At 32.7% G+C, this 57,671-nt stretch carries 53 protein-coding genes (2 of these 53 only partly in view); 28 read left to right on the forward strand and 25 right to left on the reverse strand.

Annotated elements, in window-relative coordinates:
- The 5 genes from ligA to rpsF form a co-directional block, all read right to left on the reverse strand.
- Nucleotides 1-426: the 5' portion of an NAD-dependent DNA ligase LigA gene (gene ligA / locus BLR17_RS10500; protein WP_066323602.1), read on the reverse strand. It extends 1,581 nt beyond the left edge of the window; only the first 426 of its 2,007 coding nucleotides appear in the window; the start codon lies at nucleotides 424-426; its stop codon lies beyond the left edge, outside the window.
- Nucleotides 427-503: 77 nt separating this feature from the next.
- Nucleotides 504-977: a DUF6495 family protein gene (locus BLR17_RS10505; protein ID WP_066323599.1), complete on the reverse strand. Its 474-nt coding sequence runs from the start codon at nucleotides 975-977 to the stop codon at nucleotides 504-506.
- Between the two features lie 89 nt (nucleotides 978-1,066).
- The gene (gene rplI, locus BLR17_RS10510; protein WP_066323597.1) at nucleotides 1,067-1,510 is read right to left on the reverse strand and encodes a 50S ribosomal protein L9; all 444 of its coding nucleotides are present in this window, start codon (nucleotides 1,508-1,510) and stop codon (nucleotides 1,067-1,069) included.
- A 66-nt stretch (nucleotides 1,511-1,576) separates the two neighbouring features.
- The gene (rpsR, locus tag BLR17_RS10515; RefSeq protein WP_026715037.1) at nucleotides 1,577-1,873 is read right to left on the reverse strand and encodes a 30S ribosomal protein S18; all 297 of its coding nucleotides are present in this window, start codon (nucleotides 1,871-1,873) and stop codon (nucleotides 1,577-1,579) included.
- 5 nt (nucleotides 1,874-1,878) lie between these two features.
- Complete coding sequence (gene rpsF, locus BLR17_RS10520) at nucleotides 1,879-2,220, reverse strand: 30S ribosomal protein S6 (RefSeq protein WP_026715038.1); 342 nt, start codon at nucleotides 2,218-2,220, stop codon at nucleotides 1,879-1,881.
- Nucleotides 2,221-2,388: 168 nt separating this feature from the next.
- Between rpsF and BLR17_RS10525 the strand changes: the two genes are divergently transcribed.
- Nucleotides 2,389-3,084, forward strand: a complete 696-nt coding sequence (locus BLR17_RS10525) for a LytR/AlgR family response regulator transcription factor (protein WP_066323592.1) — start codon at nucleotides 2,389-2,391, stop codon at nucleotides 3,082-3,084.
- A 4-nt stretch (nucleotides 3,085-3,088) separates the two neighbouring features.
- On the opposite strand, the gene priA is transcribed toward BLR17_RS10525, so the two are convergent.
- Genes priA through nadC form a run of 3 tightly spaced genes read right to left on the reverse strand, consistent with a single transcriptional unit; the run spans nucleotide 3,089 to nucleotide 7,416 of the window.
- On the reverse strand, nucleotides 3,089-5,542 hold the full coding sequence (gene priA, locus BLR17_RS10530) for a replication restart helicase PriA (RefSeq protein WP_066323591.1): 2,454 nt from the start codon (nucleotides 5,540-5,542) through the stop codon (nucleotides 3,089-3,091).
- A gap of 50 nt (nucleotides 5,543-5,592) precedes the next feature.
- On the reverse strand, nucleotides 5,593-6,528 hold the full coding sequence (locus tag BLR17_RS10535) for a YihY/virulence factor BrkB family protein (RefSeq protein WP_066323590.1): 936 nt from the start codon (nucleotides 6,526-6,528) through the stop codon (nucleotides 5,593-5,595).
- 27 nt (nucleotides 6,529-6,555) lie between these two features.
- Nucleotides 6,556-7,416, reverse strand: a complete 861-nt coding sequence (gene nadC / locus BLR17_RS10540; protein WP_066323588.1) for a carboxylating nicotinate-nucleotide diphosphorylase — start codon at nucleotides 7,414-7,416, stop codon at nucleotides 6,556-6,558.
- Nucleotides 7,417-7,565: 149 nt separating this feature from the next.
- Between nadC and BLR17_RS10545 the strand changes: the two genes are divergently transcribed.
- Nucleotides 7,566-8,027, forward strand: a complete 462-nt coding sequence (locus BLR17_RS10545) for a cupin domain-containing protein (protein WP_066323585.1) — start codon at nucleotides 7,566-7,568, stop codon at nucleotides 8,025-8,027.
- A gap of 2 nt (nucleotides 8,028-8,029) precedes the next feature.
- On the opposite strand, the gene BLR17_RS10550 is transcribed toward BLR17_RS10545, so the two are convergent.
- Nucleotides 8,030-8,830 (reverse strand): AraC family transcriptional regulator, encoded by an 801-nt coding sequence (locus BLR17_RS10550; protein ID WP_066323582.1) that lies wholly within the window; start codon nucleotides 8,828-8,830, stop codon nucleotides 8,030-8,032.
- A gap of 101 nt (nucleotides 8,831-8,931) precedes the next feature.
- Here BLR17_RS10550 and BLR17_RS10555 point away from each other — a divergent pair, with 101 nt between their 5' ends.
- Complete coding sequence (locus tag BLR17_RS10555; RefSeq protein WP_066323579.1) at nucleotides 8,932-10,140, forward strand: MFS transporter; 1,209 nt, start codon at nucleotides 8,932-8,934, stop codon at nucleotides 10,138-10,140.
- An 81-nt stretch (nucleotides 10,141-10,221) separates the two neighbouring features.
- Entirely contained in the window at nucleotides 10,222-10,695 is a 474-nt protein-coding gene (rlmH, locus tag BLR17_RS10560; RefSeq protein WP_066323577.1) for a 23S rRNA (pseudouridine(1915)-N(3))-methyltransferase RlmH, read from the forward strand.
- A 64-nt stretch (nucleotides 10,696-10,759) separates the two neighbouring features.
- Here rlmH and BLR17_RS10565 read toward each other — a convergent pair whose 3' ends face one another.
- Both BLR17_RS10565 and folP read right to left on the reverse strand, forming a co-directional pair.
- On the reverse strand, nucleotides 10,760-11,395 hold the full coding sequence (locus BLR17_RS10565; protein ID WP_066323946.1) for a hypothetical protein: 636 nt from the start codon (nucleotides 11,393-11,395) through the stop codon (nucleotides 10,760-10,762).
- A 2-nt stretch (nucleotides 11,396-11,397) separates the two neighbouring features.
- Nucleotides 11,398-12,222, reverse strand: a complete 825-nt coding sequence (folP, locus tag BLR17_RS10570; RefSeq protein ID WP_066323575.1) for a dihydropteroate synthase — start codon at nucleotides 12,220-12,222, stop codon at nucleotides 11,398-11,400.
- Between the two features lie 84 nt (nucleotides 12,223-12,306).
- On the opposite strand from folP, the gene BLR17_RS10575 reads away from it, so the two are divergent.
- The 7 genes from BLR17_RS10575 to BLR17_RS10605 all read left to right on the forward strand — a co-directional run bounded on the left by BLR17_RS10575 (nucleotide 12,307) and on the right by BLR17_RS10605 (nucleotide 17,712).
- Nucleotides 12,307-12,855 (forward strand): DUF1599 domain-containing protein, encoded by a 549-nt coding sequence (locus tag BLR17_RS10575; protein ID WP_066323572.1) that lies wholly within the window; start codon nucleotides 12,307-12,309, stop codon nucleotides 12,853-12,855.
- 5 nt (nucleotides 12,856-12,860) lie between these two features.
- Nucleotides 12,861-13,964, forward strand: coding sequence for a BT_3928 family protein (locus BLR17_RS10580; RefSeq protein ID WP_066323568.1), 1,104 nt, complete (start codon nucleotides 12,861-12,863; stop codon nucleotides 13,962-13,964).
- A gap of 265 nt (nucleotides 13,965-14,229) precedes the next feature.
- Nucleotides 14,230-14,751 carry a TlpA family protein disulfide reductase gene (locus tag BLR17_RS10585; protein ID WP_139068304.1) on the forward strand — a complete coding sequence of 174 codons (522 nt, stop codon included), beginning with the start codon at nucleotides 14,230-14,232 and terminating at the stop codon, nucleotides 14,749-14,751.
- Nucleotides 14,752-14,791: 40 nt separating this feature from the next.
- Nucleotides 14,792-15,544, forward strand: coding sequence for a triose-phosphate isomerase (gene tpiA, locus BLR17_RS10590; RefSeq protein ID WP_066323562.1), 753 nt, complete (start codon nucleotides 14,792-14,794; stop codon nucleotides 15,542-15,544).
- A gap of 123 nt (nucleotides 15,545-15,667) precedes the next feature.
- A complete protein-coding gene (locus tag BLR17_RS10595; protein WP_066323561.1) occupies nucleotides 15,668-16,468 on the forward strand; it encodes a hypothetical protein in 801 nt (266 codons plus the stop codon).
- Between the two features lie 89 nt (nucleotides 16,469-16,557).
- Nucleotides 16,558-17,391 (forward strand): 50S ribosomal protein L11 methyltransferase, encoded by an 834-nt coding sequence (prmA, locus tag BLR17_RS10600; RefSeq protein ID WP_066323559.1) that lies wholly within the window; start codon nucleotides 16,558-16,560, stop codon nucleotides 17,389-17,391.
- Nucleotides 17,392-17,436: 45 nt separating this feature from the next.
- Nucleotides 17,437-17,712, forward strand: coding sequence for an ATP-dependent Clp protease adaptor ClpS (locus BLR17_RS10605; protein WP_066323558.1), 276 nt, complete (start codon nucleotides 17,437-17,439; stop codon nucleotides 17,710-17,712).
- 66 nt (nucleotides 17,713-17,778) lie between these two features.
- On the opposite strand, the gene BLR17_RS10610 is transcribed toward BLR17_RS10605, so the two are convergent.
- Both BLR17_RS10610 and BLR17_RS10615 read right to left on the reverse strand, forming a co-directional pair.
- Nucleotides 17,779-18,192, reverse strand: coding sequence for a DUF6691 family protein (locus BLR17_RS10610; protein ID WP_066323556.1), 414 nt, complete (start codon nucleotides 18,190-18,192; stop codon nucleotides 17,779-17,781).
- A gap of 93 nt (nucleotides 18,193-18,285) precedes the next feature.
- Nucleotides 18,286-18,843 (reverse strand): YeeE/YedE family protein, encoded by a 558-nt coding sequence (locus BLR17_RS10615; RefSeq protein WP_066323553.1) that lies wholly within the window; start codon nucleotides 18,841-18,843, stop codon nucleotides 18,286-18,288.
- 281 nt (nucleotides 18,844-19,124) lie between these two features.
- On the opposite strand from BLR17_RS10615, the gene BLR17_RS10620 reads away from it, so the two are divergent.
- The 5 genes from BLR17_RS10620 to BLR17_RS10640 all read left to right on the forward strand — a co-directional run bounded on the left by BLR17_RS10620 (nucleotide 19,125) and on the right by BLR17_RS10640 (nucleotide 23,804).
- Entirely contained in the window at nucleotides 19,125-19,547 is a 423-nt protein-coding gene (locus BLR17_RS10620; RefSeq protein ID WP_066323551.1) for a 2-dehydro-3-deoxyphosphooctonate aldolase, read from the forward strand.
- Nucleotides 19,548-19,650: 103 nt separating this feature from the next.
- Entirely contained in the window at nucleotides 19,651-20,469 is an 819-nt protein-coding gene (kdsA, locus tag BLR17_RS10625) for a 3-deoxy-8-phosphooctulonate synthase (protein ID WP_066323548.1), read from the forward strand.
- Between the two features lie 21 nt (nucleotides 20,470-20,490).
- A complete protein-coding gene (locus tag BLR17_RS10630) occupies nucleotides 20,491-21,333 on the forward strand; it encodes a hypothetical protein (RefSeq protein WP_066323547.1) in 843 nt (280 codons plus the stop codon).
- 217 nt (nucleotides 21,334-21,550) lie between these two features.
- Nucleotides 21,551-22,654: a PAS domain-containing sensor histidine kinase gene (locus BLR17_RS10635; protein ID WP_066323940.1), complete on the forward strand. Its 1,104-nt coding sequence runs from the start codon at nucleotides 21,551-21,553 to the stop codon at nucleotides 22,652-22,654.
- Between the two features lie 55 nt (nucleotides 22,655-22,709).
- Nucleotides 22,710-23,804: an AI-2E family transporter gene (locus BLR17_RS10640; RefSeq protein WP_066323546.1), complete on the forward strand. Its 1,095-nt coding sequence runs from the start codon at nucleotides 22,710-22,712 to the stop codon at nucleotides 23,802-23,804.
- Between the two features lie 35 nt (nucleotides 23,805-23,839).
- Here the strand turns inward: BLR17_RS10640 and BLR17_RS10645 are convergent, their stop codons facing one another.
- The 3 genes from BLR17_RS10645 to corA form a co-directional block, all read right to left on the reverse strand.
- A complete protein-coding gene (locus tag BLR17_RS10645) occupies nucleotides 23,840-25,024 on the reverse strand; it encodes an acetate/propionate family kinase (protein WP_066323543.1) in 1,185 nt (394 codons plus the stop codon).
- 85 nt (nucleotides 25,025-25,109) lie between these two features.
- Nucleotides 25,110-27,203 carry a phosphate acetyltransferase gene (gene pta, locus BLR17_RS10650; protein WP_066323935.1) on the reverse strand — a complete coding sequence of 698 codons (2,094 nt, stop codon included), beginning with the start codon at nucleotides 27,201-27,203 and terminating at the stop codon, nucleotides 25,110-25,112.
- Nucleotides 27,204-27,279: 76 nt separating this feature from the next.
- A complete protein-coding gene (corA, locus tag BLR17_RS10655) occupies nucleotides 27,280-28,350 on the reverse strand; it encodes a magnesium/cobalt transporter CorA (protein WP_066323542.1) in 1,071 nt (356 codons plus the stop codon).
- Nucleotides 28,351-28,741: 391 nt separating this feature from the next.
- On the opposite strand from corA, the gene BLR17_RS10660 reads away from it, so the two are divergent.
- From BLR17_RS10660 to BLR17_RS10690, 7 genes are all read left to right on the forward strand, one after another.
- On the forward strand, nucleotides 28,742-30,070 hold the full coding sequence (locus tag BLR17_RS10660; RefSeq protein ID WP_066323540.1) for a rhamnogalacturonidase: 1,329 nt from the start codon (nucleotides 28,742-28,744) through the stop codon (nucleotides 30,068-30,070).
- Between the two features lie 93 nt (nucleotides 30,071-30,163).
- Nucleotides 30,164-31,459, forward strand: a complete 1,296-nt coding sequence (locus BLR17_RS10665) for an acetylxylan esterase (RefSeq protein ID WP_066323538.1) — start codon at nucleotides 30,164-30,166, stop codon at nucleotides 31,457-31,459.
- Nucleotides 31,460-31,485: 26 nt separating this feature from the next.
- Nucleotides 31,486-32,850 (forward strand): MGH1-like glycoside hydrolase domain-containing protein, encoded by a 1,365-nt coding sequence (locus tag BLR17_RS10670; RefSeq protein WP_066323536.1) that lies wholly within the window; start codon nucleotides 31,486-31,488, stop codon nucleotides 32,848-32,850.
- A gap of 86 nt (nucleotides 32,851-32,936) precedes the next feature.
- The gene (gene panB, locus BLR17_RS10675) at nucleotides 32,937-33,755 is read left to right on the forward strand and encodes a 3-methyl-2-oxobutanoate hydroxymethyltransferase (protein ID WP_066323534.1); all 819 of its coding nucleotides are present in this window, start codon (nucleotides 32,937-32,939) and stop codon (nucleotides 33,753-33,755) included.
- A 253-nt stretch (nucleotides 33,756-34,008) separates the two neighbouring features.
- Entirely contained in the window at nucleotides 34,009-34,698 is a 690-nt protein-coding gene (locus BLR17_RS10680) for an RluA family pseudouridine synthase (RefSeq protein WP_066323533.1), read from the forward strand.
- Between the two features lie 62 nt (nucleotides 34,699-34,760).
- The gene (locus BLR17_RS10685) at nucleotides 34,761-35,513 is read left to right on the forward strand and encodes a DUF2189 domain-containing protein (protein WP_066323532.1); all 753 of its coding nucleotides are present in this window, start codon (nucleotides 34,761-34,763) and stop codon (nucleotides 35,511-35,513) included.
- A 234-nt stretch (nucleotides 35,514-35,747) separates the two neighbouring features.
- Complete coding sequence (locus BLR17_RS10690) at nucleotides 35,748-39,713, forward strand: PAS domain S-box protein (protein WP_169817134.1); 3,966 nt, start codon at nucleotides 35,748-35,750, stop codon at nucleotides 39,711-39,713.
- Nucleotides 39,714-40,183: 470 nt separating this feature from the next.
- On the opposite strand, the gene BLR17_RS10695 is transcribed toward BLR17_RS10690, so the two are convergent.
- Nucleotides 40,184-41,497, reverse strand: a complete 1,314-nt coding sequence (locus BLR17_RS10695) for an ammonium transporter (RefSeq protein ID WP_066323528.1) — start codon at nucleotides 41,495-41,497, stop codon at nucleotides 40,184-40,186.
- A gap of 532 nt (nucleotides 41,498-42,029) precedes the next feature.
- Here BLR17_RS10695 and BLR17_RS10700 point away from each other — a divergent pair.
- A complete protein-coding gene (locus tag BLR17_RS10700) occupies nucleotides 42,030-43,565 on the forward strand; it encodes a YifB family Mg chelatase-like AAA ATPase (RefSeq protein ID WP_066323522.1) in 1,536 nt (511 codons plus the stop codon).
- A gap of 10 nt (nucleotides 43,566-43,575) precedes the next feature.
- Here BLR17_RS10700 and tilS read toward each other — a convergent pair whose 3' ends face one another.
- Nucleotides 43,576-44,886 (reverse strand): tRNA lysidine(34) synthetase TilS, encoded by a 1,311-nt coding sequence (tilS, locus tag BLR17_RS10705; protein ID WP_066323517.1) that lies wholly within the window; start codon nucleotides 44,884-44,886, stop codon nucleotides 43,576-43,578.
- Nucleotides 44,887-44,902: 16 nt separating this feature from the next.
- The gene (locus tag BLR17_RS10710) at nucleotides 44,903-46,189 is read right to left on the reverse strand and encodes an anthranilate synthase component I family protein (protein ID WP_066323515.1); all 1,287 of its coding nucleotides are present in this window, start codon (nucleotides 46,187-46,189) and stop codon (nucleotides 44,903-44,905) included.
- A 380-nt stretch (nucleotides 46,190-46,569) separates the two neighbouring features.
- Between BLR17_RS10710 and BLR17_RS10715 the strand changes: the two genes are divergently transcribed.
- Complete coding sequence (locus BLR17_RS10715) at nucleotides 46,570-46,950, forward strand: DoxX family membrane protein (protein ID WP_066323513.1); 381 nt, start codon at nucleotides 46,570-46,572, stop codon at nucleotides 46,948-46,950.
- 62 nt (nucleotides 46,951-47,012) lie between these two features.
- Here BLR17_RS10715 and lpdA read toward each other — a convergent pair whose 3' ends face one another.
- Nucleotides 47,013-48,416, reverse strand: coding sequence for a dihydrolipoyl dehydrogenase (gene lpdA / locus BLR17_RS10720; RefSeq protein WP_066323510.1), 1,404 nt, complete (start codon nucleotides 48,414-48,416; stop codon nucleotides 47,013-47,015).
- Between the two features lie 460 nt (nucleotides 48,417-48,876).
- On the opposite strand from lpdA, the gene BLR17_RS10725 reads away from it, so the two are divergent.
- Nucleotides 48,877-49,545, forward strand: coding sequence for an FAD-binding oxidoreductase (locus BLR17_RS10725; protein ID WP_066323509.1), 669 nt, complete (start codon nucleotides 48,877-48,879; stop codon nucleotides 49,543-49,545).
- Between the two features lie 254 nt (nucleotides 49,546-49,799).
- Here the strand turns inward: BLR17_RS10725 and BLR17_RS10730 are convergent, their stop codons facing one another.
- The 5 genes from BLR17_RS10730 to BLR17_RS10755 all read right to left on the reverse strand — a co-directional run bounded on the left by BLR17_RS10730 (nucleotide 49,800) and on the right by BLR17_RS10755 (nucleotide 55,627).
- Nucleotides 49,800-50,054, reverse strand: coding sequence for a hypothetical protein (locus tag BLR17_RS10730; RefSeq protein WP_066323508.1), 255 nt, complete (start codon nucleotides 50,052-50,054; stop codon nucleotides 49,800-49,802).
- 31 nt (nucleotides 50,055-50,085) lie between these two features.
- On the reverse strand, nucleotides 50,086-50,541 hold the full coding sequence (locus BLR17_RS10735) for a GNAT family N-acetyltransferase (protein WP_066323507.1): 456 nt from the start codon (nucleotides 50,539-50,541) through the stop codon (nucleotides 50,086-50,088).
- 557 nt (nucleotides 50,542-51,098) lie between these two features.
- Nucleotides 51,099-51,599: a hypothetical protein gene (locus tag BLR17_RS10745; RefSeq protein WP_139068303.1), complete on the reverse strand. Its 501-nt coding sequence runs from the start codon at nucleotides 51,597-51,599 to the stop codon at nucleotides 51,099-51,101.
- Nucleotides 51,600-51,751: 152 nt separating this feature from the next.
- Complete coding sequence (locus BLR17_RS10750) at nucleotides 51,752-52,546, reverse strand: abortive infection system antitoxin AbiGi family protein (protein ID WP_066323502.1); 795 nt, start codon at nucleotides 52,544-52,546, stop codon at nucleotides 51,752-51,754.
- 159 nt (nucleotides 52,547-52,705) lie between these two features.
- Nucleotides 52,706-55,627, reverse strand: coding sequence for an FAD-binding and (Fe-S)-binding domain-containing protein (locus tag BLR17_RS10755; RefSeq protein ID WP_066323496.1), 2,922 nt, complete (start codon nucleotides 55,625-55,627; stop codon nucleotides 52,706-52,708).
- 351 nt (nucleotides 55,628-55,978) lie between these two features.
- Between BLR17_RS10755 and BLR17_RS10760 the strand changes: the two genes are divergently transcribed.
- Nucleotides 55,979-57,538 (forward strand): glycoside hydrolase family 10-like protein, encoded by a 1,560-nt coding sequence (locus BLR17_RS10760; RefSeq protein ID WP_066323495.1) that lies wholly within the window; start codon nucleotides 55,979-55,981, stop codon nucleotides 57,536-57,538.
- Nucleotides 57,525-57,671, forward strand: partial view of an MFS transporter gene (locus BLR17_RS10765; protein WP_066323494.1) — the start only. The gene runs 1,113 nt beyond the window's last position; the window shows 147 of its 1,260 coding nt (coding positions 1-147); it begins with the start codon at nucleotides 57,525-57,527; the stop codon falls past the right edge of the window. Before BLR17_RS10760 ends, BLR17_RS10765 begins: the two co-directional genes overlap by 14 nt.

Consider the following 57,671-nt stretch of genomic DNA (forward strand, 5'->3'; position numbering starts at 1 on the left):
ATCATCCCCCTGAAAACCATCACCACGTGTCACCGCTCTGGCTAATTTCCCGTTTTCATAAGTAATACTGATTGACGCTCCGTCGTATTTCAATTCACAGGTATATTGCAAATCGACATTTCCTAAAACTTTTTGAATTCTAGCTTCCCAATCCAATAAGTCTTCTTTAGAATAAGAATTATCCAAAGAATACATACGCTGTGTATGCGGAACGGTTTGAAAATTTTTAGTAATCGTACCGCCCACTCTTTGCGTTGGCGAATTAGCATCGAAAAACTCAGGATGTTTATTTTCTAAATCCTGAAGCTCTTTTAATTTTATATCAAACTCATAATCAGATATCGTCGGATTATCCAGAACATAATAATTGTAATTATGAAGATTTAGCTCGTCTCTTAATTTTTGAATTGTTTCTAATACCGTCATATAAAAAAATTGGTCATTTTAGTTTCTGTGTAAACAGCGTACTAAAATAACCAATTAAAAAGAAATAACATTCAATTTTAAGACTCTATAATCGAATTTATTTGTTTAAATAATTGTCCGTCGCTCAGGAAAGCTCCTTGTTGAATTAGTGAAAAAATCGAAGTATTACGTTCCTCTGTAAATACTTTTTTTCCAACCTTCATTTCTATAGTTTCAGTAAACATATTATCACTAAGCCATTGCAAACCTTCTTTAGTCAAAAAATCTACATCAGGAACCAATGATTTCAAAACAATCGACTGCACATAGGTATCAAAAGTCTGAAAAAGGAAAATATGATTTTTAGAAAAATGTTCTAAATATTCTGCTTTAGCCAAAACACCTTCCCAAATCAAATCAGAAAAAACATCCAATTCCTGTTCTGCTACTTCCGGTTTTTCTTCTTTTATTTTATCCCATTCCGCCTTATCAATAGATTGAGTTGCTAAAAAATTAGTAAATTCAGGATGTAATTCTTCAAACTGTTCTTTAGTTAATCTAGAATATTTCATTATTACATTATTTTGAATCAAAATGATTTCAGTTAAAAACAAAAAAAATCCCGACTTTCATCGGGATTTTATTTTTATACACTTAGAAATTAAGCTTTTTCAGCCACAATTTCATATGGTAACTCAACGATAACATCTCTGTGTAATCTTACAGTAGCTGAATATTTTCCAGTACGTTTAACAATACCACTAGTGATGAATTTTCTTTCGATAGTTTGACCAGCTTTCTCTAAAGCCTCAACGATGTCAATATTTGTGATTGAACCAAATAATTTTTCACCACCTGCTTTAGCAGCAATTTTAATCTCAAGAGCTTTTAAAGCATCAGCAGTAGCTTTAGCATCAGCAATAATTTTAGCTTCTTTGTGCGCTCTTTGTTTTAGGTTTTCAGCCAATACTTTCTTAGCAGAAGCAGTAGCTAACTGAGCAAATCCTTGTGGGATTAAGTAGTTACGTCCGTATCCGTTTTTTACAGTTACGATATCATCTTTAAAACCTAAGTTTTGAACGTCTTTCTTTAAAATAAGTTCCATGTTGTTGTCCTTGTATTTTAGAAGTTAGCCCGCCGTAGCGAGGCAACAACTGTTATAATTAAATTATTATTTTAATAAGTCAGCCACATATGGCATTAAAGCTAAGTGACGAGCTCTTTTTACAGCTACAGACACTTTTCTTTGGTATTTCAATGAAGTACCTGTTAAACGACGAGGAAGAATTTTTCCTTGCTCGTTAACAAATTTCAATAAGAAATCAGCATCTTTATAATCTACATATTTGATACCTGATTTTTTGAAACGACAATACTTTTTAGTTTTGTTAGTTTCGATATTTAAAGGAGTAAGATATCTGATATCTCCGTCTTTTTTTCCTGAAGCAGATTGTTGTAATGTTGCCATGATAATTAAGCTTTTTGAGATTTAAGTTTTGCTCTTCTTCTTTCAGCCCAAGAGATAGCATGTTTGTCAAGACTTACAGTTAAGAAACGCATAACTCTTTCGTCACGTCTAAATTCAGTTTCAAAAGCAATTAATACTTCTGGTGCAACTTTAAATTCAAACAAATGGTAAAAACCAGATTTTTTGTTTTGGATTTCGTAAGCCATTTTTTTAAGACCCCAATCCTCTTTAGCTACCATTTCTGCTCCTCTACTAGTAAGAAAATCTTCAAATTTGCTTACTGTTTCCTTTACCTGTACGTCAGATAAAACGGGATTTAAAATGAAAACAGTTTCATAATGATTCATAAGAAATAATTTATTTTGTTAAATAAGGGTGCAAAAGTAATTAAATAATTCGAATAAAAAAACAAAAAACAACTTTATTCGTTGTATTGCAAAAAAAACCGATAAAGATTAGTGATTGTAAATAATTTACAATACTTTTACTAAGCCAAATCTTAAATTCAAAAAATTATGAAACTTAATTGTGTCGTAGTAGATGATAGTTCGATACAAAGAATGATCATCGCAAAGTTAGTAAATAATCACCCAAACCTACATCTTATAGGTGATTTTTCCAATGCAATTGAAGCAAAAAGTTGCATGTCTGTACATAGTGTAGACTTAATATTTCTTGATATAGAAATGCCTGTAATTAGTGGTTTTGACTTTTTAGACGGTCTAAAAACAAAACCTCAAATTATATTTATTACTTCAAAAGCAGAATATGCACTAAAAGCTTTTGATTATGATGCTACTGATTATCTACAAAAACCTATAGCTGTAGATCGTTTTAATGCATCTGTAAAAAGAGCTATCGATTTACACCTACTTAAACAAGACACCAAAGAGGAAGAAGGAGAACACATTTTTATCAAAAGTAATTTGAAAAAATTAAAAATCTACACTTCAAAAATCAAATGGATTGAAGCCTTTGGGGATTATGTAAGAGTAGTAACTGAAGATGATAGCAATCTGGTACTTTCTACAATGAAATCATTCGAAAATGATTTACCTAAAAAGAAATTTGTTCGTGTCCACAAATCCTACATTATAAATATAGACAAAGTGGAACGCTTTAATAGTAAATTTGCCGAAATCGGCACAACTAAAATTCCTTTGAGCAGAAACAAGAAAGAAGACTTAATCAAAGCACTTTCTTACGCCTAAGAAATTAATAGAAATCTACATTTAGTGTAACTTTTATTGCTCTAAATTGTGCAACACTATCAAAACTATTCAATATTTTTTGGATAGTTTTTTTTGTGCTTACAATTGACGATTCCTGAGGAATTTTAATCATTATAGTTCGGATATATTCATTCCTGATTCGGTTAATAGCCGGTTCCTCCGGACCAAGTACCGGAATTCCTAAATTTTGAAACAAAACCTGATACAACCAGATTGAACCTTCTTTTAATTTATTAAAATCACGATGTTTTAAACTTATTTTAATTATTCTGAAATAAGGAGGGTATTTATAAATCAAACGATCATAAAGCTGTTCTTTATACATACCTATATAATCATTATTAGTCACCTGCTGAATCGTATTATGATTAGGATTGTACGTTTGAATAATTACTTTCCCTTGTTTTTCCGAACGACCTGCACGACCCGCTACCTGAGTCATTGTTTGATAACTTCTTTCAAAAGCTCTAAAATCGGGATGATACAGCATATTATCCGCATTCATAATCCCTACCAGACTCACATTGTCAAAATCTAATCCTTTTGCAAGCATCTGAGTCCCTACCATAATATCTATTTCGCGATTTTTAAAACTATCAATGATTTTTTCAAACCCAAATTTACCTCTGGTAGTATCCTGATCCATCCTTCCTATTTTTCGCTCCGGAAATAATTGTATCAATTCCTGTTGAATTTGTTCGGTTCCAAAACCCTTGGTCGTCAAATCAATTCCGGAACAACTATGACAACGCGTAGGTTTTGCAATCGAATAACCACAATAATGACATCGCAATTCATTTCGATGTTTATGATATGTCAAGCTCACATCACATTGCTGACATTGCGGAACATGACCACAAGTCATACATTCCAGCAAAGGAGAATACCCTCTCCTGTTTTGAAATAAAATAACCTGTTCACCTAAAAACAAAGCCTCCGTAATCCCATCAATCAAAACATCACTAAAATGTCCGGTCATTCGCTTACGGAAATATTTATCTTTTAAATCTACCAATACAATTTCCGGCATTCTCACATTGGCATAACGATTTTTAAGTTCAACTAATCCGTATTTACCTATAGCAGTATTATAATAAGATTCCAAACTTGGCGTAGCCGAACCCAACAAAACTTTAGCTTTGAAAAAAGCAGCCAAAACTATAGCCGCATCACGAGCATGGTATCTTGGCGCAGGATCGACTTGTTTAAAAGTCTGCTCATGCTCTTCATCAACAATTATGAAACCTAAGTTTGAAAACGGTAAAAACAAAGCCGACCGGGCTCCTATCACTATTTGGGCTTTCTCCGAATTTTGCAACACCTGATTCCAAACCTCTACACGCTCATTATTATTATACTTCGAATGAAAAACAGCTACTTTGTTTCCAAAATACGCCTGCAATCGGGAAACCAGTTGTGTTGTTAATGCTATTTCAGGCAGCAAATACAAAACTTGTTTTCCAGTTGTCAAATATTCTTCAATCAGTTTTATATAAACTTCCGTTTTTCCACTTGAAGTCACGCCATGCAAAAGAGAAACTTCTTTTTCCAAAAAACTTGATTTAATTTCGTCAAAAGCTTTTTGCTGCGCTTCACTTAATTGCAATAGATTATCATTAGAGTCGCCGGTAAAGCTTACCCTATCTTCCTGAATCAAATAATCCTCAAAAATTTCTTTATCAATTAAAGCTTTTACAACAGCCGAAGAGGAGTTAGAAACATCAGTTAATTCCTTTACCGAAATCGGTTTTTTATGATTCGTCGCACTCAACTGAAAATAAGTCAGTACAATTTCTTTTTGCTTATTGGCATTTTTTAAAACACTCAATAATTCATTCAGTCCTTCATTAGATTCATACTTAGAATGCAAACGAATATACCGAACCATTTTAGGTTTATACGATTCCTGAATCTCGTCATGCAAAACCACAACACCTTTATCAATCATTTTTTGAATAATCGGAAAAATATTCTTTTTATTCAAAATACCGATAACATCCTGCACTTTTAAAGAAGATTGTTGTTGCAACGCCTGATAAATCAAAAATTCTTCATCAGTAAGTTGACTTTCATCAATAAAGCCTACCGTATTTTTAGTAATCAAGGTTTCGTTCTCCAACAACAGAGCACTTGGCATAGCACCACGATAAACATCACCAATTGCACACATATAATACGATGCAATCCATTGCCAATGTTTAATTTGATTTTCGGTAACTATAGGTTTTTCATCTAAAATTTGATGAATTTCTTTCGCTTCGTATAAAGTGGGTTTGTTTTGATGTAAATCTATCGCTAATCCCGTATAAATTTTACTTTTCCCGAAAGGAACCGCCACACGCATACCTTTTTGAATATAATGATACTCTGCTTCAGAAACACTATAAGTAAAAGTTTTAGCAAGTGCTAATGGTAAAATTACTTCAACGAAATACATCTATTATTACTTATTCTTTTAATATTAAAAGCCAACTATCTGCATCTATATTATTGCAAATGCGTATGTTCTTTTCTTTTCTTCAATTTATTTATTACCTCATTGAGTTCAAAACCAAGTAATAATATCATACAGTTAATCCAAATGTAAAACATAACAATCAACAAGGTTCCAATAGAACCATAAAGCTCATTGTATTTTGAAAATCGGATAACCCAAACACCAAAAAAATACGAACTTATAATAGTCAAAACTGTAGTAAAAACTGAACCTATAGAAATAAAAGAGCGGTCTTCCTGATTTTTAGTTCCAAATTTGAAAAGTACCGATGTGGTTATTAAAATCATCAAAATCAGAAACGCATAACGTCCCATTACTATCAATGGAATTTTATCACTTAAAAAATCCCTGGCAGTAAGTTGTTGAATAAAAACCTCAAAAACAACAATAATAGCCACTGTTACAATTAACAGAACAGCTAAAAACAACGACATACCAACAGCTACAAAATACTGATGAAAGAAACCTCTTTTTACCAATACATGCTTGGAATTTTCAAAACCACCTAAAATAGCATTCAAACCATTTGCCATTAAAAAAACAGACAACAAAAATCCCGACGATACTAAACCGGAATGACTGTTATGAAGAATATCGTTAATAATGTTTTTTATAGCATAGAAAGTATTCGGCGGAACACCGTCGGCAACAAAATCCAGAAAATCATCCTGAAATCCTTCAATAGGTATAAACGGAATAAGATTCAAAATAAAAAGTGCAAAAGGAAACAAAGCCATAAAAAAACTAAAAGCAATAGATCCTGCACGATTTGACAAAGCCGCCTCAGTAATTCCGATAATGTATAATTCTAACAAATCATACAAGGACAATCCACTGAGCCAATTGAGTTTTACCTTTTTTGCCCAGCGCACAAAATTGCGTAACAAAGGAATTTTCTGGAGCTTTATTTCTATCTCTACTGACATTAATAGTATCTTTTTACCGAAGAAAAATTATTCAATTGCCTTTAAACTCAAATCCATATTATAAATAGAATGCGTCAAAGCACCCGAAGAAATATAATTCACCCCGCATTCAGCATAATGACGAATAGTGTCTTCATTGATATTTCCAGACGATTCTGTTTGACATTTATCTCCAATAAAAGCAACCGCATCTCTTGTCATTTCGTAATCAAAGTTATCCAGTAAAATTCTAAAAACACCACCGGCAGCTACAATTTGTTTCACTTCATCCAGATCTCTGGCTTCTACAATAATTTTCAAATCACGATTGGTTTCTTTTAAATAGGCTTTGGTTTTGGCTATAGCCAATGCAATTCCGCCGGCAAAATCAATATGATTGTCTTTCAACATCACCATATCATACAATGCAAAACGATGATTCTCCCCTCCTCCTATTTTTACAGCCCATTTTTCGGCAACACGAAAACCAGGAGTCGTTTTACGAGTATCTAAAATTTTAGTATTTGTTCCTTCCAGCAACTTTACATAACTATTTGTCTTAGTTGCAATAGCCGACATTCTTTGCATCGAATTCAAAACCATACGTTCAGCCTTTAAAATAGACTGGGAACTTCCAGACACATGAAAAACAACATCTCCAAATTTCACTGGAGTTCCATCTTCTATAAAAGTTTCTACCTCTAAATTAGCATCAACATAATTGAAAATCATTTTCGCAAATTCAACACCTGCAATAATACCTTCATCTTTCACCAAAAGCTTCGCTTTTCCTTGTGCCGTTGCCGGAATACAGGCTAATGAACTGTGATCACCATCTCCTACATCTTCACGAATGGCATTTGCAATTAATAACTCTAACTCGTTTTGAAATTGTGCTTCGCTAATCATTTTTACTCGAAATTTTTATCTCGCTAAAGTAGGACATATTTTGTGTATTCTAAAATTTGTTTCAACTTCCCTAAAATTTATTCTGAAGCTAATTCTGTCAAAGATTTAAATACTATATTTGAACAAAATCAATAAATAAGCAAATCCAAATGCCTTCCATAACCCCTGAAAATGAAAACGCCAAAATAATCGAATTGGTATCTCAATACATCGATCTTAGTGTTACTCCTTTTAGTAAATCCGAAAGAACTGTTGTTAGAGTTGACAAACGCGACCCAATGTACGGAGGAAATGGAATTGTGTATTTATTACAAATGTTTGACGAAGGCGAATTAACCAATAACCGCATTGGCGCTTACATGGTTTTTTGCAACAAAGGAGATGAAGCCGGATTTCATACCCATGGCACCCGCCATGAAGAGGAACTTTATATCGTCATGCACGGAGAAGGCGAATACACCGAAATGACTAAAAAAGACGGAATTATCAGAAAAAAAACACTAACAAAAGGAAGCATTACCGCTATGAGCGGCGAAGGTTTTCATTCGTTAATCAACACTACTGACGAAATTTTGATTGTTTTTGTTATTACAACCAATAATCCGAAATAATCTTAATACAAATCATTATTTTCTAAAATATAATTTGAAGGCGTTTTTCCCAAATGCTTTTTAAACATATAAATAAATGCACTGGTGGTTTCATAGCCTAAATCGAAAGCAATTTCTTTTATCGATTGTTTTTCTCCCAGTCTTTTAATGGCTTCTAACAATTTTAAGCGAATGCGCCAATCACTGAAATTCATTCCTAACTCTTTAATGAATAAACGAGATAAAGTCCGGCTGCTCATACACGAAATTTCGGCGTAATAATCGATTGTATATTTACTGGCAACATCGTTCAACAAAAGATGCACTACATTTTTTAATCTCAGATGATTAGTCGTAGGCAAAAAAGTAGCACTTGGCTCAATTAAAGCCATTTCGTCTAAAAATACTTCCATGACTCTTCTTTGAGAAGACGTAACCCCAGCATCAGTTCCAAAAGAAATAATTTTAAAAAGCAATTGTTTTAAAAAAACCGAAATATCAAAAGAAAAACTAACCGTAGGCAATCCATCCGTAAAAGAGGGATCGATAAAAACACTGTATAAGTTAACATCTTTTTGAAAAGACACCTGATGCTCCATTCCTCCCGGAATCCATAATCCCTGTAATGGATTAACAACCCAAATTTGATTATCTACCACTACATTCATCACACCGCTGGTAGCATAAATTAACTGTGCTCTGGGATGTGCATGCGACAAACAAACAGCATTAGTTACCCTTTCGGTGTAACCTACAACGGGTAAATCAGGATTGATTTGGAATCCAAAATCTACAATCTTGTATGTCTGATAATCGTTATTCATTGTCCAAATATAGCAATTCTGACAACATCATTTATTAGCATCTTTGTAAAAATAATACAGCTGTTATTTTTTAAGAATAGTAAAAAACAAAATAATGACTCATGGAAAATGTAAAAACACATCCGGAAATAGTTCAAAAAACAACCTACTCAATACTTTTTATCATAAGTTTTTCCCATCTGATTAATGATCTTTTACAGGCAGTAATCCCGTCAATTTACCCATTAATCAAAGAAAACTTCAATTTAAGTTTCTCTCAAATTGGGATCATCACTTTTACTTACCAAATCATTGCTTCTATTTTACAGCCTTTTGTGGGAATGTATACGGATAAAAAATCAAAACCTTATTCTTTACTAATTGGAATGAGTTTTACAATGCTGGGATTATTTTTCATTTCTATAGCTTCCAGTTTTACTTATTTATTATTATCGGTAAGTTTAATTGGGATAGGATCTTCTATTTTTCATCCTGAATCCTCAAGAGTGGCGCATTTAGCTTCAGGCGGAAAAAAAGGTTTGGCTCAATCCATTTTTCAATTGGGCGGTAACGCCGGAAGTGCAATTGGTCCTTTATTAGTAGCATTAATCGTCATTCCACACGGACAGACTTATATTATTTGGTTTTGTCTAATTGCTTTAATAGGGATTTTTGTTTTGTACAAAATCGCATTGTGGTACAGCGAGCATTTATCTTTAAAAAACGCTGGAAAAATAGCTAAAGAACCAGCCGTTCATCATTTATCAAAAAGAAGAGTAATTATTTCATTGATTATCTTGCTAGTGCTAATCTTTTCTAAATATTTCTATATGACCAGCATTACAAGTTATTACACCTTTTTCCTTATCGATAAATTCCATTTAAGTATACAAGAATCCCAACTGTATTTATTTACTTTCTTAGGAGCTGTAGCAACCGGAACCTTAATTGGCGGGCCATTAGGTGATAAATTTGGAAGAAAATATGTGATTTGGATTTCTATTTTAGGTGTTGCTCCTTTTACACTTTTATTACCGCATGTATCCTTATTTTGGGTAGGCATATTATCGGTAATCATCGGATTAATCATTTCTTCTGCTTTTTCGGCTATTTTAGTTTATGCAACCGAATTATTACCCGGAAAATTAGGTTTAGTAGCCGGATTGTTCTTTGGATTTGCCTTTGGAATGGGCGGTTTGGGTTCGGCTATTTTAGGAAAATTAGCCGATGCGACCAGTATTGCTCATGTTTTTAATATTTGTGCTTTTTTGCCTTTATTGGGAATCATAACAGGATTTTTACCTAATATCGAAAACAAAAAAGTGGCATAACAGTTATTTGTTGATTTTTGAAGCTGCAATTAAAATCAAAAGCAGTTTAATATATTTGCAGCTTCGAAAATCATCCTCAAAATGAACATCAAACTCATCGCCATAGGCAAAACCGATAATAAAGCATTGCAAACCTTAATTGACGATTATACCAAACGATTGTCTTTTTATATCAAATTTGAGTTAGAAATTATTCCTGACATCAAGAATGTAAAAAACTTATCGGAAAATCAGCAGAAAGAAAAAGAAGGTGAATTGATTTTATCTAAAATCGGTTCCTCTGACCAATTAATTCTTTTGGATGAAAATGGGAAGAACTTCTCCAGTGTAGGATTTTCGGAAGAATTACAAAAAAAAATGAATTCGGGAATCAAAACCTTGGTTTTTGTAATTGGCGGGCCTTATGGATTTTCGGAAACTGTTTATGCCAAAGCACAAGGAAAAATTTCACTTTCTAAAATGACTTTTTCACACCAAATGGTTCGTTTATTTTTTATCGAACAATTGTACCGTGGTTTTACCATTTTAAGAAACGAACCTTATCACCATCAGTAATTTAAAATAGAAATAAAGATTGCTTTGATTTTTCAAATTTTCTCAATCGCTGTTCCAAAATAAATCAATGAATAAACTCGTAAGGAGCAATAGGATTTACATTATACAAATCAAATTTTCGTAATAAAATCTTATTTTGAAGATACTCTCCATAAGACATATTTTTATCGAATTGTATAACAATACGCGGTTTTAATATAAACTGAATACTGAAAAATTCCTGTAATAAATCTGATTTTTTTACATATTTTCCATTTAACGAAACCATGTCTGCGCGTTTTTTAAAATAGATAACAAAGTCATCTTTTTTTGGTTTTCGCATACTGTAATACACTTTTGTAAAAGGAATAAAAGCCATATTTTTCTTTATCGAGTCGGCGTAAGCAAAATAATTCTCTGCTTTTTCGTTTTTATGAGCTTTTTCCTGACGCTTTTTTTCCTGCAATTTTATCACTTCCGGAATTACTATTTTCAAGGGCAAACGCTTATCAATATTAAAAATCCAATTTGTGGTGATGATACTGTTTTTTCGATTCACTTCAACTAAAGTATCTTTGTCTTTTGTTCTGAAAAAAAGATAAATCGGCGAATGATCCTGAACATCACTAACTACTGTTGTATCTGATTTTGGGAGTAAAATATCTTCTTTATTACCACAGGAAAACAAAAAAAACACAACAATAAGACTAAAATATTTCATTTTTAAGAATTTAATTTTTCGAACAATTTCACGCATTCAACAGCCTCTTTCACATCATGTACCCGCAATATTTGCGCACCTTTAGTTAAAGCAATGGTATTTAAAAACGTAGTTCCATTTAAAGCTTCATCGGCACCTATTGCTAAAGTTTTATGAATCATCGATTTTCTGGAAATACCAACTAAAACAGGCAATGCAAAATTATGAAACAAACTCAATTTTTGCATCACTTCGTAATTTTGTTCAATCGTTTTTGCAAATCCAAAACCAGGATCAACAATCAAATCATTTATCCCTAAACTTCTTGCCTGTGCTATTTTTTCTGAAAAGTAGAACAACATTTCTTTCACAATATCCTCATAAGTTGTCATACTTTGCATCGTTTGAGGCGTTCCTCGCATGTGCATCATAATATATGGAACCTGATAATGCGCAACTACTTCCAACATTTTATCATCAAGATTTCCAGCCGAAATATCATTAATTATTGCCGCCCCGTTTTCGATACAGGCACTGGCAACTTTACTCCTGAATGTATCTATAGAAATTAGAATTTTAGGAAAATGCTTTACTAATAACTGTACAACCGGAACAATTCTATTCAACTCCTCTTCTTCTGAAACAAATTCCGCACTAGGTTTACTGGAATAAGCCCCAATATCAATAAAAGTAGCTCCTTCAGCCAGCATTCTTTCAACTTTAACTAAAATTTCTTCTTCACTGGAATACCTACCACCATCAAAAAAAGAATTAGGAGTAATATTCAAAATCCCCATCACTTTAGGCTGTGATAAATCAATCAGTTGTCCCTTACAATTTATTGTCATTTTTTAATCTTAATTTAAAGTTGAATCCTTTTAAAATTTATCCCTATTTTTGGGAAAATTTTAGACAAATATACATCAATAATAATGAAGAATACTTCTCAACAGTACGATAAGGTAATTGAATTTTGTCGTTCCTTATTCGTTAATAAAATGCAGGATTATGGCAGTGCGTGGCGCATTTTACGATTACCATCCCTGACTGATCAAATTTTTATCAAAGCGCAAAGAATTCGCAGTTTACAGGAAAACGAAGTTCGAAAAGTAGATGAAGATGAATCAAGCGAATTCATCGGAATTATCAATTATTCGATTATGGCTTTGATTCAATTAGAATTGGGCGTTGTAGATCAGCCCGATTTAAATGTTGAAAAAGCTACCGAATTATATGATGCGAAAGTAAAACTTACCAAAGATTTAATGGAAGCCAAAAACCATGATTACGGTGAAGCCTGGCGTGATATGAGAGTAAGTTCATTAACGGATTTAATTCTTCAAAAATTACTTCGCGTAAAGCAAATTGAAGACAACAAAGGAAAAACAATCGTTTCTGAAGGTATTGATGCCAATTACCAAGACATGATTAATTACTCTGTTTTTGCTTTAATATTAATGGGATTTAGCAGCACCAAATAATACTTATGAAGAACTTTATAACCCAATTTTCCAGATTATTTGTTGGCGTTTTATTTATCATCTCCGGATTAATTAAGTTGAACGACCCAATAGGATTTTCCTATAAATTAACTGAATATTTCAGCGAACCTGTTTTCAATCTGCCTTTTTTAACTCCTTATTGCCTGTATTTAGCCTTATTTTTAGTTATTGTAGAAGTGGTTTTAGGGGTCATGCTGCTTATCGGTTATAAAACTAAATTTACAGTCAGGAGTTTATTGCTAATGATTGTATTCTTTACATTCCTTACTTTTTATTCCGCTTATTTTGATGTAGTCAAAGATTGTGGTTGTTTTGGAGATGCTTTACACCTGACTCCCTGGGAATCTTTCACTAAAGATGTCATTCTATTAGTTTTAATTCTAATTTTATTTGTCAACCAAAAACAAATAAAACCTTTATTTAACAATAGTAGTTTTCAAAATGCCATTGTTTATTTAGGTTTAGCAATTAGTATTTCTATTGCATATATCGTTTTAAATCATTTACCAATAATTGATTTTCGTCCGTACAAAGTAGGCAACAACATTCAAAAAGGAATGAAAATTCCCGAAGGCGCTCCAACTCCGGTTGTAGAAATGATATTCATTTACAAAGTGAACGGTGTCCAAAAAGAATTTACCGAAAAAGATTTAACAAACCTTCCTGAAGGGGCTGAATTTGTAGACAGAAAAGATAAAGTAATCAGTCAGGGTTACATTCCTCCTATCCACGATTTTACCATGATGAAAGACGATTCCGACTACAAGGATGAATTGCTTCAGGAACCTAAATTAGTAATGATTGTCACTTACGATTTAAGTTTATCCAAAGAAGAAGGTATGATAAAATTAGCTTCATTATATAAAGAAGCTTCTGCCAAAGGATACAAAGTAATTGGTATGACTAATTCACCAAAGGAAGAAATTGAAAAAGCACAAAAAAAATACAATCTGAAATTTGATTTTTATGGCTGTGATGCTATTGCCTTAAAAACCATTGAAAGAGCCAATCCCAGTATCATAGTTCTTGACAAGGGAACCATCAAACAAAAAGTTCACTACAACGATATTAGTGAATTAAAATTATAATAATAAAAAGCTTGTAAATGCAATTTAAAGACATTTATGAGCTTTTTTTATATGTTTAAAGTTTAGAAAAACGACTAAAACAAGTCTTTTAAGCGATCGTTTAGATGGAAAATGAAAGTTTTTATTGCTCCTTTTTAAAACAACAAAGCTAACTATTACGTTTTCTTTTGTTTTTTTATAACTCTAAAAGCCGTATTTGTTATTTTATTTATTAATATTCAAAAAACAATCATTTGAGATATAGGTTTATTTTAACTTTGTTACAATGAAAAAAATAAAAACAACAATAGCTTTTTTAGTGTTTTTTGTAGCTTTTTCTTGTTCCAAAGCAGACAGGCAAAAAGCAACATTTTCTAAAGAAGCATTAGCCGAAACGGTTTTAAATACTGATGGGAATCAAATTGCTTTCAACAAGATTTTATCTCAAAATAAAGGAAAAAATGTAGTGATTAAAATTTGGGCAAGCTGGTGTCGCGATTGCATCGAAGAAATTCCAAAAATGAAAGAATTACAAGTTGCTCATCCCGAAACTAATTACATCTATATTTCGATGGATGATACAGCTGAAAGATGGAAATACGGCATTGAAAAATACCAATTGAAAGGAGCGCATTTTATGGCAAAAGATCAAATGAAAGGTGCTTTTGCAAAAGCGATAGATTTAGATTGGATTCCAAGATATATCATCGTTAATAAAACAGGAAAAATTGTTTTGTATCATACAAGTGAAAATGATTTTGATAAAATCAGCTCAATTTTAACCCAATTAGAAAAAGGAACGATTTAAAAATTTAATAAAAACAAAATTCAAATATAACACTACGAAAATGAGAAAAAAAATTGTAGCAGGAAACTGGAAAATGCACAAGAATGCAGCACAAACTAGCGAATTATTAAGTGAATTAATTGCAAAAGTGCCTGCTAATACTACAGCACAAGTAATTGTTGCGCCTACATTTGTAAACTTGGCTGCAGCAGTAAACCAATTAAAAGGGACTAACATTAGTGTTTCAGCTCAAAACGTTCACCAAACTGAAAGCGGAGCATTTACAGGAGAAATTTCTGCTGATATGTTAACATCTGTTGGAGTAAATACAGTAATCCTTGGTCACTCTGAGCGTAGAGCTATTTTCCACGAAAGTGATGCTTTAATTGCTGATAAAGTAAATACGGCGCTGAAACATGATATGACAGTTATTTTTTGCTTTGGTGAAGAATTAAAAGACCGTCAGTCAGGAAATCATTTCAACATTGTTGAAAACCAATTAAAAGATGGTTTGTTCCAGGTTGACGCTAAATCATGGGATAAAATCGTTTTAGCTTACGAACCGGTTTGGGCTATCGGAACCGGAGAAACAGCTTCTCCTGAACAAGCACAGGAAATGCACGAATTTATCAGAGAAACAATTCTTAAAGCTTACGGAAAAGAAATTGCTGAAAACGCAACAATTCTTTACGGAGGTTCAGTAAAACCAGAAAATGCTAAAGAAATTTTCGGAAAACCAGATGTAGACGGTGGTCTAATTGGTGGAGCTGCATTAAAAGCTGATGATTTCGTTGCTATCGTTACAGCAATCTAATACCAAAAATATTTTTATAAGAATCCTCAATTACTCCTGTAATTGGGGATTTTTTGATTAAAAATCGAATTACAAATACTACTCTCCTTAGAAATACGTTATCCAAAAAACATTGTTTTAAAAATGGAATCTAAAAATCTAATCAACAAATCAGCAAATAAAATTTGGCAAAAATGGTCTATCGCAATCCGAATAACACCATTAATCATTATTCTTGCGCTACTTAAAACCCTTACCCATTATTTAGGATGGGAAGTACTTGAATTAAATGCCCTTTTTACCAGTTTGGTCGCAGGAACTATATTTCTTATTGGATTTTTAATCAGTGGTGTATTATCCGACTATAAAGAAAGTGAAAAATTACCTAGTGAACTTTCGGCTTCCATGAAATCACTAGTTGATGATACTTACACCATTTACAAAACTAAAAATACCTTAACAGCGCTGGAATTTATAGAATTTCAAAAAATGTTTTGTAACTCTCTTATAAATTGGTTTTACAAAAAAGAGAAAACAAAAGTCATTTTGAAAAAAATAAGCGATATGAATCATTTTTTCATTGAACTGGATAAAGAAGGCGTTCAGGTCGGTTATATCATTAAAATGAAAAATGAGCAAAACAATCTTCGAAAAATGATTCTTCGCATTGACACCATTAGAGATACTAATTTTGTAGGGTCGGCTTATACCATCTTAGAAGCAATGGGATTTCTAATAGGATGCAGTCTTTTAATTATCAAAATAGAACCTTTCTATGCATCTTTATTTTTTACATTAGTAGTAACTTTTTTAATAGCCTATATGTTTCTCTTAATTAAAGATTTAGACAATCCGTTTGACTATTCTAATAATGGAGAAAGCGGAACAGAAGTTTCTTTAAAACCAATACACGACCTCAGAAAAATACTGATCGATTATATATAAAATAACTAGGTTAATTTTAATATTCCTTATCCATTTTAGCTTAAAATATTCCTGAAATAAATGCTTACCTTTGCAAAAAAATAATTTTTATGTCAAATATTTATATCGCCTATCATTTTAGTATTGAACCAAAAGAACTGGGTTCGGAAATATTAATTGCCGAATTAGGCGAATTAGCATTCGAAAGTTTTACTGAAACAGAAACCGGAATTTCAGCTTTTGTTCAAAAAGATTTATGGGACGAAATGATTCTGGAAAATGTCAACATCCTTCATTCCGAAGAATTTGAAATTGATTACAATTATGAAGAAATTGAGCAGGTAAACTGGAATGAAGAATGGGAAAAGAATTTTGAACCTATTGATGTAGACGGAAGATGTCATGTAAGAGCTCCATTCCATCCTAAAACGGATGCTGAATTTGATATCTTGATTGAACCTAAAATGAGTTTTGGAACAGGACATCACGAAACCACTCACATGATGATTCAGCATTTGTTAGAAATAGATGTTACCGGAATGAAAACCTTAGATATGGGTTGCGGAACTGCTATTCTTGCTATTCTTGCCGAAATGAAAGGCGCACAGCCTATTGATGCCATCGATATTGATAACTGGTGTTATTTGAATTCTATTGAAAATGCGGAGCGTAACAATTGCAAGAGCATCAGCGTTTATGAAGGTGATGCTGCTTTATTAAAAGATAAAAAATACGATTTAATTATCGCTAACATCAATAGAAATATTCTGTTAAATGATATGCAAGCTTATGTGGATTGCCTAAATCCTAATGGAACTTTATTACTAAGCGGATTCTATAACGTGGACATTCCTGCAATTGATGCTTGTTGCACCGAAAAAGGCTTAACTTATGTTAAAAAATTCGAAAGAAACAACTGGGTTTCACTTAAATACGTAAATTAGTACTTTGTTAATTATCAAACATTTAAAAGTATAAATAAAATCAGTATGAGTACGATAGAAAAAGTTAAAGAAAGAGTTAGTGTAAATGAAGTCACAACTAAAAACAACGAAATTATTCTTTATAATGACGATGTAAATACTTTTGATCACGTAATTGAAACTTTGATGCGTGTATGCGAACATACTCCTGAACAAGCTGAACAATGCTCTTTAATTGTACATTATAATGGAAAATGTACTGTTAAAACCGATTCTATAGATAAGCTAAAACCACAATGTACGCAGCTGTTAGAAGCCGGCTTAAGCGCTGAAATAATTTAACTAAATTTTTAGTTCAAAAAAAAGCATTCGAATTTTACGAATGCTTTTTTTTTGAACTAAAGAGTCTTAATGAGGTAATTTATCTTTTAGAACTCCATAAAGAAAAGTTCCTAACAAAGCACCCAACAAAACAATAATAACAGTTGTAAATCCTGCACCAATTAATATAAATATTGGCCCTGGACAAGAACCTGCTAAAGCCCATCCTAATCCAAAAATAACTCCGCCTAAAAGATAACGAACTGTTGACGGCTCTTTATCGCCAATACATATTGGTTCTCCTGAACAATCCTTTAATTTAAACTTTTTAATCAATTGAATTCCAATCATTCCTGTCAACACAGCAACCATAATAATGCCGTACATATGGAAAGATTGAAATTGAAACATCTCATAAATTCGATACCAGGAAACTGCCTCCGATTTGGTCAATACAATTCCGAAAATAAATCCAACTAAAATAAATTTTATCAATTTCATATTTTAATATTTATTGTTTTTTATAAGTAATATGCAATTCGCATATAATCATTTGTCATTTCAAACAATTCCAATTTATGCTCATTTCATAGCTTATAGAATTAAAGGTAAAATAAAATGAGCCATGATTAAACCACCTATAAAAAAGCCAATCACTGCTTTTAAAGACGGAAGTTGCAAATTACTCAATCCGGTAATTGCATGACCCGATGTACAACCACCTGCGTAACGAGAACCAAAACCAATTAATAATCCGCCAATTAACAAAATAAACATTCCTTTTGGCGATTGAAAAACCTGAGTAGAAAACAATGCATCAGGCATTAATTTCCCTTCAGGAGCATCAATATTTATAGTCTGAAGTTTTTCAATTGTTTTAGGATTTATCGAAACATTAGAAGGATCACTCATATAATGTGTCGCTACAAAACCTCCTAACATGGCTCCTGCCACCACTGCAAGATTCCAACGTTGCGATTTCCAATTCCAATTAAAAAAAGACACTTTTTTTCCTGCACCCGCAAGACTACATAAGGTTCTTAAATTAGACGACATTCCGAAAGTTTTCCCAAAGTAAATCAAGCTTAGCATCACTAAACCAATTATAAAGCCTGAAATATACCACGGCCAGGTATGATAAATTAATTCCATATATTTTTATTTTTAATGCAAATTTAAACACTAAGTTTTCAATGGTATGTGAGAAATGTTACAAAAGCCTAAAAAGCGCTTTCGATTTAAAAAAAAGCGAAAAATTAGTTTAAAATTTGAAGTTCTCAATATCTTTGTATGACTATTAAAAGCCAATATTTCAAAATTAATTCCATTTTATGAAATCACTATTAATAAGTAACCTCCTTAAGAAAATACAAGGAAATAAAAAGTTACTTACTGCTATAATCGCTAAAAAAGTAATCGTCTCAATACTCTTGATGTTTTTAAGCAGTTCCTGCATTAGTACCAAATCAACATTGAGAAATGTCAATGATAATGCTCCCATTCCTAAACTTTCAAAAGAAAACACCTTTATCATTACAGAATATAGTAAAGACAAAAAATATGGTTATAACAAAGACTACCCAATCAATATTTTTTACTACAACACTAATAATGAGCAATTAAACGAAGAACGTTTTTTGAATGCTCTGGCCGGTCCAAAAGGCGAAAAAATCACCTATACCAAACTAGAAAGCTGCTGTCCTTTTCCATCTAAAAGAACGGCTATGGGCGCAGGTTTTCTGGATGTTTTTGAAATTCGTTGGGAAGGTCAAAAAAAACCTGTTATTCTATATCTCAACATTTACGAAAAAGGCTTCTTGTTGTGTCCAATGGGACTTACAATTAAAAAACTGTAATTCTTAAAAATACATTTTATTACTTTTTCAATACCAAAAAAACAAAAAATAAAAACGCTAAGTCGCAAATCATAACTACATTTGCAACTACTAAAAAACACCTATGAACATACAAAATATCCCTCAAATTAAGCATGCCGAAAGTGGTAATTTCTTTTTACTTTCTGGTCCATGTGCCATCGAAGGAGAAGAAATGGCATTGCGTATTGCTGAAAAAATTGTTGGCATTACAGACAAATTACAAATTCCTTACGTTTTTAAAGGTTCTTTCAAAAAAGCCAATCGTTCCCGAATTGATAGCTTTTCAGGAATTGGAGATGAAAAAGCTTTAAAAATTCTTAGAAAAGTATCCGAAACTTTCCATGTTCCAACTGTAACAGACATCCACACTAACGAAGATGCAGCTATGGCAGCTCAATATGTAGATGTTTTACAAATTCCTGCCTTCTTAGTTCGTCAAACGGATTTAGTTGTGGCTGCCGCCAATACAGGAAAAACAGTAAACCTGAAAAAAGGACAATTCATGAGTCCTGAAAGCATGAAACACGCTGTTCAAAAAGTACTGGATTGCAACAATCAAAATGTAATGGTTACTGATCGTGGTACTATGTTTGGCTATCAGGATATGATTGTTGATTTCAGAGGAATTCCTACTATGCAACAATATGCCTCTACAGTGCTTGATGTAACACATTCATTACAGCAACCTAACCAAACTGCCGGAGTTACCGGAGGTCGTCCTGATATGATTGAAACAATTGCAAAAGCAGGAATTGCTGTAGGAGTTGACGGAATTTTTATTGAAACTCATTTCGATCCGGCTAACGCTAAAAGCGATGGAGCTAATATGTTGCATTTGGACTATTTCGAAGATTTAATGACCAAATTAGTAGCGATTAGAAAAACCGTAAATTCATTTTAATTTTAATCAAAATAAACTTTCGTGAAAAAATTATTTACTGCTGCTTGTGTAGCATTCTTATTCACAAACTGCCTTAGCGCACAAGAAGAAATAAAACTTCAGGACAAATACACCGCTCACAACAAAGGAAAATTTTTCATTTCCTGGGGAGGAAACAGAGATAGTTATTCAAAATCTGATGTAACTTTTAGAGGTGACGGTTATAAATTTACTGTAGAAAATATGACAGCCCATGACAAACCTAAAGGTTGGCATATTGATTACATCAATCCTTCTAAAATGACCATTCCGCAAACTAATTTTCGTTTAGGTTATTTCTTTAGTGATCACTACAGTGTAACTGTTGGCTTAGATCATATGAAATATGTAATGACACAAAATCAAATTGCTAATGTTAGCGGAAATATTGCCATTGGATCTGATTTTGACGGAACATACAATCATACTCCAACAGAAATGACTCCTGAATTCCTAAAATATGAGCATACTGACGGTTTAAATTATGTTCATACCGAAGTTTCCAGATTTGATGATATTTCTGCTTTGTTTAAACTTCCAAATACTGATAAAGTACAAATTAATCTAACCGAAGGCTTAGGAGCTGGTCTTTTGTATCCAAAAACCAATACTACCTTACTTGGAAAACCACGCCATGATGATTTCCATACTTCAGGATATGGAATTTCTGCCAAAGCCGGTTTAAATATTACTTTCTTTAAGCATTTCTACCTTCAGGGTGAGTTAAAAGGAGGCTATATCAATATGCAGGATATTCGTACCACACAAAGTCCAACTGACAAAGCAGCACAGGATTTTTATTTTTTCCAAAAAATCATTGCTTTTGGAGGTATTTTCAAAATATAATTTAAATCGATATTGGATTTTTAAAAAGAGGTTTGTTAGTTAACAAACCTCTTTTTTTTCTTAATAAAAGGAAAAATATCATCATAAAAACACAATTAATTTAATCGACACATCCTCTAGTTCTAAAAAAAAATTATTTTTGTTTAAAAATACTTCCCCCCGAGTCTTTTTTAAAACCTATTTACTTGTATTGAGCCTATATTTTAAATAAATGCCTATGACAAAAAATAGAGAAAATGACAATGCTTGCAATTTAGATGTTTTCAATAACTTCGAGAGTTTTTTCGATATCTCTCACGATTTATTTTGCATAGCCGGATATGATGGGTATTTTAAAAGAATTAATCCTGCTGTTTCTAAATTATTAGGATATACAAACGAAGAATTATTTGCTAATCCTATAAATTATTTTGTTTACAAAAATGATCAGGAAAAAACCACTACAGCCCGAAACGAATTAAGAAGTCAGATTCCTTTATTTGATTTTGAAAACAGGTATTTAACTAAAAGTGGTCAAATTGTCTGGCTTTCATGGACTTCTATACCGATTGAAGACGAACAAATAATCTATGCGGTTGCTAAAAACATTACTCATAAAAAAGAACTTGAAAAAGAACGAAAATTACATCTCAAACAACTAACTGAAATCAATCAGGAATTCAAAAAATTAAGTTATTCTACTGCACATGATTTACGATCTCCAGTAAATAATATACTTACTATTCTTGAATTAATAGATACTAGTGATATTAAGAATGAAGAAACTTTAGAATTCATAAACATACTAAAGGCTACTACTGATACATTGAAAGAAAATTTAAACGAACACTTCAAGTTTTTAAACGATAAAAATCAAAACCCAAACACACCACTAGAAGAAATTACCTTAAGTGCTACTTTAAATGAAGTTTTAGCTTCAATTAACTCATTAATACAAAATTCCCAAGCTACAATTAGTATCGATTTTTCCAGGATTGACAAAATCAATTTCAACAAAACCTACTTAAAAAGTATTTTTTTGAACTTAATTACAAATTCTATTAAGTATGCAAAACCCAATACATTATCAAATATTTCTATTCATTCAGAAATAACCAATAGCGCCACGCAATTAATTATTTCCGACAACGGAATTGGATTTGATCTTGAAAAAGTAAAAGATAAAGTTTTTGGTTTACACCAAACCTTTAACGATCATGCTGACAGTAGTGGTATAGGATTGTATTTAGTACACAATCATGTAACTAATCTTGGCGGTCAAATCACACTTGATAGTAAATTAAACGAAGGTTCTACTTTTACCATCACTTTTAAGGATTAAAAAACTCATAAAAAGATTATTTTTACTAATTTAAGGCCAAAATAATCATCTAAATATGAGTCTTATTCCAAAAACACCAATACCTGTCAAAAATAACAACGCGATCTCAGGTTTAGAGATGCTACAATATTTTATCCTGACATCGTTAGTGCTTTATTTTGGAAAACTACTTTTTATTCCTCTTTCTTTTGCACTGCTTGTAAGTTTTATTCTTTATCCAGTTTGCAAATGGTTAGAAAAAAAAGGGATTAGTCCTGCAATTGCAATTGGTATCTCATTATCAATTGTGTTTTTTTTAATAATAAGCATATTGAGTTTACTTATTTTTCAAGCCAAAGAATTTCTTTTGGAATGGGAGCCTTTTAAAACGAAATTACTGGAGGCTATAAATCAAATCAGTATTTTTATTTCACAATATTTCAATGTTACAAATACAGAACAAATTTCGTTTTTTGAAAATCTAATAAACCATTCCGAAAACCAGGTTCTGGGAATTCTGGAGTCTTCATTTTATTCTTTTTCCCACACTTTATATTATACTATAATCATCCCTGTTTTTTCAGCACTTATTCTTTTTCATCGCAGAATGTTTACGGATGCTTTACTTGTTTTTTTTCCAATAGAGCAAAAAGAAAAAATCCTTGAAATCCTTATGGAAACCATAAGTGCTTACTATAATTTTATAAAAGGAATGCTTTTAGTTTATCTTATTGTTGGAATACTTAACAGTATTGGACTTTTAATTGTTGGAATTCCCCACCCTTTTATGTTTGGATTCATTGCTGCTATCCTTACATTTATTCCTTACATAGGAATCATGATATCAGCATTATTACCAATTGCAATTTCATGGATTACTTACAATTCAATTTGGTATCCTATTGGTGTGATAACCGTTTTTGCCATTGTACAAATCTTAGAAGCTTATATCATTTTCCCTTATGTGGTAGGCAATCGTTTAAAAATAAACACCTTCGTTATTATCATCATGATTACGCTGGGAGGTATTTTATGGGGTGCTGCAGGTATGATTTTATTTATTCCGTTTACGAGTATCATAAAACTTATTGCAGACCGTACCGAAAGCCTAAAAGCTATTTCGATCCTTTTAGGTGACGGCAAACAACAAAACAACGAAAAAGTAAAATAAAAAAGCCTTTCAAAAGAAAGGCTTTTGAAACTTTTTTAATTTAAAATCAAATCATATACCTGATTCGCTATTTCCAATTCCTCATTTGTAGGTACTACCAAAATTTTAGTTTTCGAATTCACTGTATTTATTTCACGAATTTCCGAAGAACGAATTGCATTTTTAGCTTCGTCCAGTTCCAATCCCAAAAACTGCATATCAGCGCATACCGATTTCCTAATATAGGCTGAGTTTTCTCCTATTCCAGCAGTGAAAACAATTGCATCAATTCCGTTTAAAACTGCAGCATAAGAACCTATATACTTTTTAATACGATACACATTCATATCCAGAGCCAACTGACAATTCAAATCGCCTTTTTCGGCATTGGCCTGAATATCCCTTAAATCACTATGACCGGTAAGTCCCAGCATACCACTTTGTTTTTGCAGTACCGTGTTGACTTCATTTAGTTGATACCCCAAAGTATTGACCATATAAAAAATAACTGATTGATCGATATCCCCGCTTCGGGTTCCCATTATCAAGCCGTTCATGGGACCAAAACCCATGCTGTGATCGATGCTTTTTCCGTCTTTCACCGCAGTAATACTACAACCATTTCCTAAATGAACTGTGATAATTTTACTGCTTTTCTCTAAAAAGCCAATCGCTTTTTCCGAAACATATTTATGAGAAGTTCCGTGAAAACCATAAGCTCTGATTTTATTTTCAGTCAATAGATAATTCGGAATTGCATAACGATATGCGACTTCAGGCATCGTTTGATGGAAAGCGGTATCAAAAACCGCAATTTGCTTTGCCGAAGAAAATACTTCTTCAGCAACAATGATTCCTTCTAAATTGGCAGGATTATGCAGGGGAGCGAGCTCAAAAAGTTGTTTAATTTTCTCTTTTACTTCTTCAGTAATTAAAACCGTATCCGAAAAACTAGCCCCTCCATGAACCACTCGATGTCCCACCGCTTCAATCTCGGCAGTACTTTTTATTACACCAAGCTTTTCATCCATCAATAGAGATGAAATCTTTTCCAATCCTATTTTATGATTGGGAATTGGCAAAATTTCTTCCAATGAATCCTTATTGGTTTTATAACTAAAATTTGAAGTTTCTAAACCAATTCTGTCGATCATTCCACTACAAATTACTTCTCTTGCTGGCATATCGATCAATTGGTATTTAATAGACGAACTTCCTGAATTTATAATAACTATTTTCATTTATATTTCATTAAAAGATTAAAAAATTGAAATATTTAAAGATTAATTTTTAAATCATTTAATATTTCAATCTTTAAATTAAAAATCACAATCCCTGAGCCTGAATTGCTGTAATCACAACTGTATTGATAATATCATCTACGGTACAACCGCGACTTAAATCGTTTACTGGTTTATTTAACCCCTGTAACATCGGACCAATGGCCAATGCTCCTGTTTCTCTCTGCACGGCTTTATAGGTGTTATTTCCTGTATTTAAATCCGGAAAAATAAGCACGCTCGCCTGCCCTGCCACTTCCGAATTTGGCATTTTACTTTGCCCTACTTCCATATCCACAGCAGCATCATACTGAATAGGTCCTTCTATTTTTAAATCAGGACGTTTTTTCTTTACAATTTCGGTTGCTGTTCGCACTTTTTCCACTTCGTCTCCTTTTCCTGATGAACCAGATGAATAAGATAACATAGCTACTTTTGGCTCTATTCCGAAAGCTAAACTCGAATCGGCGGAAGAAATAGCAATTTCGGCCAATTGTTCAGCTGTAGGATTCGGATTTATGGCACAATCTCCAAAAATCGATACTCTGTCTTCCAAACACATGAAAAAGATGGAAGAAACCACACTGGAATTCGGCTTAGTTTTAATGAATTGTAAAGCCGGCAAAATAGTATGCTGTGTGGTATGTGCCGCTCCGGAAACCATTCCATCTGCATGACCTTTATACACCATCATTGTTCCAAAATAAGACACATCTTCCATTAAATCTCTAGCCATAGCCATAGATACATTCTTGTTTTTTCGAAGTTCATAATAGGTATTTACATAATCTTCATAATTAGGAGATTCTATTGGAACAACAATATTAACTTTTGAAAAATCAAATGCGATTCCTAATTCGTTCACTTTATTTTCAATTTGTTTTTTATTTCCAATGATTGAAATATCCACTACATCCATGGCAAGCAATCTCGAAGCCGCAATGATGATTCTGTCATCATTACCTTCCGGTAAAACAATATGTTTGCGGTGTTGTTTTGCTCTTTTAACTAAATTGTACTGAAACATTTTAGGAGTCATTCCTTCTGCGTGGAATGCACTCAATTTATCTGCAAGTGCATCTAAATCGACATATTTTTCAAATGTGCTTATCGATGTTTCTATTTTATGTTTATTCTCCGCATAAATTTTAGATTGAATGGATCCTATTTTGTTCGTGATGCGATACGTACCTCCGTCAACAGCTATAATTGGCACTACACTATGCAACCCTTCAATCAGTTTTAAAATACTATCTTCCGGAAGAATATTTCCTGTCAAAACAATTCCTGAAACAGAAGGATAATTAGCCGATTCATTAGCCTGCAATGCACCTAAAATAATATCAGCCCGATCGCCAGGAGTAATTACTAAAGCATTTTCTTTAAGATGTAATAAATAATTGCGTAACTGCATCGCACCCACACTATAACTACCTACTTCATTATTAATAAAATCTTTACCAAAAAGTATTTTAGCATCCAATTCCTCAACTATTTCTTTAACAGTTGGATTATTTAAGCTTGAAACAACAGGAATTGCACTTACCAAAACTTCTTTTGGTAAAACACTACGCAAACCATCTTCTGCTAATTTTAAATTCTCAGGCTGGATTTTATTAGCAATAAAAGCCAATACCTCTACTTCTTTATTTTTGAAAGAATCATAAGCCAAGTATTCTCCGTCTAAAAACTCTTCTAAGGTTTTTCCAACACCTGAACCAACAATTATCGTTGGAATCCCTAAATTTTTAGCGATAAGCACATTCATATCCAGTTCGATAGCTGTTCCTTCACCACTAAAACTGGTTCCTTCTACCAATACAAAATCAAAACGTTCTTCTAAATGTTTGAATTTTTCAATAATCAAATCAAGAACCTCTCCTATCTTACCTTTATTCTTCTTCTTAATTAACTGACTTTTGGTAATGGCAAAAGCGTCTTCAAATCGGATATCAAGTCCAAAATAAGAAATTACAGTTTCGATGTGGTTATCTAATTTACCATCTTCAAAATCTTCTACTATGGGTCTAAAATAACCCACCTTAGCTGTTTTACCAATTAGCATACTCATTAATCCAAGAGTAATAATCGATTTTCCACTATTACTCTCTGAAGTTGCGATATAAATAGCTTTGTTCATTATATTTGATTTTACTTGTTTTATTCTTTTAATTCCTTTTACAATTCCATTGATAACACATAACCCACAATTGTTCTCAAAACCACCTTCTTTTTTTAAAATAAACAACCATCAAAATCCCTATTAAAATCATTACACCTATAACTGTGTAATAACCATTTTCATATTTCAATTCGGGCATGTGTTCAAAATTCATCCCATAAACACCAACAATAAATGTTAATGGAATAAATATAGCCGAGACTATTGTTAGCGTTTTCATAATCTCATTCATCTTATGCGATTGAGACGAGAAAAAGAAATTTGATGCACTTTCTAACATTCCCAAATCAGATTCAATTTGCTCTAAAAGTTCCAAACTTTTTTGATGCAATCTCGAAAAATAAACATACGAATCCATTTGAATTACATTACACACCACATCTTCTTTTAAAGTTTTAATGCCATACAATGAATCCCTAAGCGGAATAATGGAGCGTTTTAAAAAACTAAAATTATCACGATGTTTCTCAATTCGTACCAAAATGTCCGGATTCGTACTTACTTTTGATAAATTAATTAATTCCTCTACTTTTTCTTCCTCATTTTCAATGGTAATGTAAAAATTTTCCATTACAGCATCTAAAAGAAGTGATAGCAAATAATCCGCCTTTTTAGTTCGCACCACTCCCGAATGAGTACGTATTCTTTCTCTAATATGTGTAAAAAAATCACTACTCTTTTCCTGAAATGAAATTAAAATTTCATCTTTAATCAAAAAACTTATCTGCTCTACATTAATATTATCTGAGTTTTCTGTTGGCAATATTGATTTTATATTGAAAAATAAACTACTGGCTGATTCTTCCATTTTGGTTCTTCTGGCAGTATTTAAAATATCTGAAAGCAAAAAATTATCAATACCAAAAAAATCCCCTATTCCTTCTACTGTTTCAATATCACTTAGACCATGTAAATTAAGCCAGTTTGTTTTTTTATTATCAATACATTCTTTAAAATCTGAAATCTCTAAATCCCTGTATTCGGTAAAATCCAAGTCGTCATAAACAAACAACTGCATTTTGGATACCAAATTCTTGTGTTTTCCAGTATATACTAATTGATTAGGTTGGACTTTTCTAGCCTTTTTATATTTTATTTTTCTCATACAAAAAATCATTTAAGTAATATTACAAAAAACTTTTGGCAAAGAATAACAACTTAACAATTTAAAAACACGGATTAACTCTGACAAAAGTAATTTTAAATAGTTACTGCTTTTATGAGATAAATCATGTTTCATTTAAAAACAAACTGCATTTACTTATTTTTTCTCAAAAAAAAGCACCTTAAAAAACAAGTAAGAATATTCTTTTTATTCAAAAAAAACTAATTCTAATTAAATAAAATTAAAGTATCCTGCCCGAAATGCAGGATGAGTATTTCCTTTTAATTTTCATACCTTCGTTTATTCCAAATTTTGGAAACAGTAAATACGTTAAAATCAAAAAAGGCATCTTTTTTGTGAAGACCAACATTATTAACCATTATTCGAAAAAATGAAAAAAATCTGTTTATTTCTGATTGCTTTACTGGCAATTACTCCTAAAACATTTTCGCAAAAAAACAATAAAGATCTTTTTCCTGATGGAACAAAAATTCCGGACTGGTTTCATGATGCATCAAAAATCAACCCTGTTAATCTGGGAAAATTCTTTTCTATCACCGATTATGGAGCAAAAAATGACAGTACAATTGTCCAAACTGCTGCAATCCAAAAAACAATTGACGAAGCCTACCGTAATGGAGGTGGTGTTGTAGTTATTCCAAAAGGAACTTTTATGAGCGGTGCTTTGTTTTTTAGACCCAACACCCATTTGCATGTATCTGAAGGGGCTATTTTAAAAGGTTCCGATAACATTAATGATTATCCGTTTATGCCTTCCCGTATTGAAGGACAAAGTATTGAATATTTTACTGCTTTAGTAAATGCTTACGGAATTAACGGTTTTACTATTACCGGAAAAGGAACCATCGACGGTAACGGATTGAAATATTGGGAAGCTTTTTGGCAAAGAAGAAAAGAAAATCCAAACTGTACTAATCTTGAAGTTTCGAGACCGCGTTTAGTATTCATTTGGAAATGTGATAATGTTCAGGTTCAGGATGTTAAATTGCACAATTCCGGTTTTTGGACCAGTCATTACTACCAATGCAATAATGTAAAAATCCTTGATTTACATATTACCTCGCCACACGAACCTGTTAAAGCACCTAGCACTGACGCAATTGATATTGATGTGTGTACTAACATGTTGATTAAAGGTTGTTATATGGCGGTAAACGATGACGCTATTGCTCTAAAAGGAGGAAAAGGCCCTTGGGCAGATAAAGATGCCAGCAACGGTGGAAACGAAAACATCATTATTGAAAACTGTAATTTTGGATTCTGCCATGGTGCTTTAACTTCCGGTAGCGAAGCTATTCATAACAAAAATATTATTGTTCGTAACTGCACTGTCGATAATGCAATACGTCTTTTATGGCTAAAAATGCGTCCGGATACTCCTCAAAAATACGAATACATTACTGTAGAAAACATTACAGGTTATGCTAAAAGTATGATTTATGTAAAACCATGGACTCAGTTTTTTGACTTAAAAGGAAGAAAAGATGTTCCTTTATCTTATTGTGACAATATCACTATGAAAAATATCAATATAAAATGTGATGTTTTCTATGATATGGCAATCACAGAATACGACAGATTGAGCAACTTCACTTTTGAAAACTTAAAGATTGAAGCCAAAAAAGATACTATGGACAAGAGCATCATCACTGGTTTAAAACTTAAAAATGTAGTGGTGAACAACAAAACCATTAAATAATCATTGCTAAATTCCTAAATTAGCAAAACCAATTAACAAAGGGTATAATATGTTCGGTATTATACCCTTTACAATTTAAAACCTGATTAAATTATGAAACTACTCGCTCATTTTTCATTATTTCTGGGACTACTAAGCATAACTTTAAAAGCACAAAATACTCCTGCTCCAATTAAACTAGTGGATATTATTCTTACTGCTAATCATTCTGATTGGAACTACAAACTTAATGAAGAGGCTACTGTAAAAATCAGTGTACTTCGATATGGCTCAGCTGTCGAAAATGCCGAAATAGAATACCAATATGGTTCGGAACAGCTAACCCCTGAAAAAAAAGGAACACTTAAATTAGAAAATGGTGTTGGCGAAATCAACATTGGTACGATGAATAATCCAGGTTTTCGTCAGCTAAAAGTACAGGCAAAAATTGATGGTTATGTGTATAAAAACGAAATCAAAGCAGCTTATGCTCCATTTGATATCCAACCAACAGTAAAGCTCCCAAAAGATTTTGATGTATTTTGGAACAAAGCAAAAGCGGAGAACAACAAAATCCCAACGGATGCTCAAGTCACATACAAACCCGAATTATCGACAGCTACAGTTGACATTTATTTGGTGCGTTTACAGAATTACAAATTAGGACACTATTTTTACGGCTATTTGAGTAAACCCAAAGACAACAAAAAACATCCCGTTTTATTTAATCCTCCCGGTGCCGGAGTAAAAAAGATAGTACCTTTTACCTCTTATGCCGAAAAAGGTTTTATTAGTTTCACCACCGAAATTCACGGAGTCAATCCGGAAATGAATGAAAGTGACTTTCAGGAAATGAGAAAAAACCTAAGTGATTATTGGGCAATCAATTTAAATGACAAAAACAACTATTATTACAAAGCTGTTTATTTGGGTTGTGTTCGTGCTATTGATTTTTTGACCAGTCTTCCAGAATATGACCAAAAAAATGTGGTCGTAACCGGTGGCAGTCAGGGTGGAGCGCTTACCATTGTAACGGCAGGAATTGATAACAGAGTCAATTATATTTCGGCTTTTTATCCTGCTCTAAGTGATAATTCAGGTTTTTTATACAACCGTGCCGGAGGCTGGCCTTCTATGTTTAGCGATAAATACCAAAATAACAGCCCGGAAAAAACAAGCACTATGGAATATTACGATGTAGTTAATTTTGCTAAAAAAATCAAAATTCCCGGTTTTTATTCTGCCGGATATAATGACAATACCTGTCCGCCTACTTCTACCCTTGCAGCATTTAATTCGGTGACAGCTCCAAAAGAAATCGTTATTACTCCTATTTCGGCACACTGGCGATTTGGAGAAACAGATGATCAATCTATTAAATGGTTACGTGAAAAATGCGGAATACAATAGCTATATAACACTTTAATAATAAAATTATGACTAGAAAAACCACCTTTCTTATTTTAGTTTTACTCGCCGGAAGTCTTTCTTCTTATAGTCAGATAAAAGATTCTATAACCGATTATATTTCGGTTATCAAGACAAATGTTTACAAAGATTACAAAAAAATGTATCGTAAAGGCGGAGGATCATTAGTCTATCCATTTCTTACTCCGGGAAGTAATCAATATGACAATGTATTGTGGGATTGGGATTCCTGGTTAAGTAACATTGCGCTCCGACAAATTCTAACAGATATTGGCACAGCAAAAGACAAAGAAGAAGCTATAAAATACGAACAAGGTTGTGTGCTTAACTTTTTACATTACGGAGATTGGGATGGCTATTTGCCAATTGTAATTTGGGAAGATTCAAAACCCCGTGATATCCGTCCTGAGAACATTTACGATGTCAATATGCACAAACCGGTTTTAGCACAACACGCAGCATTCATTACAAAGACAAATGGCGGTGACGCTGAGTGGATTCGGGAAAAATTTTATCATCTTCAAACATTTGTAAACAACTACAAATCGCATCACAGAAACATAGCTACAGGGCTTTATTACTGGCAGAGCGATGTTGCCATAGGCGTAGATAATGATCCTGCCACTTTCTTTCGACCAAATAAAAGTTCGGCTTCTATTTACCTAAATTGTTTGATGTACAAAGAATTACTGGCAATGGTTTACCTGGCAGACCAACTGAACTTATCCAATGTAGGTAAAGAATTTGCTGCCGATGCTGAAAACCTGAAAGCTGCTATCCAAAAAAATTGCTGGGATGAAAGAGACGGTTTCTTTTATAGTGTGGATTTAAATTTACGTCCTGTTGCAAACGTAGCAGATAACACACTGGGACGTTCCTTTATAATTCATAGCGGTTTTCCAAGAGATTACGATTGTATCATTCAGCGTATTGAAGTCTGGAGCGGATTTTTAGCACTTTGGGCCGGCATCGCTACACCGGAACAGGCCGAAAGAATTGTTAAAGAACATTATTCGAATACAAAAACATTCAATTCGCCTTCCGGAGTTCGAACACTTTCCAAAATGGAAAAAATGTACAGTTTAAGATCAAGTGCTAATCCGTCTAACTGGAGAGGTCCTATTTGGGGAATTTCAAACTATATGGTTTTTAAAGGCTTAGAAAAATACGGTTACACCAAAGAAGCCAACGAATTAGCCCAAAAAACAATCAGTTTGTTTGGAAAGGATTTCAAAAAAAATGGTGCTTTGCATGAATATTACGAACCGGAAACGGGAGTACCTATGCTAAACAAAGGATTTCAAAACTGGAATTACCTTGTTTTGAATATGGTAGCCTGGTTAGAAGGAAAAAAAGCCGTTGAAGAATTTTAAACTGCTTTTAGAATACAGCTAAATTAGCTTTTATTTATTTCATCCAAATTTGTTTTACTACTTTTGCAGTTCCTAAAACTATTACTATGTCGACAGCGAAAAAAGACTATAAAAAAATTACGACAAAGTCCTTAATTGATATGAAGGCACAGGGAGAAAAAATCTCTATGCTTACTGCCTATGATTTTACAATGGCTAAAATTGTTGATTCTGCTGGTATCGACGTGATACTTGTAGGAGATTCAGCCTCTAATGTAATGGCAGGACACGAAACGACACTTCCTATTACCTTAGACCAAATGATTTATCATGCTTCGTCTGTAGTAAGAGGTGCTGACAGAGCTTTAGTTGTTGTCGATTTGCCTTTTGGAAGTTATCAGTCGGACCCTAGAGAAGCTTTGCGCTCTGCTATCCGAATCATGAAAGAAAGTGGCGGTCATGCTGTAAAATTAGAAGGTGGAAAAGAAATTAAAGATTCTATCAAAAAAATATTAAATGCAGGTATTCCGGTTATGGGGCATTTAGGATTAACTCCTCAATCTATCTATAAATTTGGAACTTATACTGTAAGAGCTAAAGAAGAACAGGAAGCTTTAAAATTAATCGAAGATGCTAAACTTTTAGAAAAACTAGGTTGTTTCTCTTTAGTTTTAGAAAAAATCCCTGCCAAATTAGCCCAACAAATTGCTGAAAGTATTTCGATACCAGTAATTGGAATTGGTGCAGGTTCGGGAGTTGACGGACAAGTATTAGTCATTCATGATATGCTGGGGATGAATAATGAATTCAGTCCGAGATTTTTAAGACGTTATATGAATCTTTACGAAGGAATGACTTCGGCCATCAGCCAGTATGTAGAAGACGTAAAATCAAAAGATTTCCCTAACAAAAAAGAACAATATTAATCGTTCTTACTCCTTTAAAACAGCATTTCTTTAGAAATAATTTTGCATAAAAAATGCTCGAAATAGCTCTCCGTTATACTACGAAAAGCTTTTTCGGGCATTATTTTTTAATGTTCTAAAACCCCGTTGTATTCATAAAAAATAACTGGCAACAAAATAAGTATTCTAATTTTCGAAAAAATATCAATACAAGTCCGGATTTAAAAGATAACTATTTTAAAACTGTTATTTTTGTATTCAAATAAAACAATTGATGAAAGTACTTTCAAATAAAAACAATCTTCAGGTTTTACACGAAGACAATCATATTATCGTAATTAACAAACGCGTAGGTGATATTGTTCAGGGTGATAAAACGGGAGATAAACCCCTTAGCGAAGTTGTAAAAGAATACATCAAGGAAAAATACAACAAACCCGGCGAAGTATTCCTGGGCGTGGTTCATCGGTTAGACCGTCCTACAACCGGAATTGTAGTTTTTGCCAGAACTTCAAAGGCGCTAACAAGATTGAATGATTTATTTAAAAACAGAGAGACACAAAAAACCTATTGGGCAATTGTAAAAAACAAACCTTTACAAGCTACTGCCAAATTAGTTCATTATCTAAAAAGAAACGAAAAAAATAATACTTCGAAAGCACATTTAAAAGAAGTTCCCGATAGTAAAGTAGCAAGTTTAGATTACCAAATTATAAAAGAACTCAACAATTATGTTGCTTTAGAAATCAATTTACATACAGGAAGGCATCATCAAATTAGAGCACAATTGGCTGCCATAGGTTCGCCAATAAAAGGCGATTTGAAATATGGATTTGACAGAAGTAATCCCGATGGAGGCATTCATTTGCATGCAAGAAAATTGGTTTTTGTTCATCCGGTTTCAAAAGAAACACTCACGATTATCGCTCCCACTCCTGATGATGTTATTTGGAACGCCGTATAATTTTCAGTTAACAACATTAACAAACTACAATTTCATAAAAACAACTATTCTTAATCAACCCTATGAAAACTAATAAAGAACGAATACTGGAATTAAAAACAAATGGTTATAAAATAAGTTTTGAAAATGTTTTTAATCTAGCCTTTGAAAATTATAAAAAAATTGCCGTTTATGCCGGTTTGTTATTTTTAGTCACAACTGTGTTTTTAGGAATCATTTCGGTTCTAATAATTGCATTTACCTATGGAATTGCTAATTTTCAAGATTTAATAAAACCTGAAAATCTGGATCCTAAAAATTTTTCTGATGAATTTCTAATGATTTATATTGCATCTGTAACTTTATTCAGCTGTCTTGCAAGTCCATTTTTAGCAGGTTTTATCAAAATGGCGCATTGTGCCGAAATAGATGAAGAATTCCATGTTTCTACCGCTTTCGAATATTATAAATTCAGCTATTTTAAAGAACTTTTTGTTGCGACTTTAACCCTCTCTCTTTTAAATATGGGAATAGCATCTGTTCTGGAAGCAACAGGAATTCCTGCATTAAGTTTCATAGGATCTTTGACCGTCACTTTGCTAAGCATACTGACTGTTCCTTTAATTATTTTTAGTGATTTCAAAGTATTTGAAGCTATAAATACCAGTTTTAATTTGGTTTTAAAACAACCACTCATACTTTTAGGTCTATTAATTGTAGCTTATTTATTTTTACTAACCGGAGTTTTCATGTTCTTTATTGGCTTGTTTTTTACCATGCCTTTTTTATACTCCACCTATTATGCTGTTTATAAATCAATTATTGGATTTGAATAATCACACCTAAATTAGAATAAAGAAAACATATTGTGTTTTTTTCAATATATTGTATGCTGTTTTCTTTCAATTATTGTTATTTTTAAAAAAAATCTCGTAGCTATTTTTAAATAAAATTTCCGATTTTAATTCCTATACATGGCTTTACAGTATAATTTTATGTTGAAAACGTTTTCAAACAGTGTTGGCTTTAGTGGGGGTAATAATTTTTCATCAATTAATATGTTTGAAATTATGACTCAGCTGCCTATCGATAAAGATCTTTATCGCACTGTTATTCCATTTGTTTTTTTCATCATTTTTCTATTAATATATAAATTCCATAAAATCAAATATACTTTTGGAAACAAGTATGTTAAAAACTTTAATCCCGAAAATTCAGAAAAAAAAGAATACCAACTTTATTTCTTTTTTCTGGGAATAATTGTTTTGATTTTAGAATTAAGCTTTGAATATTTTAAATTAAGACCTCAAAGCATGTTAGTTACTAATGTATGCATTTCATTGTTCTTAATTACAATGTCTTACATCAGTACTCAGTCGGATTTTGTATTTCAAAATATCAAAAAAATATTCAGAATTGTTTTTTTTATAGCATTTCTCAATGTTTGCCGAAACATCATAAAATTTGAAAATGATAATATTCCCTTTTTAAGCTTTCTTTTATTTACCTACTTTTCATTTACAACTCTTAAACCGCAAAGATTATACTGGTTATTTGTTTTGTTTGAATTAAGCTTCCTCATTGGAATTTCATTATTCAAATTAGCACCTGTAAACAGAGTAACGGTAATTTTTAATTACACTTTAATAGTGATTTTTATCAATTTCATCCGTAATATGTCGATAGAAGATTTGAATAATAAATTTCAATTTTACGATCAAATCATCAATAAAGGGAACTCCCTAATTATGGCAAAAGACAGAAACAATAAAATTGTTTTCTGCAGCAAAAGTGCTAAAACTATTTTAGGATATACTACTGACGAATTAATGGATTATGGTTACTATAAACTGACCGATAATCCTGAAAAAACAGTAACAGAAACCTTTGAAAGTCAAATAAATGACAAAACTTTCATTAGAAAATTAAGATGCAAAAATGGAGAATACAAATACATCCAATGGAAAAACAAACAATTTTCGGATAATTTAATTATTGGAATTGGACAAGATATTACCAATGAAATCCAAATTCAAAATCAATATAAAAATCTCGTTCAAAATGCACAGGATTTTATTTATGAGTTAGATTTAAACGGCAAGATCGTATTTGTTAATCATTACACACTAAAGACATTAGGATATACCGAAGATGATATTCTAAAAAAACATTATTCACATTTTATCCGAAAAGATTACCTTACTATCTTAGAATCTTTTTATAAAATAAACGAAGATACTGAAATAGAATTTCCAACTCTTGAAATTCCTATTTTGAAAAAAAACGGCAGTGTAATTTGGATTGCCCAAAAAATTATGATTAGTCGTAATGATTGGGGAAAAACCAGAGGCTATTCAGGAATTGCCCGAGATATTACTTTTGTAAAAAACATTGATATCGAAAAACAAAAAAGAAACGACAAAAACAAAAAGTACACCGAAAGTCTAAAAAACTTTACCGCAAAGAGTTTTTCCAATGAAGAAACTTTAGAAATAAAATTAAAATCAATACTGGAGAACACTACTAAAACTATTGATGTTAACAGAGCAAGTTATTGGGAATATTTAGGAGATAAAATTGTATGCATTCAATCTTATGACTCCGAAAATAAAATATTTACAAATGGATTTGTTCTCACAAAAGAAAAGTATCCTAACTTCTTTTTATCCTTAGAAAACAAAACTCCTATTGTTGCTTCTAACATTAAAAACAACCCTATAACTCAGGAATTATACCCTGATTTACAGGAAAATGCCTTAACTTTTTCGATCATAAAAACTCCGGTTTTTATCAACGGAGAGCTTGTTGGTGTAGTTTGTATCGAATCAGGTCATTCTCCTAAAGAATGGGATAATGAAGATATTAATTTTTCCAGAGCCATCGCTGATAGTATTGCTATTGCACTCGAATCTAAAAAAAGATTAGAAGTAGAACAAAAATTGACTTACAAAAGCGATTTGCTTTCAGCAATGAACTTATGTACTGAGCGCTTTTTGAATGTAAAAAACATCGATAAAGTTTTCGAAGATGTACTTATTATAATTGGAAAAGCAACAAAATCATATCGTAGTTTTTACTACCTAAACAATCCCGGAAACAACACTATTAGTCAAAAATACCGTTGGACAGATGGCCAGAATGAATTAAGCACTTTAGACCCCTCTTTTCAAAATTTACCATATCCGTTTTTTGAAGAATTATTACCTCCTTTATTAGAAAATAAAATTTATCGCAATAATTTTTCTAATGTAAAAAGCGAAAGCCTAAGAGAAAAATTAAAAGTATTAAAAGCCGGTTCAATAATCCTTTTGCCAATTTTTGTCAAAAATAAATTCCACGGTTTTATGGGATTGAACGATTTAGATGAAAATCGTATTTGGGCTGATGATGAAGCTCAAATTTTACAAACTTTAACCATGAATATCGGTTCTTCAATTGATAGAATTGAAAATGAAATAGCGATTAACGAAAGTGAAGAAAAATTTAGATTATTAGCCAATAATATCCCCGGAACAGTTTACCTGTCCGAAAACGATGCCGATTACAGCAAAATATACCTTAATGATGAAATTGAAAAACTAACAGGTTATCCAAAAGAAGATTTTCTTGAAAAAAGAATACGATTCAAAGATTTAATTCATCCCGAAGATGTAGAAAAAACGCTCATTAAATCAGCTCAAAAACTAGCTAAACTAGAACCTTTTCATCTCACCTATCGCATTCTTAATAAAAAAGGTGAAATTGTTTGGATTGATGAATTTGTGGATACCGTAGTTAAAAATGGTGAAATCAAATACATCGAAGGAATCATGCTGGACATCAGTAAACGTAAAGATGCCGAAAAAGCCATTAAAGCAAAAGAATATGCTGAAACAGCCAATAGAGCCAAATCAGAGTTCTTAGCCAATATGAGTCACGAAATCCGAACACCACTTAACGGTATTATCGGATTTACCGATTTATTAATGAAAACAGAACTGGATCATATTCAGGAAAAACATATGATAACAGTAAACCAGTCTGCTCATACTTTATTAGAGATTGTAAATGATATTCTGGATTTCTCAAAAATTGAGGCCGGTAAACTGGAATTGCATATTGAAAAACATGAAATCAAAGAATTAATGCACCAAGTGATTGATTTAATTCAATATGAAGCCAATCAAAAAAACTTAAAATTAGAATTAAATATTGATACTGAAGTACCTCATTTTGCCTGGATTGATATTGTTCGTATCAAGCAGGTACTCATCAATTTATTATCCAATGCTGTTAAATTTACCGAATCTGGCAGCGTTAAACTAAATGTAGATTTAAAAGAAAAAACTACGGATACACAATCCAAAATTCGTTTTTCAGTAATTGACACAGGTATAGGAATTTTAGACAGAAATCAGAAAAAAATATTCAAAGCTTTCTCTCAGGAAGATAGTTCTACAACCAAAAAATTTGGAGGAACAGGACTGGGGTTAACCATTTCTAACAAACTCCTCAATTTAATGAATAGCAGCTTACAACTAAAGAGTGAAATTGGAAAAGGAAGTTGTTTTTATTTTGATATCGATTTAAAAACAAAAGACGAATCTTCAACAAATATAAAAAATGCAAAACCTACAATTGAGATTGACAATACTAACATTGCTACAATTAATCCAAATTTAAAAAATGCTAAAATTTTATTAGTCGAAGACAATAAAATTAATATGTTACTTTTAAAAACCATCATAAAAAACAGTCTTCCCGAAGCTCAGATTTCCGAAGCTTTAAACGGACAGGAAGCTGTCAATAATTTTGAAAATATTAATCCTGATATTATTTTCATGGATATTCAAATGCCTGTAATGAATGGATACGAAGCTTCTGTAGCCATTAGAAAATTGTCAACCGGTAAAGAAGTTCCTATTATTGCCATAACTGCCGGAACTGAGAAAGATGAAAAAAACAAATGTTTCGAGATGGAAATGAACGATTACATTTCGAAACCAATTGTAAAAGGTATCGTAGAAAAAACACTCCTCAAATGGATTAAATCATAAGCTGCCTAAAAATAATTTGATAAGTAAGGAGATATGTTCCAGATCTTTCACTCATAAAATCTTAAGAATAATTATTAGTTTATGAGAGCTTTAAAAAAAGAAGCTATCAAGCAGGTAAATATTTTTGTCCTATTTAATTTAAAAGATATTATACAAATAAAGGGATTGCTATTTAAAGCAATCCCTTTTTATATCCACCGTATTAAATAAAATCCATCCAAAAAAGCAAATCTGCCGGATTATTTTCAGAGTACTTTTTTATTTAATTACAACTGTATTTATCATTCATCATGCTAAAACATATCTTACTAACAAAAAATCATAACGGATTAAACAACTGCTTCTTTATTTCAACTTCTTACTTTTAGATTTTTACCAAAGAAAAAAGCTTAGTTAACGAATTAACTAAGCTTTTTCAATTTATTATAAAGTTAAAAACCTATTGGCAATCAACTATTGAATAGTAATGATTACAAATACTCTCCGTGTTGAGAGATATCTAATCCTAACTCTTCTTTATCTTCACTAACTCTTAATGGAGTGATTTTGTTCACAATGAAGAATAATGCATAAGAAGCACAGAATGCAAAGATTGATACAATTACTAACGCTGTTAATTGGTTAATAAACAATGTAGACTCACCAAAGATAAGACCTTGATCAACAACAGCAGCATTAACTTCTTTAGAAGCAAAAACTCCTGTTAACAACATACCTACCATACCACCTACACCGTGACAAGCAAATACATCTAAAGCATCATCAATTTTACCTTTAGGGAATTTGCTCACCATAAAGTTACTTACAATACTACTGAATAAACCGATGAAGATAGCGTGTGGTAAACTTACAAAACCAGCAGCCGGAGTAATAGCAACTAAACCTACAACTGTACCAATACAAGCTCCCATAGCAGATAATTTATGACCTAAAATTTTATCCATAAATACCCAAGCCATACCTGCAGCAGCAGCAGCAACTGTAGTTGTTCCTAAAGCCTGAACAGCTAATCCATTAGATCCTAAAGCTGAACCAGCGTTGAAACCAAACCATCCAAACCATAATAAACCAGTTCCTAATAATACATAAGTAATACGAGCTGGATTTACTTTTTGTACCTTTCTTTTTCCTAAGAATATAGCTCCTGCTAAAGCAGCCCAACCAGCACTCATGTGTACTACAGTACCTCCGGCAAAATCCAATACTCCCATTTTGAAGAATAATCCATCAGGATGCCAAGTCATATGACATAATGGAGCATAGATTATTAAAATAAATAAAACCATGAACAACATGTATGCCCAAAAACGAACTCTTTCTGCAAATGCCCCAGTAATTAAAGCTGGAGTAATAATCGCAAATTTAGCCTGAAACAAAGCAAATAACATAAAAGGAATTGTACCTGCTAAACTCCATGCAGTATTAGTACCTACACCCTGAAAAAATGGATAAGTTGTTGGATCTCCAATGATTCCGCCCATTGTAGTTCCAAAGGACAAACTAAATCCTACTACAATCCATAAAACTGTTACAATAATCATTGCCATAAAACTTTGCAACATAGTACTGATAACATTTTTTTTACCAACCATACCTCCATAGAAAAATCCTAATCCCGGAGTCATGATTAATACTAAAGCTGTCGCAACGATCATCCAGGCAGTATCTCCTGTATCAAATTTAACAGCTTCTGAAGGAACTGGATTTCCAGTTAAAATAAAACTTGAAAATAGTGTAACGACTAACATCGCAATCATAATAACACTTAAACTTACTTTTCTCATTATTTTTTTGGTTTTAAAATTTTCTCAAAAATATAAAACTAAGAACAACCCCCATAAAAATACCCCCTATTTCTTTTAACTTTTATCATTTATATAGTTTACCCCCCTAAATTTTAACGTATAAAACTATAAAACATGTAAAAAATAACGATTTGTTAAATTCAAATGTTCCATAATTTTGATTTCTCAAAAAACACAGCTGTTTTTTTACAGTCAAAACTTACACAACTTATAATAATGCAACCAAAAACGATTTTGTCTGGTGTTTTTTTTAATAAAATCTCAATTTCACAGATAATGTATGTCAAAAAACCAATAAAAAAACGAAATAATCAAATCAATCATTTTTTATAAAATACCTCATCATTTGCAAACTATAAATACAAATCAGAAACAACATTTAGAATAATCTCTTTTGAAGCTATAAAATATCATAAAAATAGCACAATAAAAAATAGTGTTGTAAACAAAAAATATTTATTTTTAAAAAATATCTTACTAAAGTTAATTGTTTCCATATAATATATTCAGTATGCTAATAAAAGTATTTGGAAGTGCTGTTTTTGGTGTTGAAGCCACAACCATTACAGTTGAAGTAAATATTGACAAAGGAGTAGGCTATCATCTGGTGGGTTTGCCTGACAATGCCATAAAAGAAAGCAGCTACCGAATTGCAGCCGCACTAAAAAACAATGGTTATGTATTACCTGGTAAAAAAATAACCATCAATATGGCTCCCGCTGATCTACGCAAAGAAGGTTCTGCATATGATCTCACACTTGCCTTAGGAATTCTTGTTGCTTCCGGACAAATAAAAGGAGATGCTATTGATAAATACATTATAATGGGCGAATTGTCTCTTGACGGAAGTTTACAACCTATAAAAGGCGCTTTACCTATTGCTATTAAAGCCAAAGAAGAAGGTTTTAAAGGCTTTTTTCTACCCAAACACAATGTAAAAGAAGCGGCTATAGTAAAAGATTTAGATGTTTACGGAGTTGAAAATGTTCAGGAAGTGATTGATTTCTTTGAAGGAAAAGGCAATTTAGAACCTACAAAAATTGATACACGAGCCGAATTTTACAAAGATTTGGATTTTCCTGAATTTGATTTTTCAGATGTCAAAGGTCAGGAAAGCATCAAAAGATGTATGGAAATTGCCGCAGCAGGCGGACATAATATAATTCTGATTGGCCCTCCGGGAGCAGGAAAAACCATGCTTGCCAAACGCTTACCCAGCATCCTCCCTCCCATGACGTTACACGAAGCCTTAGAAACTACTAAAATTCATAGTGTAGCCGGAAAACTGAAAGAAGTAGGATTGATGAATCAACGTCCATTCCGAAGCCCGCATCATACTATTTCTAATGTAGCATTAGTTGGTGGCGGCAGTTATCCACAACCGGGAGAAATTTCCATGGCTCACAATGGCGTCTTATTTTTGGATGAATTACCCGAATTCAAGCGTGACGTTCTCGAAGTGATGCGCCAGCCTCTGGAAGACCGCGAAGTAACAATATCCAGAGCCAAATTTACGGTAACCTACCCTTCTTCATTCATGTTGGTTGCCAGTATGAATCCCAGTCCGAGTGGTTTTTTTAACGATCCCAACGCTGCACAAACGGCATCACCTTATGAAATGCAACGCTATCTAAGTAAAATTTCCGGACCTCTACTGGACAGAATTGACATTCATATCGAAGTTACTCCTGTCCCTTTTGAAAAATTATCCGATAATCAAAAAGCCGAAAGTAGCATGACTATTCGACAAAGAGTCACTTCTGCACGCGAAATTCAATCACTACGATTTGAAAAAATGGAAAACATACATTATAATGCTCAAATGAATACCAAACACATTCGGGAATTTTGCGTTTTGGACGAAGATTCTAAAACTTTACTAAAAAACGCTATGGAGCGTTTAAATCTTTCGGCTCGGGCTTATGACCGCATTTTGAAAGTAGCACGCACAATATCTGATTTAGAAGCTTCTGAAAAAGTACAATCCAATCATATTGCCGAAGCTATTCAATATAGAAGTTTGGACAGAGATGGTTGGTTGGGTTAATATGTCTGGTTTATGATTCTAAATCAATTTTCAGAATTTTTTTTGTTGAATCGTCAATTTTAAATCGTTCATCCTGACGGATTCCCACAACCCAAACGATTTCATTTGCTGACCAAAGTACCCATGTATTTTCTTTTTCTATCAATGATAATTTTTCATCTTTAAAAAGCTTGCTGAGCTTTTTAGTTTTTCCGTTCATTCCAAAAGGTTGAAAAGAATCACCTTCCTCCCATCGTTTTAAAACTAAAGGGAAAGTCAATTTATCTTCATCAACAAAAATTGTTGTATGCGAAGCTTTAGAAATTTCATTCACTCTTGAAAAAACTAACATTAATGGATTTTCAATTTCTTGAGTGTCTTTTTCAATCAAATAAACGGTTTCATCTCCTTCCTGAATCGGACTCAAAATTAATTGCATTCGATCTTTTAGCAATCGGTAATCACTTGAAAAAACCTGTTTCCCAGATTGGCTTTCTACTAAATCATAAATATCCTCCCAAGCCGTAAAACCAAACTCTTTTAACCATTGGTACAAATAGGATTTATAATTGGGTAATCGCAATAATTGCTTTAAATCAATTCGAATAGTCTCACCCTCTTCCTGAGCTACCTGCTGATAAACCATAACTGCAGCATCTTCAACTAATTCTTGAGATTCTTTTAAATAACTACACGTTTTTTCAAAAGATTCCAAAAAATGCGGATTCAATTCTTTCAACAAAGGAACAATATGATGTCTGATTTTATTTCGCAGATATTTATCAGAAGCATTGCTGCTGTCTTCACGCCATTGAATATGATTTTGTGCAGCATATTCCTGAATCTCTTCTCTCGAAAAAGGCAATAAGGGACGGATAATTTTATCATTCTGCTCCGGAATTCCCACCAGTCCGTCTAAACCGGTTCCTCTGCTCAAATTAATAATAAAAGTTTCAATAACATCATCGGCATGATGCGCGGTAATAATATAATCATAACTCTCTGTTTCCAAAAGCTCATAAAACCAATTGTAACGCAATTCCCGAGCTGCAATTTGAATCGAAAGTTTGTAATCTTTTGCAAAAGCTTCGGTATCAAACTGTGTCAAAAACAACGGAATTTCATTTGCCTCAGCATAATCCTGAATAAATTTTTGATCCCCAAAACTTTCTAATCCTCGCAATTGAAAATTACAGTGACACATTGCAATATCATAATTCAACTCATGTAATAAATGAACCAAAACCATACTATCAATTCCTCCACTGGTAGCCAGCAAAAGCTTAGCATTTTCCAAAAAAGGAAAATTTTGATTGAGGTTTTCTTTGAGTTTATCGAGCATTTTCTATGATTTAGAATTATTGTAAAACTTCAAACATGGCTTTAGCTTTCAACAGACATTCTTCATATTCCTTTTCAGGTACGGAAAGCGAAGTAATTGCACTTCCTACCGAAAAAGAAAGGTATTTATTCTCCTGATTGTACAATATACTTCGGATTACCACATTAAAATCGAAATCACCTTCAGGAGTAAAATACCCCACTGCTCCGCTATACAAACCTCTTTTGGTTTCTTCCAGTTCTTCAATGATTTTCATTACCGAAATCTTAGGAGCTCCCGTCATACTTCCCATAGGAAAAGTATATTTTAAAGCATCAACTGCAGTATATTGCGCATCCAGTTTTGAAGTAATCGTTGAAATCATTTGGTGCACCTGCAAAAACGAATAAATCCCACACAATTCCGTTACCTGAACCGAACCTTTTTGTGCCGTATGTGATAAATCATTCCGCACTAAATCGGTAATCATAATATTCTCGGCACGTTCTTTAGAATCTGCGGCTAATTTATTCTTTGAAGCCTCATCTTCAATTGGGTCTGTAAATCGTTTGGCTGTTCCTTTTATAGGCTGCGAAATAAGCAACTCTCCTTCTTTTTTCAAATAACGCTCCGGAGAAGCCGACAACAAATAATGCTTGTAATTTTTGAAAAAAACAGCAAATGGCGGTTTCGAGATTTCATTCAATTTCAAAAAAGTCTCAACGGGTTCTATTTGGACATTTTCAGCATAAAATTCCATGCAGAAATTAGCTTCATATGTATCGCCATGATGAATATATTCTAACATTTTAGACACTTTTTCCCGATAAGCTTCTTTCGAAATTCGCTGTTGAATTTCAACATTAGGAGTCTGACTTTCAAACTCAGTAATAATAGTTGTAATTTCTTCCCAATCTGCTTCAAATTCGTCATCACAAAAATGCAGATAACGAATTTCAAGTTCGTTTCCTTTCGCTAAAAAGAGTTTTTTTGGTTGGAAGAAAAACAAATCCGGAAAACCTAAGCCATCAAAATTGTTTGATTTTAATTCTTCAGTATCATTTTTTAAATCATACGACAAATAACCAAAAACCCAATCCCTGCCGGATTGCTGATATTGTTTTAAATCTTCAAAAGCATTAAAATAATCCGTTTTTATAGAAGTAAAAGCATCAACCGCGAGAATCCAATCGTAACTCGAATATTCTTGTTGGTATTGATTGCTATCCATAAAAGCCACTTCCCGAAATTGTTGTGACCACAATAAAAGCTGTTTTTTAATGTCGGCGAAATGCGTTATGTCTTGTTTAAAGGATGTTCTCAAAGCAAAATTTTAAAAAGTAAAATTACAATAAAAATAAGACTTATCTTTTATTGATTTTAGAGATTTCAACTTAATAAAGTTTCTAAAAAATCATCCAAAAAGATTAATTCTCCCCTTGTTTTATCCTAATAAATAATTAATTGATTATCAAATTAACATTATAACAAATAATAATTACCTATTTTAAGAAAAATGAGTTCTATTTTTTGTAAATTTACAATACAACAGAAAACTAAATAACTTCATGACACAATCCTGATTGTTCACAAAGTTCGTTTTTCTGATATGTACGGTTATCCAGGGAGAGTTTTTACCAAAATGAAAGTGACGAACCGCAACAGATTTTTTTTGATTTGTTAACCCATAAAACCTAATATATCATGAAAATTGCAACCCTTATTGTTCGTACGCTCATGGGAGCCATATTTCTTTGTACTTCTATTAGTTATTTTGTACTCTCCAATCCGGAACCAGCTACAACAGGTGATTTCAAAGCTTTTCAAGTAGGATTAATCGCTTCAACCTATTTGATGCCATTAGCTAAATCTGTTGAGTTTTTATGCGGATTGTCTTTTCTAACCGGAAAATTCACAACACTAGCCAACATTATAATTTTCCCTGTTATTATCAATATTTTATTGATTAATTACTTTTTAACCCCAAACAACCTTCCTATAGGTATTGCTGTTTTTCTGGGGAATCTATTCCTAATTTACAGCCATTGGAAAAATTACGAAGGATTATTTAAAATGAATGGTTAAAAATCATAAAACCCGTTCCAATATCAATCGGAACGGGTTTCTATTTTTAGAAAGCAATTCAATTAAACGTGTAGCGCTCTGTTATCAGTTGCTGCTAATGCTGCTTCTTTTACCGCTTCCGCAAATGTTGGATGCGCGTGAGACATTCTTGAAATATCTTCAGCAGAAGCTTTGTATTCCATAGCTACAACCGCTTCAGCAATTAAATCAGCTGTTCTTGCACCAATCATGTGAACTCCAAGAACTTCATCCGTTTTAGCATCAGCAAGGATTTTTACAAATCCATCTAAATCAGCACTTGCTCTTGCACGTCCTAAAGCTTTAAATGGAAAACTTCCTGATTTGTAAGCTACACCAGCTGCTTTCAATTGCTCTTCTGTTTGTCCAACAGCAGCAACTTCCGGCCAGGTATAAACAACACCAGGAATTAAGTTATAATCAATATGTGGTTTTTGACCAGCTAAGATTTCAGCAACCATAGTTCCTTCTTCTTCTGCTTTGTGAGCCAACATCGCACCACGTACCACGTCACCAATTGCATAAATATTAGAAGCAGAAGTTTGTAAATGATCGTTTACTTCAACTTGCCCTCTTTCTGAAATTTTAACTCCTGCTGCTTCAGCGTTCAATCCATCTGTATAAGGACGACGACCTACAGAAACTAATGAATAATCTCCTTCTAAAGTAATTACTTCACCTTTAGCATTCTCAGCTTTCACAGTAACAACATCTCCTGCTCTTTCAACAGATTGAACTTTGTGAGAAGTATAGAATTTCATTCCTTGTTTTTTCAACACTTTCGTCAACTCTTTAGACAAAGCACCGTCCATTCCAGGAATAATTCTATCCATGAATTCTACAACAGAAACCTGAGCTCCAAGACGCAAGTAAACTTGTCCAAGTTCAATTCCGATAACTCCACCACCAATGATAACAAGGTGTTTAGGCACTTCTGTTAAACTTAAAGCTTCAGTAGAAGTAATAATTCTTTCTTTATCAATTGAAATAAAAGGCAAAGAAGAAGGCTTAGAACCAGTAGCAATAATAGTATGTTTAGCTTCAATAGTCTCAGAAGTTCCATCCGCTTTTGCAACAGCAATATGTGTAGCATCAACAAAAGAACCTAAACCGTTGAAAACAGTGATGTTATTTTTATCCATCAGGTAGTTGATTCCACCGGAAGTCTGATCCACAACTGCTTTTTTACGGGCAATCATTTTCTCTAAATTAACTTTTACCTCTCCCGAAACCTCGATTCCGTGATCGGCAAAATGAGCAATTTCAGCATAATGGTGAGAAGAAGATAACAAGGCTTTTGAAGGAATACATCCTACATTCAAACAAGTTCCTCCCAATGTGGAATATTTTTCGATAATAGCTGTTTTGAAGCCTAGTTGCGCACAACGAATCGCTGATACATATCCTCCAGGTCCAGAACCTATAACGACTACGTCAAATGAATTCATAGTATATTTTGTTTTTTATTATTTTTAAAAGTCGAAGAGCAAAAATAGGGAATTCTATTTTGTTTAAAGTTTAAAAAATAAGATATTTTGTTAGGTTTTTATCATGCTTTTTAAAATTTGGAACACAGATGAAACTGATATAACAGATAAAAAACGGATTTTTATTCTTTGACAGCCTTTGTAGCAATAGTCCCATCAAATATCCAGACTGCACTAACAATTGTGGTAAATCTGTTCGATCGGGTAAAAAGTTTTTAAAATTTTACCGCAAAGTACACAATGCTTTTTCTGCTGATTGTATAAGAGAACGTAAAGTTTGCAAAAAACAGATTAAAATCTAAAAACCAACAATTTAACCACTCGTAATTTCATAAAACCTGATCATTTTTTCGTAAATTTAATACTCGTTTTTAAAGTTTTGGTATCCACTTGAGTCTTAACCCTTCAAAAAAAAATTATTATGGATAATTATGTTGTTAAAGTCCTGCAAGCTGTTTTCATCACCCATGATGTAAAACGTTTTGTTGTCGAAAAACCGGAAGGATATCATTTCATTCCCGGTCAGGCAACAGAAGTTTCCATCAACCTACCGGAATGGAAAGATGAATTAAGACCTTTTACATTTACCTGCCTGAGAGACGAAAACCATCTCGAATTCATAATTAAAATTTACAACGACCATAAAGGGGTTACGGCCATGCTGGGTCGTGTGAACAAAGGAGATGAGTTAATTATTCGCGATGTTTGGGGAGCTATCCAATATAAAAAACCGGGAATATTTATTGCCGGTGGTGCAGGAATTACTCCTTTTATTGCTATTTTCAGGGATTTGTATCAAAAAGACCAATTAAAAGGAAACCGACTTATCTACTCCAATAAAACCTCAGAAGATGTCATCTTGGCTGAGGAATTACAAAAAATGCTTGGCGATGATTTCATCAATATCTTTACCAGAGAAAATGTCACCGGATTTATGGGTAAAAGGATAGACCGTAAATACCTAATAGAAAATATTGCCGATTTCGGGCAACATTTTTACATCTGTGGACCATCTACTTTTGTAAAAAGTATCAGCAATTTATTGATCGAATTAGGCGCAACCGCTGATGAAGTTGTTTTTGAAAAATAAAATTGACCCTAAATATTTACTCGGGAATTTTTATTATTAGATTTCCTAAACTGTCGAAGAAAGAACTATCTTTCAAAATAATTTCATCGTTCAATGACATATTTTGTAATTTTCTACAAAGTCTTTCGTAAACTTTTTAATTTCTTTACTTGGGTTTGTTATACCTTCTTCTTGCATTTCTTTTCTAATAGTATAAATGTCTAGATAATGTTTAACATCGAGCTTTTCCATGTCATGTATTAATTAGTTTTTTGTTATATCTTATTCAACATTTTATATATTAAAAAGACAATAAAAATTATATTAATCAAATACCATAAATACAAACTAATGTAATTTACTTTTTGCCAAAAAGTCATACTGGCTAAACTCCAATACTCACCTTTACTTTCCTCATAAGTATCATCATAACCCATTAACATCACTCCAAGAAAAAGATACACAACTAAATCAAAAACAATTAACCCAATTGCGATTAAGATGTTTTTTAATGTGAATAGTTTTTTCATTTATAATATAGGTTTCAGTCCCCTTCCTGTTTTATTTTAATTCTTTTTCAAAACATACACTATTTTCAGCATTTATATATTCTCCAAAATTTGGTATTATTTTATAATCATTCTTCTTGTAAAACCCAATTGCATACTGTTTTTCTTTAAGTGTTTCCAGTATGCATTTCTTAAACTTCAGTTCATTCCCCCACTTTTCCAATTCACTCAATATTATTGTTGCTATTCCTTTTCCACGATAAGTTGGAAGGACGTACATTCTTTTAATTTCAGCTTCACTTTTTGAAAACTTTTTAATTCCTCCGCAACCAACAGGCTTATCTTCCTCATCATACACAACTATAGCATATGCTATTTTTTCAATATTATTCAGTTTTTCATAAAAAGATTGTTCTTCTTTATAATATACTCCTAAATCAACATCTAATTCATCAACCAATTTTTGAAAATCTTCATTCCTAGAATCTGTTCTCTTTATTGTTATCATTTTTCTCGTCTTGTTATTTGTTTTTTCGCAATTAGTTACAACATTTTGGATTCAACTAACTGAGTAAATCACTCGGTTTAAACAAAAAAAATCTAAACCCTTTACTATTGCGAGCGCCAGCATGGATTCTATTCCTATTAAAATATTTTTAAAAGTAAAAAGTTTTTCATTTATAAAAATTAAAGAATACCTACGTTAATACATAAAAACTTTTTCAAATCTATTCTAACAATAAAATTGCTATCATTATAAGAAACCATATAACAGTTGCAAAATTTATAATGAGCCACATTACTCTGTACTTAATTTTTAATTTTAAATTATTAATTATATATACACTGTTAACAATAGCCCACATAAAACCAAGTAACCATAAAGCAAAACAAAACATTTTTCCTGTTGAATAAATCCAATGATATTCTAAAAAGAATCTATATCTGTCAGTGAGTAGAGAAATCCCTATTCCTATGAATGGAACTATAGGAATTAAAAGTGCATACTTTTGATATTTATTCAACTTTAAATTCATCTAATTTTATCGGTTAACTTAATTCATTCTACTCGTTATCAACTGAAATTGTAATTGTATTGATTATTAGCATACCATTACCAATTGTATTCTTAACTTGTGGCAAATCATCAAAATCTTTACCTAGATAATCATGCTGAGTTAACTGCTTGATATATTTTACAGAGCCTAGTTCAAATTTTATGTTTGGTATATCTAAAAAGTCAATTGATAAATTATTAATAACTATTCTGTCTAAATTCGATTTATATTTTTTTTGAATTAAAAGATCATTTAAAAAAATAAATCCATTACTATCATTTTTTCTTATTATCTGAATTATTTTGTTTTTTCTGTCAATACTGACTTTCAAAATATTTTTTTCATCCAAATATGTATGAACTAAATCAATTTCTTGAGAATCTAAAAAAACTTTATAACCATTGCTATTTAATTCGGATAATTCAAATTGTGAAAAGTTAATCTTATTAATAGAGCAAGACATAACCAATACCATTAAACCAATAAGTACAAAATAGATTCTTTTCATTACTAATTTTATCATTTAATAAGCTAATCATTGTGTTTATAAATCCAAATGGTCTCAAAATATGATTTAACATTTATTTTCAGCAGGATTAAGACCGTGAGAAAAAATTCTGCGCTAACTGTTGTGATAAATCTGCACGGTCATAATTTTATTTAGAAGTCTTCAAGTATCTGCTCAGAAGAAATTATTTTTGTTTTTAATATTTTAATTTCATCAGATGTATATAATCCTTTCATAGAATCTAAAGCATCAAACAATGCAATCATTTCATTTTCTTTATTGACAATAATGTATTTGACGTCTTCAGATTTAAACTTTAAAGAGAAATCTTTTGCAATTGTATCATTTGCAGAGGCTCTTTTAATATCATTTAAAAACTCTTCTTTTGTAAGACGATAGTGACCATCCTCAACTTTCAAAAAAGGAACATACCTCCATTCTCGTTCATCGTAGAATCTCTTGTCAACATATGTGTTTATTCTCCACATTTGCCCGCTATATGGTTTGTAAAAACCTGATAATTCAAAAAGTGCAACTAATGGATTTTCTTCCATCGGTAAATCTTTAAAGGCAGTTGATCCACTTGCTGTGGCTGTAGCTGATGCGCCACCAATTAATTGACCGAGCTGCATCAGATATTTAATTTGAGTTGAATTATCATGTATATATGTTAATGGGGTCAAACCATTTTTTTTACCCCAATCTTTGGACAACCCTATACCATATGATCCATAAAATTGTAAATGTCTATCTATTTTTGATAGAGGTAGGTCGCAGAAACAAGTCATGGGAACTGCGGATTCACTCTTTGAATCCTTAGAAAAAAATAAGTCATAACCTAGTTCTTCTAAACAAAATTTTGGAGCAAAACCATTCTTTAAAATGCTAATTATTCTCTCAGCTGAATTAGTGAAATGGAATAATGTATTAGAAGAAATTACAGACATATATATTTAAATTACAGTAAAATTAAACAAACACACAAATTTAAAAATATTTCTTACACATGAAAGACCATTTACTTTAAAAACAAAAAAAAGCTACACTCCAAAAACGAAGCATAGCTCTTTTACTATTGATTTTGCAATTGTTATTGCAATTGAAATTTAATTAATCAAACAACTTTTCAAAATACTCACCGGATGCTGTGCTTTTCGGCTGGTTCCGTCAAAAATTTGGTGGCGGCAGGAAGTTCCCGCAGCAGCAATGGCTACATCGGCATCGGTAGCTCTGATTTTTGGGAATAAGGTATCTTCACCCATTTTCATACTTATTTCGTAATGCTCTTCTTCATAACCAAACGAACCCGCCATACCGCAACAACCGGAGTTATAAATAGTAACCGAATTGTTTTTAGGTACATTCAACATTGTAAAAGTAGCTTCAACAGCACTCAGGGATTTCTGGTGGCAATGTCCGTGGATTTTAATTTGCTTTTCGTTGGTCGAAAATTGTCCTGCGTGAATTTTTCCGGCAAGGATTTCTTTTTTGAAAAACTCTTCGATAGTCAGCACGTTTTTGGCCAGTTTTTCGGCAGCGGTTTTATCTTCTGCCAAGCGTAAATACTCATCCCTAAACGTCAATATTGCAGAAGGTTCCAATCCTATTAACTGGCAATCATCGGTAATAATCGGAGCAAAAGTGGCTACGTTTTTAATTGCAATCATCTTCGCTTCTTCGAGAAATCCTTTAGAAAGATAAGCTCTGCCACTTTCTTCGTGATCCACAACAATTACTTTGTATCCTAATTGAGTCAGCAATTCGAAAGCATCAATCCCAACATTTACATCGTAATAATTAGTAAACTCATCACAAAACAACACTACTTTACCATTTGGATATTTCTTATTGTCATTGCTATTACCATTGTTATTGCTAAGCCATTTTCTAAAAGTCTGACTAGCTAAGCGCGGAACTTCTCTTTGCTGCGCCACTCCCATCGCTTTTTTCACCAAAGAAAGATTCGAAACAATATTGGTTAAGGCAGGAAACAAACTTCCCATCTTATTCATTTTAGCATTGTTGGCAAAGAGTTTATTGCGCAACGAAAAACCATTTGCTTTTTGGTATTGGTATAAAAATTCGGCTTTCAATGTCGCCACATCCACATTTGACGGGCATTCGCTGGCGCAGGCTTTACAGCTCACACACAATTCAAAAACCTCGTACAATTCCTTATGATTGAATTTATTGTCTTTTTCGGAATGCGTTAAATATTCACGAAGTGCGTTGGCTCTCGCACGTGTAGTGTCTTTTTCATCACGGGTAGCACGATAACTCGGACACAAGGTTCCTCCCGCTGAAGGCATTTTTCGACAATCGCCTGAACCATTGCATTTTTCGGCAGCTCTCAAAATTCCCATACTGTCTGAGAAATCCTGAATGGTTTGAATATCCGGTTCTACCCTATCTGTTTCAAAACGGAAATTCTCATCCATTTTTAAGGCATTCACAATTTTCCCCATATTCAAAACCGAATTCGGGTCGAATGCTAATTTCAGTCTTTTTAGTAATTCGTAATTTTTTTCACCAATCATAAAAGGCAGAAATTCCCCTCTCACGATTCCGTCACCGTGTTCACCACTTAAGGAACCACGGTATTTTTTAACCAAAATAGCCACCTCGGTAGCAATATTTCTAAACTGATAAACGCCTTCTTTGGTCTTTAAATTCAAAACAGGACGCAGGTGCAATTCTCCCGCTCCGGCATGTGCATAATAAATAGCTTCCTGTCCGTGGCGTTGCATCATAGCCGAAAAATCGGCAATATAATTAGGCAAATCACTCAATTCCACCGCTGTATCTTCGATAGAATCAGCCGCTTTGTCATCGCCTACAATACTTCCTAAAAGTCCAAGACCCGCTTTGCGGAGTTCGTTTACTTTTTCAACATCGGCACCATATAACTTTACCGAAGCGTAACCGAAATTATTGTCTTCTAAATCTTTAATCAAAGCTTCTGCTTGTTTTTCGGTCTCTTCCATACTGATATGCGAAGCCACCTCAAACATCATAATCGCTTTGGGTTCACCCTGAATAAAAAAGCGATTTTTACTCTGTTCTTTATTATGTTTGGTACAATCTAAAATGGTATCATCAATCATTTCACAAGTGTACAAATGGTGCTTCATCGCAATCATTACCGCTTCTAAACTCTCCTGAATGGTAGTAAAATGAGTCACCACCATGATATTATTTGTTGGCGGTAAATCATCTACTTTTAAGGTTACTTCAGTTGTAAAAGCCAATGTTCCTTCACTTCCACAAAGCAGTTTTCCCACATTTATTGTTGGTTCAGTACCTCCAAATAAATCCGATTTCAACAAAACATCAACGGCATAACCGGTATTACGCCTGTGAATTTCCGGCTTTGGAAATTCATTTTTTATTTCCTGCTGATTGGCTTCAACAGACAATTCTTCGTATAATTTTCTATAAATCTGATTTTCTAAAGAATCTCCTTTGGTTTTCTCTAAAAACTCAGCCGAAGTAATCGTATTAAAAACAGCTATCGAACCATCGGCTAAAACGGTTTTAATTTCAACAATCTTATCACGGGTAACTCCATAACGAATAGAGGTAGTTCCCGAAGAATTGTTCCCCACCATTCCTCCAATCATACAACGATTAGAAGTGGAAGTATTAGGTCCGAAAAATACTCCGTGTGGTTTTAAATACAAATTCAATTCGTCGCGAATGACACCCGGTTGCACGGTAACGGTCTTTTTTTCGGCATCAAAAGCAATAATTTTTGTAAAATATTTGGAAACATCCACCACTATTCCGTCTCCGATAGTTTGTCCCGCTAAGGAAGTTCCTGCTGTTCTTGGAATTAAAGTTGTTTTATTATCTACTGCATAACGCACTAATTTTACAATATCCTTCGTTGATTTAGGTAAAGCTACCGCCAACGGCATTATACGATAAGCCGAAGCATCGGTAGCGTATAAGGTTTTATGAAGATCATCATATAAAAGTGTTCCTTCTAACGAATCAGACAATTGCTTTAACGAATGTAAATTGGACATAAATAAAATAGCTTTTGTGTATTTAATACAGTTCTAAAAATTATTTGACAAATATAAATATATCGGTTTTTAAAAAAACATAAATAAACTATTTAATATTTTTAACTTGTAGCATGAGTTATTACAATTTTAATTCAGGTATTTTTTATGTAGCCAAAAAAGCTTCAAACATTTGGCACTCAACTGCGGAAGCTAAGGACATTTAAAACTTAAAATTATCTTCAAAATTCAATTATATAAATTCGTGGCAAAAAAATTGCAATACTAAAAACATAAGGAAAATTAATCCTAATTTATCTGCTAAACTTCGCTAAAAAAACTATTTTTGGTAACTGTAAAACACCGTATTCGATGAGTCCTAAAAATCTAATCTGCTTATTTATCTCCATTTTGTCGCTGTCTATTGGCTACAGCCAGATACAAAAAACAACTAATCCTAAAAACGAATTCCGAGCCGTTTGGATTGCTACCGTTGCCAATATTGACTGGCCCATAAAAAACACTGATGCTGTCGAAAAACAAAAAGCCGATTTCATTGAAATTTTAGACACTTATAAAAAGCTGAATTACAATGTGGTTATTGTACAAATTCGTTCTTGCGGGGATGCCATGTACCCAACTGATTTAGCACCTTGGTCAAAATACCTGACAGGTAAACAGGGACAGGCTCCTGTTCCTATTTATGACCCTTTAGAATGGATGATTGCCGAAGCACATCAAAGAGGTTTTGAATTTCATGCCTGGTTTAATCCTTATCGCGCATCGATGGATTTAAACACAGCTGAATTAAGCAGAAATCACGATATCATCAAACATCCTGAATGGATGATTAAATACGGTGGAAAATACTATTACAATCCGGCATTACCTGAAGTTCAGGCACATTTAATTAATGTAGTTGATGAAGTAGTAACAAAATACGATATTGATGCTGTTCATTTTGACGACTATTTTTATCCTTACAGAGTGCCTGGAGAAGCATTCAATGATACTGCTTCTTATAAAAAGTACGGCAAAGGCATGGGACTTGAAGACTGGCGTCGTGACAATGTCAATACTTACCTAAAAAACACCTATGATTCTATCAAAAAATTAAAACCCTGGGTGCAGTTTGGCATTAGCCCTTTTGGTGTTTGGAGAAACAAATCGGTAGACCCAAAAGGTTCTGACACTCAGGCAGGACAAACCAATTATGATGATTTGTATGCCGATCCAATGGCTTGGATGGAAGGCAATTATATCGATTATCTTTTACCGCAATTGTATTGGAGCATCGACCATCCGAAGGCTTCTTATGCTAAATTATCAAAATGGTGGTCAGAAAACACTAATAAAAACACCGCACTTTACATTGGTAACGGAAGTTATAAAATCAACGCCGATTCGGATAAAAAATGGTTTAATCCAAATGAAATTCCAAATCAAATTGACCTGACACGTGGCTTTAACAACATTAACGGAAATGCATTTTTCAGTGCCAAGTCTTTTGTAAACAAAAACGATGCGGTGACCCAATTACTAAAAGACAACCAATACCAATATCCGGCCTTACCTTTTGTGGTTCCAAATTCTAAAAAAGAAGTTTTAGATATCCCCGCAATTACTAATATTAATAATCAAAGTGACAGTACGGTTGTTACTTTAGGTTTTCCAACGCAAAGTAAAATTCGTTATGTAATGGTTTATGGTACTACCAATAAAAACCTAATTAACGTGAATGACCCAAGCCAAATTATTAATAAAATAGCTTTTAAAGAAACCAAAGACAGCATCGCTATCAGAATACCAAAACTCTATCTTGAAAAACACAACAATTGTGCATTAACTTTTGTTGATTATTTTGGAAATGAAAGTCAGGCGACTTTATTGAAGGTAAACAATCAAAACTTAAAAACGAATGAAGACAGATAATACGCCTTGGTATTGGATTCCACTATTAAATTTTGCTTCGGGTTTTCCGTATGTAATTATAATTTCCGTTTCGGTATTAATGTATAAAAACCTTGGAATCAGCAATGAAGACATCGGTTTGTACACCAGTTTA

The sequence above is a fragment of the Flavobacterium glycines genome (assembly GCF_900100165.1).
Lineage (GTDB): Bacteria > Bacteroidota > Bacteroidia > Flavobacteriales > Flavobacteriaceae > Flavobacterium > Flavobacterium glycines.

Coding starts and splice junctions, on each gene's coding strand:
- BLR17_RS10505 (WP_066323599.1), bottom strand. CDS start 977: ATGAAATATTCTAGATTAACTAAAGAACAGTTTGAAGAATTACATCCT.
- rplI (WP_066323597.1), bottom strand. CDS start 1,510: ATGGAACTTATTTTAAAGAAAGACGTTCAAAACTTAGGTTTTAAAGAT.
- rpsR (WP_026715037.1), bottom strand. CDS start 1,873: ATGGCAACATTACAACAATCTGCTTCAGGAAAAAAAGACGGAGATATC.
- rpsF (WP_026715038.1), bottom strand. CDS start 2,220: ATGAATCATTATGAAACTGTTTTCATTTTAAATCCCGTTTTATCTGAC.
- BLR17_RS10525 (WP_066323592.1), top strand. CDS start 2,389: ATGAAACTTAATTGTGTCGTAGTAGATGATAGTTCGATACAAAGAATG.
- priA (WP_066323591.1), bottom strand. CDS start 5,542: ATGTATTTCGTTGAAGTAATTTTACCATTAGCACTTGCTAAAACTTTT.
- BLR17_RS10535 (WP_066323590.1), bottom strand. CDS start 6,528: ATGTCAGTAGAGATAGAAATAAAGCTCCAGAAAATTCCTTTGTTACGC.
- nadC (WP_066323588.1), bottom strand. CDS start 7,416: ATGATTAGCGAAGCACAATTTCAAAACGAGTTAGAGTTATTAATTGCA.
- BLR17_RS10545 (WP_066323585.1), top strand. CDS start 7,566: ATGCCTTCCATAACCCCTGAAAATGAAAACGCCAAAATAATCGAATTG.
- BLR17_RS10550 (WP_066323582.1), bottom strand. CDS start 8,830: ATGAATAACGATTATCAGACATACAAGATTGTAGATTTTGGATTCCAA.
- BLR17_RS10555 (WP_066323579.1), top strand. CDS start 8,932: ATGGAAAATGTAAAAACACATCCGGAAATAGTTCAAAAAACAACCTAC.
- rlmH (WP_066323577.1), top strand. CDS start 10,222: ATGAACATCAAACTCATCGCCATAGGCAAAACCGATAATAAAGCATTG.
- BLR17_RS10565 (WP_066323946.1), bottom strand. CDS start 11,395: ATGAAATATTTTAGTCTTATTGTTGTGTTTTTTTTGTTTTCCTGTGGT.
- folP (WP_066323575.1), bottom strand. CDS start 12,222: ATGACAATAAATTGTAAGGGACAACTGATTGATTTATCACAGCCTAAA.
- BLR17_RS10575 (WP_066323572.1), top strand. CDS start 12,307: ATGAAGAATACTTCTCAACAGTACGATAAGGTAATTGAATTTTGTCGT.
- BLR17_RS10580 (WP_066323568.1), top strand. CDS start 12,861: ATGAAGAACTTTATAACCCAATTTTCCAGATTATTTGTTGGCGTTTTA.
- BLR17_RS10585 (WP_139068304.1), top strand. CDS start 14,230: ATGAAAAAAATAAAAACAACAATAGCTTTTTTAGTGTTTTTTGTAGCT.
- tpiA (WP_066323562.1), top strand. CDS start 14,792: ATGAGAAAAAAAATTGTAGCAGGAAACTGGAAAATGCACAAGAATGCA.
- BLR17_RS10595 (WP_066323561.1), top strand. CDS start 15,668: ATGGAATCTAAAAATCTAATCAACAAATCAGCAAATAAAATTTGGCAA.
- prmA (WP_066323559.1), top strand. CDS start 16,558: ATGTCAAATATTTATATCGCCTATCATTTTAGTATTGAACCAAAAGAA.
- BLR17_RS10605 (WP_066323558.1), top strand. CDS start 17,437: ATGAGTACGATAGAAAAAGTTAAAGAAAGAGTTAGTGTAAATGAAGTC.
- BLR17_RS10610 (WP_066323556.1), bottom strand. CDS start 18,192: ATGAAATTGATAAAATTTATTTTAGTTGGATTTATTTTCGGAATTGTA.
- BLR17_RS10615 (WP_066323553.1), bottom strand. CDS start 18,843: ATGGAATTAATTTATCATACCTGGCCGTGGTATATTTCAGGCTTTATA.
- BLR17_RS10620 (WP_066323551.1), top strand. CDS start 19,125: ATGTTTTTAAGCAGTTCCTGCATTAGTACCAAATCAACATTGAGAAAT.
- kdsA (WP_066323548.1), top strand. CDS start 19,651: ATGAACATACAAAATATCCCTCAAATTAAGCATGCCGAAAGTGGTAAT.
- BLR17_RS10635 (WP_066323940.1), top strand. CDS start 21,551: ATGACAAAAAATAGAGAAAATGACAATGCTTGCAATTTAGATGTTTTC.
- BLR17_RS10640 (WP_066323546.1), top strand. CDS start 22,710: ATGAGTCTTATTCCAAAAACACCAATACCTGTCAAAAATAACAACGCG.
- BLR17_RS10645 (WP_066323543.1), bottom strand. CDS start 25,024: ATGAAAATAGTTATTATAAATTCAGGAAGTTCGTCTATTAAATACCAA.
- pta (WP_066323935.1), bottom strand. CDS start 27,203: ATGAACAAAGCTATTTATATCGCAACTTCAGAGAGTAATAGTGGAAAA.
- corA (WP_066323542.1), bottom strand. CDS start 28,350: ATGAGAAAAATAAAATATAAAAAGGCTAGAAAAGTCCAACCTAATCAA.
- BLR17_RS10660 (WP_066323540.1), top strand. CDS start 28,742: ATGAAAAAAATCTGTTTATTTCTGATTGCTTTACTGGCAATTACTCCT.
- BLR17_RS10665 (WP_066323538.1), top strand. CDS start 30,164: ATGAAACTACTCGCTCATTTTTCATTATTTCTGGGACTACTAAGCATA.
- BLR17_RS10670 (WP_066323536.1), top strand. CDS start 31,486: ATGACTAGAAAAACCACCTTTCTTATTTTAGTTTTACTCGCCGGAAGT.
- panB (WP_066323534.1), top strand. CDS start 32,937: ATGTCGACAGCGAAAAAAGACTATAAAAAAATTACGACAAAGTCCTTA.
- BLR17_RS10680 (WP_066323533.1), top strand. CDS start 34,009: ATGAAAGTACTTTCAAATAAAAACAATCTTCAGGTTTTACACGAAGAC.
- BLR17_RS10685 (WP_066323532.1), top strand. CDS start 34,761: ATGAAAACTAATAAAGAACGAATACTGGAATTAAAAACAAATGGTTAT.
- BLR17_RS10690 (WP_169817134.1), top strand. CDS start 35,748: ATGACTCAGCTGCCTATCGATAAAGATCTTTATCGCACTGTTATTCCA.
- BLR17_RS10695 (WP_066323528.1), bottom strand. CDS start 41,497: ATGAGAAAAGTAAGTTTAAGTGTTATTATGATTGCGATGTTAGTCGTT.
- BLR17_RS10700 (WP_066323522.1), top strand. CDS start 42,030: ATGCTAATAAAAGTATTTGGAAGTGCTGTTTTTGGTGTTGAAGCCACA.
- tilS (WP_066323517.1), bottom strand. CDS start 44,886: ATGCTCGATAAACTCAAAGAAAACCTCAATCAAAATTTTCCTTTTTTG.
- BLR17_RS10715 (WP_066323513.1), top strand. CDS start 46,570: ATGAAAATTGCAACCCTTATTGTTCGTACGCTCATGGGAGCCATATTT.
- lpdA (WP_066323510.1), bottom strand. CDS start 48,416: ATGAATTCATTTGACGTAGTCGTTATAGGTTCTGGACCTGGAGGATAT.
- BLR17_RS10725 (WP_066323509.1), top strand. CDS start 48,877: ATGGATAATTATGTTGTTAAAGTCCTGCAAGCTGTTTTCATCACCCAT.
- BLR17_RS10730 (WP_066323508.1), bottom strand. CDS start 50,054: ATGAAAAAACTATTCACATTAAAAAACATCTTAATCGCAATTGGGTTA.
- BLR17_RS10735 (WP_066323507.1), bottom strand. CDS start 50,541: ATGATAACAATAAAGAGAACAGATTCTAGGAATGAAGATTTTCAAAAA.
- BLR17_RS10745 (WP_139068303.1), bottom strand. CDS start 51,599: ATGAAAAGAATCTATTTTGTACTTATTGGTTTAATGGTATTGGTTATG.
- BLR17_RS10750 (WP_066323502.1), bottom strand. CDS start 52,546: ATGTCTGTAATTTCTTCTAATACATTATTCCATTTCACTAATTCAGCT.
- BLR17_RS10755 (WP_066323496.1), bottom strand. CDS start 55,627: ATGTCCAATTTACATTCGTTAAAGCAATTGTCTGATTCGTTAGAAGGA.
- BLR17_RS10760 (WP_066323495.1), top strand. CDS start 55,979: ATGAGTCCTAAAAATCTAATCTGCTTATTTATCTCCATTTTGTCGCTG.